This window comes from Bacillus cereus group sp. N14, from assembly GCF_016483555.1.
GTDB lineage: Bacteria > Bacillota > Bacilli > Bacillales > Bacillaceae_G > Bacillus_A > Bacillus_A wiedmannii.
On sequence record NZ_JAEHBQ010000008.1, the window covers coordinates 115,344 to 173,014 of the forward strand.

Sequence of the window (57,671 nt, forward strand, 5' to 3'; positions counted from 1 at the left end):
CGCGAATACAATTGTACGCACAGCTTGAAATAAAGTTGTTTTCCCTTGAATAGCAGAAAGATCGTTGCTATTATCAGTTAGTAAATTTACTGCAATTAATGTAAGTAAAACGCCCCCGATAAGTTGTAGAAATGGAATGTCGAGTAAATAGACAGCTAGTATAGTAAGGATAATTCTTAGTACGATTGCTAAAAGAGTACCAATCAAAATGGCTTTATTTCGTTTCGATTCAGGTAAATTTCGGCTAGCTAGTGCGATGACGATTGCGTTGTCACCACCTAATACAACATCGATACCGACAATCATTAGTACAGATGTTAAAAACTCTAAGTCCATTCGTCTGCCTCCATTTATGATGTTTTAATAAGCGAACTGTATGTATGTGGTGAAGAGAGAGACTAAATAATCTTCTCTAATAAAAGTTTCACTTTATTACAGTGTACGGGGGAGGGTGGAAATGTATGTCCAAATTTTTCATAAGTGAGAAATCGCTATAATGATATATTTGTGTAGGTGGTCGAATGAAGATAGGCATATAACTATTTTTGTAAAATAAATCGATTTTATTTCCATTCTGGAGAATCTTATCATAAAATGAGAGTACAAGAATCTATTGATTTGTCATATGAGTGGGGAATCCCTTCATAACAATTCTAAGCAGGAAGGGAGAGTTGTATTTTGGATATTGAAAGAATTAATGACCATACGATGAAATTTTTTATTACGTACATTGATATAGAGGATAGAGGGTTTAATCGTGAAGAAATTTGGTATGACCGCGAACGAAGTGAAGAGCTCTTTTGGGAGATGATGGACGAAGCACGTGATCATGATGATTTCTTTATCGATGGACCGTTATGGATTCAAGTGCAAGCAGTCGATAAAGGGATTGAAGTACTTGTAACGAGAGCAGAGCTTTCAAAGGATGGACAAAAGCTAGAACTACCAATAGGTGTAGATAAAATTATAGACATTCCTCTAGATGAAGGCATTGAATCATTATTCCAGCAAGAATTAGTGGAAGAGGTAGAAGAACAAGCAGGAACAAACTTTAACGAAGATGGTACGTTTGGCTTTTTAATTAAGTTTAATGATTTTGAAGATGTCATTTCATTAAGCCACCGTCTTATCTTTGAAGATATAAAAGATGAGCTGTATTCATTTGAGAACCGCTATTATGTATATGTGGAATTCGATGAAGTGCTACATGATGAAGAAGAAATTGATCGTATTTTAAGTATTGTTTTAGAATACGGAGAAGAATCAACTTTAACAATTCATCGTGTAAGTGAGTATGGGAAACAAATTGTGAAAGAGCGTGCGCTTGAAACAATTCGCAATAATTTTCCTGCTAAAACGTAGGCCGATTTCTGTAGTATGAAATCGGCTTTTTATATGAAGAATAGGAAAGCTTTCTTAGTAAGGAGGTAAGAGATGAAAAATACATTAAAGTTGATTTTCTTTGTTTTACTATTGTTCGCGTTATTTGTTTCGTTACGTATGTTTATTGATGTAGCATTTTATTCGGATGTAATTGGGATAAAAGATGTTTCGATTTTAGGTATTATTAGTATTTTATTTACGGTATCTGCATTTTTAATTGGCTGCGTTATTTTCTTAGAGAACCGTCATCCGTCTAAAACACTTACATGGCTCATTGTGTTAGGTATTTTTCCGGTATTTGGATTCTTCGCTTATTTATTATTTGGACAGAACTTTCGGAGGAAGAGAATGTTCCAAAAGAAGGCGTTGCTCGATGAACAAGCATTTTTACAATATAAGGGGCATGAAGATTACGAAGAACGGATTTTGCGCAATCATAAGCATCAAGAGCTGTTATTTCGTTTAGCGGACCGCTTAGGCGCTTTAAATATTTCATTTCAAACTGAAACGAGAACATTAACAAATGGAGATGAAACGTTTCAGGCCATTTTAGATGGATTAAAACGAGCGAAACACCACATTCATATGGAATATTACATTGTGCGTGATGATAAGCTTGGAACAGAAATTAAAGATATTTTAATACAGAAATCAAAAGAAGGTGTTGTCGTTCGTTTTTTATATGATGCGGTTGGAAGTTTTAGACTATCGAATTCATATATTGAAGAATTGAATGATGCAGGAGTAGAAATGATTCCGTTTTTCCCTGTGCGCTTTCCGATTTTAAACGATAAGATTAATTATCGAAACCACCGAAAAATCGTTATTATTGATGGAAATGAAGGGTTTGTCGGTGGATTAAATATTGGTGATGAATATTTAGGGAAGGATAAGTATTTCGGTTTTTGGCGAGACACGCATTTATATTTGCGTGGTGAAGCTGTTCAAAGCTTGCAACTTATTTTCCTTCAAGATTGGTTTTATATGACTGGTGAGGCTGTGCTGGCCCCTGAATATTTACAAGCGAAAGCAGTTGAGGGTGATCATTGGGGAGGCGTACAGCTCGTTGCAGGTGGACCAGATAATAAATGGGAAACAATTAAACATTTATACTTTGCCATGATTGCTTCTGCGCGGAAATCAATTTGGATTGCGACGCCGTATTTCATTCCGGATGATGATATTTTATCCGCATTAAAGGTAGCGGCACTTGCTGGTATTGATGTCCGTTTGTTAATGCCGAGTAAGCCTGATAAGCGCACCGTCTTTTACGCATCGAGATCGTACTTCCCAGAGCTTTTAGATGCAGGGGTAAAGATATATGAATACGAAAAAGGCTTTCTCCATAGTAAAGTTGTCATTGTCGATTCTGATTTAGCTTCAATAGGGACTGCTAATATGGATATGAGAAGTTTTCATTTGAACTTTGAAGTAAATGCCTTTTTATATGATACAGACAGCATTCGAAAACTTGTTCAAGATTATAAAGAGGATATAGAAGAATCAAGTGAAATTCATGTCGATCGTTTTCATAAAAGGCGTCTTCATAGACGAATTGTTGAATCGACGTATCGATTATTATCACCTTTATTATAAAAAGAGATGTCCGAAATTGGGACATCTCTTTTTTAAAAGGAATTTGTAATAAATTGTAGAATATAAGGAGCTGAAAGGGTGTGATTCCGATGTTTATCGCCAAAAGAGAAAACGGAGAAAAAATTCATCTGCTCTATCATCATGATGAAGAGCTTTTACATCGTATGCGTAAAATGGAAAGCTTCTTTTGCATAGCTTGCGGGAAGGAAGTGCAAATGAAATTAGGGAAACAAAAAAGTTGGCATTTTGCTCATAAGAAAATGGACGCGTGTCTTGCCTTTTATGAAGCAGAATCTATGTATCATATGCACGGTAAAGAATTGTTATATAGGTGGTTCAAACGTCAAAACTTTCCTGTGTATATAGAGCACTATCTTCCAGAAATTCAGCAACGACCAGATATTTTCATAGAGAGAGCAGGGAGAACAATTGCGATTGAATACCAATGCGCCAATCTCTCTATAGAGCAGCTGTACAAACGAACCTATTCGTATTGGCGAGCTGGTATACAGGTCATTTGGATCATTGGTGGAAATCAATTGAAGAGGCAATCAGCATATTGGATGAAATTCTCCTCACTTATGGCTTTCTCCTTACAATCTTATCCTCAGCCATTTCTTATTTTCTTCTGTTCGAAACAAAAATCATTTATGAAATGCGCGTTTCTCACTTCATTTTCTACAAGCGTCTCTTTCTCACATATTATCTATTTACCAACTGAAACGACTACTTTTGAAATGCTCTTTTCTCCCGTCTCTTTCCGAAAAGAAACATTAGGTGAGGAATGGAAAAAGCGAAAGAGCTATTTTCGGCAAAATGCTCTGCCGATTTGGAATTACAATCATAAGTCACTATTACGCCTCTTATATCAATGTAAATGTACCCCAGCAAATTTTCCTTCTGAAATCGGTGTGCCACTTCCGTCCTCATTTGCTTTTCAAACAAATCCATTTATATGGCAAGCTTTTCTATATATAAAGTGTATAGGTGAGCTTGCGGTAGGGGATTGTATTTCCCTTCAATATGTATGTAGTTATGTGAAAACGTATGTGAAAAGGCGCATGCTCCCGTACTTTTCACGGCATATATGGAAAGTAGCAGTTGCTGAATATATGACATTTTTATGTTATACAGGTGTATTGCAGAAAGTAGGTACTTATAAGTACCGGAAAAAAAGAGAGGTAGTTATGTTAAAAACAGAGGAGGAAGTTATGAAATATGATGAAATTTGCTTAGCGTATGCCTTATCTTTATTTGAGGCAAAGTACAACATGAGAGAAGGAAAAGGGGATATAATAAAGACTGATCGTGAAGGAATTACATAAGAAAAATCGAATTGTATGTAAGTAGAGATATTTAAAGGAGGGCTTAAAGGATGTCTGAACAAAATACAGCAAAAACATTACCAGATCGCAAAGAAATTGAAGAATCAAGTACGTGGCGATTAGAAGATATTTTCCAAACAGATGCAGAATGGGAAAAAGAATTCCAAGCTATTAAAGAGCTATTACCGAAGTTAACTGAATTTAAAGGGAAACTTGGTGACTCTGCGAACAATTTACTTGAAGCATTGCAATATGAAGACGAAATTTCAATGCGATTAGGTAAGCTATATACATATGCACATATGCGTTACGATCAAGATACAACAAACTCTGTGTATCAAGCGTTAAATGACCGCGCAACAAATTTATATTCACAAGTATCTAGTAGCACAGCATATATTGTGCCTGAAATTTTATCGATTTCAGAAGATACACTGCAAACATTCTTGAAAGAAAATAGAGACTTAAGTGTATATGAACATGCATTAGAAGAAATTACGCGTCAACGCCCGCACGTATTATCTGAAGCGGAAGAGGCTCTATTAGCAGAAGCATCTGAAGTAATGAGTGCGTCAAGTAATACATTTGGTATGTTGAATAATGCGGATTTGAAATTCCCATCTATTAAAGGTGAGGATGGAGAAGAAGTGGAAATTACACATGGTCGTTACATTCAGTTTTTAGAAAGTGATGATCGTCGTGTGCGCGAAGATGCATTCAAAGCTGTATATGAAACGTACGGGAAATATAAGAACACATTTGCAAGCACGTTAAGCGGAGCTGTGAAACGTAATAATTTCAATGCGCGTGTTCGTAAATACGATTCTGCACGTCAAGCTGCATTAAGTAATAATAATATTCCTGAAGCGGTGTATGATCAACTTGTTGAATCTGTAAATGATAATTTACACTTGCTACATCGTTACATTGATATTCGTAAGCGTGCACTAGGACTTGATGAGCTTCATATGTATGATTTATATACACCACTTGTACCAGAAGTGAAAATGAACGTGAAGTATGAAGAAGCACAAGACATGTTATTAAAGTCTTTAAACGTACTTGGTGATGAGTATGTTGACATTTTAAAAGAAGCATATGAAAATCGCTGGGTAGATGTGTATGAGAATAAAGGAAAGCGAAGCGGAGCATATTCATCTGGTGCATATGGAACAAATCCGTATATTTTAATGAACTGGCATGATAATGTAAATAATTTATATACACTTGCTCATGAGTTCGGTCATTCCGTGCATAGTTACTATACAAGAAAGACGCAGCCGCACGTATACGGTGATTATTCAATCTTCGTTGCGGAAGTAGCATCAACTTGTAATGAAGCACTTCTAAACGATTATTTATTAAAAACGACAGAAGATAAGAAAGAGCGTCTATACTTATTAAATCATTATTTAGAAGGATTCCGTGGTACTGTATTCCGTCAAACGATGTTCGCAGAGTTTGAGCATATTATTCATAAGAAAGTACAAGAAGGACATGCGGTTACGCCAGACATGTTAACGGAGATCTACTATGATTTAAATAAGAAATATTTCGGTGATGCTTTAGTAATCGATGAAGAAATTGGTTTAGAGTGGTCTCGTATTCCGCACTTCTACTACAACTATTACGTATACCAATACGCAACAGGATTTAGTGCAGCAACGGCTTTATCTAAACAAATTTTAGAAGAGGGGCAACCAGCAGTAGAACGTTACATTAATGAGTTCTTAAAAGCAGGAAGCTCAGATTATCCAATTGAAGTGCTGAAAAAAGCTGGAGTAGATATGGCATCTCCAGAACCGGTAAAAGAAGCGCTACAAGTATTTGAAGAGAAATTAAATGAATTAGAAGCACTATTATTTGAAGAGAATTAATTGTAAAGACGAGGAATTTACCTCGTCTTTTTTTGTTTTAAATATTTTTGTCGATATTTGTCGAAAAAATAAGGTGAATTTCTTTCTTTTTTCTAAATTAGAAGGCATTTTTACAGGTGATTTTTGTAGTTAAAACCCTTTAAATCGTTTTTTATGGTTGAAATAAGAGAGAGCGATGACAATGACTCCAAATAAAAGAGGGAAGGCAATAATTTTAGGAAAAGCTTGTAGTAGAGAGAGGATGTACAAGAAAAAAGAAACGATGACAGCTAGTAAGATAAGTAAAATATACGTTTTTTTCATACAGAACACCTCCAAAATAGCTTTTTTATAGCTTATTCAGAAATGAAAACGTTTAGAATGTGACAAAAGTGTGAAATTCGACAAAAGGGGTTGTCATCTGACGTCGAATCTTGTAATATAATAAGCGTGAACGAATTCACATACAAACATATACCCCTTTGTTTGAACGTGAAAATTTCTCCCATCCCCTTTAATATTTTTATAAGCCGTAAAGAAAAAGACCTGGTGTTTTACACCAGGTCTTTTTCTTTTGCTATCCATTTCCAATAACGCTCACATTTTACGTCAATCATTTGTACTTTTCGTTTCAGTTGTAATTTTTTCAGTTCACGCTCGATCTCTTGCTGCGAGCAGTCATATATAAATGCTACTTCTTTTGAAGATATAAATTGCGTTGCTTCTAGTAACACTTCTAAAGGTGGTAATGGTTCTGGCTCAATTTCACATTTTACAAGTTCTTTCAATAATTGTACGTATACGTCGTAGGAATAAGTTCCAGCGATTTTAATACCTTCTTCATCTGAATTCGCATGAAAGAATACGAGAGAAGGTATTTCTGTAATATGCATCTCATTTGTAAATTTTAAGTCACATTGGAAAGCTTTTTTTGCGCTAGCGGAATGTAGGTCTTTTTTAAATTCTTCTACATCAATATCGCTATCTCTTGCACATGCAAGTAATAATTCACAGTCAGGGTTTGATACATTTTCAAGGAAAATGTATTCTTGGAGTTTTCGCAAAAACTTCGAACCTGCTTTTCGGCCCTGTAACTCCGCTGCCTTAATTGCCATCGAAACTAAATATGGTGTTGACGATGCTTCTTGCATATGTACCTTTCCATCACATGAAAAACCTTGTAAACTTGTTGTCTTTTCCCACACAAATCGAATATTAGCAGGTTTATTCCATTTGTGTGAGGAAGCGTTCGTTCCGTCCACTTTTCCAGTTACGATATGACGAATAGAGAAGTATTTCCCGTATTCAAGCCATAGTTTAATAATAAAGGGCTCAATTTCCCAGCAATCTTTACAAAGTGGATCAATAAATAAATATGCTTCTACAGACTTATGCTCACATGCGGAAGGAGATGGCATATTTATATGCGTTGCTTCCTGCTTATCCATTACACTTCACCTGTTTCGTTTGGAGTATTAACCATATGCTGAGCAGTTAACGCTAAACGTTCAAAAACGAACTCTCTTATATGACCGTGCACTCCTGTGTCATCCATTGCTTGCTCCATACATGATAGCCAAGCCTCTGCTCGTTTTGGAGTAATCTCAAACGGAAGATGGCGTGCTCTTAACATAGGGTGACCATGTTCTTCAGTGTACAAATTAGGACCACCTAAATATTGCGTTAAAAATTGTTTCTGCTTCCTAGCGGTTTCTGTTAAATCATCTGGGAAGATGGGAGATAGGTCAGGGTGTTTACTGACATAGGAATAAAACGTGTCTACTAATATTGCAATGCATTGTTCACCGCCAATTGCTTCAAATGGTGTCATCGGTTGCTTGCTCATCCTTTATAAACTCCTTTTTCCATGAAATGTATATCTATTGTAGCAATGGAATGTTCCAGAGGGCAAATAAACAGCCTTCATAACGTTCTTTGCTTATTTTTCAAATGTAAAAGAATCTTTTCCTTTTAAAAAGTGAGATATATCCACTAGTAGAACGTATTCACTAGTGGAATTTTCACTTTAGCGTGCTTTGTTTTGTTTGGCAAGGAAAAAGCGTTTTACTTTATTATTTGTATGACGTATTGGTATGTCGTGCTGTTTTAATAAATGAATAAACGCAGCTTTTCCTGTTTCTTCATCTTGCACTTCAAATTCAATTTCATAATCATCGTGATTGTAATAGAAACTATGATCAAAGACAAGCGTTCCGCCTTCAAATAGTGTTTCGGCTCTTTCAGTTGTTAAACTACCCATATAAGTTAAAGTGGAAACAGGAATTTGTAATTTGTGTAGTTGATCCATTACAGCCCCTGGAATGATTACGTTTGTTTTCATCATCATTCTTGCTTCGTCTTCTGTTACGATTTGATGCGTTTCTAACAAGCCGACTTCTGCAGGTTGTTTCAATGTTAATGTATAAGTTTCTCCTTTATGACGAATACGAAGTGCAGAGCCAGCTTCTTTTAACGAGAAGCCCGGTGTTTCAAAGTAGTGATTCACCTGTTTCGTAAATACCTCAATAGAGAATGATTTACATAATGTATCGAATTCTTCTTCTGTAACAATATTTTTAAATTCAATTTCAATTTCTTGTGTCATTGTATGTGCGCTCCTTTTAAAAAATAATTCTTTACACATTATCGCTTTTTCATAAATTTGGTTCAATGTTTTATTTGTTTGCGTCCATGTTATGATACAATAATACTGTTAAGTAAGACAGGAAGTTGAGATGGAGGAGTTAGAGCATGCAAAATAAAATTCAAGTTAAGAGCGTAGAAAAGAGAGAGAATGCGCTTATTTTTTGTGCGGAAAATAATGAAATAGAGGTAAAGGAGCTAAGTGCGCGTAATCACGTACTTGTAGACTCAGACAATTTATCATTTTTATATATTTTAGAAAACGAATCATCTTTCATTTATGTAAGTATTCCGCACACATGCTGGGAATCAATGCATGAAGCGATGAATAACGATATAGTAATGTTCGTTCGTGTGAACGACGTTGAAATGGAATTAGAAAATTTAAAAGAAGAAGTAGAATATTTAGTTGAAAATATTGAAGGTAATGCAAATTACGGAGAAGAACTAGTAACTGCTGTAGAAAAAGTATTTCTATAAGCAAATGGATTGATTTTGGTGGTGGTTGAAATGAATCGAAATTGGGAAGAATTTTTAGCACCTTACCATCAAGCGGTGGCAGAGCTGAAAGTGAAACTAAAAGGAATGCGTACTCAATTTGCAATGTTAACAGAGCATTCTCCAATTGAGTTTGTAACAGGAAGGGTAAAGTCGGTTGCTAGTATTATTGATAAAGCGGAGAAGAGAAATGTACCGTTAGACCGGCTGAGAGAAGATATGCAAGACATCGCGGGCCTTCGAATGATGTGTCAATTTGTTGATGAGATTAAGCCTGTTGTAGAATATCTTCGAAAACGAAATGACTTTGAAATCGTGGAAGAACGTGATTATGTCACGCAAAAGAAAGATAGCGGCTATCGCTCTTATCACGTTGTCATTAGTTACCCCGTTCAAACGATTCAGGGAGAAAAAAAAGTATTGGTAGAAATCCAAATACGCACGTTAGCAATGAATTTTTGGGCAACAATTGAGCATTCTTTAAATTATAAATATAGTGGACGTTTTCCTGAAGATATTAAAATACGCTTGCAACGCGCAGCGGAAGCGGCGTTTTTATTAGATGAAGAAATGTCTTCTATTCGTCTTGAGATTCAAGAAGCGCAGAAAGCTTTTTCAAGAAAACAAGAAACGAAAGATTCCGAATCATAAACTAAAGGGTGTTGGGCGATGAAATTTACAATTATGTCAAAGGGAGATCAATCATCAGATACACTGGCAAGCACGATGAAAGAATACTTGCTAGATTTTGGATTTATAATGGATGAAAAGGAACCCGATATTGTAATTTCTGTTGGGGGAGATGGAACGCTTTTATATGCATTTCATCGTTATTATAATCGATTGGATGAAACAGCATTTGTTGGTGTACATACAGGGCATTTAGGTTTCTATGCAGATTGGTTACCGACAGAAGTAGAGAAATTAGTAATTGCAATTGCTAAAACACCATTCCAAGTGGTGGAATATCCGCTTTTAGAAGTGATTATTCGCTATGTGAATGGGAGTAAAGAGTCACAGTATTTGGCGATGAATGAAGCAACTGTTAAAAGTGCGGAAGGTACATTAGTAACAGAAGTGGAAATACGCGGAGAGTACTTTGAAACGTTCCGCGGGGATGGCCTTTGTATTTCTACTCCTTCGGGAAGTACTGCGTATAATAAGGCGCTTGGCGGAGCGATTATTCACCCTTCTATTGAAGCGATTCAAATTGCAGAAATGGCATCTATTAATAACCGTGTGTTTCGTACTGTAGGCTCGCCACTCGTATTGCCGAAGCATCATACATGTGTGTTGAAGCCGGCTGCAGGAATGAACTTACAAATTACGGTGGACCATTTAACGATGGTTCATCAAGATGTGAAATCAATCCAGTATCGCGTTGCAAACGAGAAAGTACGATTTGTTCGTTTCCGTCCGTTCCCGTTCTGGAAACGAGTTCGTGACTCGTTTGTTGCAGATAAATAGAAAGGGTTTATATATTTGAACAGATTTACATTGAAATGGGATATAGAATCGGCTGAAGAGGGAACTTTAGTTAGAGAATTTTTAAAAACAAAAGGGATTTCTAAAGCCGCCTTAACGGATATAAAATTTCGCGGCGGAGCTATTGAAGTAAATAATCAACATGCCAGTGTTCGTCATCAGTTGCAAGCTGGTGAAGAATTACGTGTCTTTTTTCCAGTGGAAGAAAGAAGTGAAGGGATGATTAAAGAAGATATCCCTTTATGTATTGTATATGAAGATGATGCGGTTCTTGTCATAAACAAAGAGGCGAACATGTCAACGATTCCGTCTAGAGAACATCCGGCAGGTAGTGTTGCGAATGCGCTCTTATCTCATTATGATAAGCAGCATCTTGCAAGTACGGTGCATATCGTAACAAGATTAGATCGTGATACTTCAGGGCTTATGCTTATTGCAAAAAATCGTTTCGTGCATCATCTTTTATCGAAACAGCATCAACAAAAAGCTGTGAAAAGAACATATGAAGCAATTGTTCACGGTGAGATGATAGAACGAGAAGGAACGATTGATGCACCGATTGGACGAAAATCGGATAGCATTATTGAGCGAACCGTTTGTGAAAATGGGCAAAGAGCAGTTACTCATTTTAGAGTGATGGATAGCGCCAATCATAAGACGCATGTATCACTTGAGCTTGAGACCGGAAGAACGCATCAAATTCGTGTACATATGGCTCATATAGGCCATCCGTTACTTGGTGATGATTTATATGGAGGAAGAAGAGATGTGATAAAACGTCAAGCACTTCATAGTACATCTTTGACGTTTTATCATCCTATTTTAGAGAAGGAAATGTCTTTCACTACAACGATTCCAAGCGATATGGAAGAGGTATTAAGGTATACTTAAAAAGGGAACAAAATTCTTATGTAACGAAGAATTTTGTTCCCTTTTTTCTTAGCGGAATAATATTAAAATTTGATTTTCACCCGTGCGCTTTATAACGAAAAAGCCACTTTCGGATTTTGTAGCAATGCCATCGTTATTTGGACGACAATATCCATGCGTTTCGCAAGTACCGTCATCGCGTACTAACATTTGTCCAATTAACCCGACAGGAAGCCACTCGGTACGATCTTTTCTTGCTATATATTTGCAAGTTGGATCCCATTCTGTATTTAAAAGAGGTTGTATGTCTTGCGATTCCGTACGTACATATTGGCGTTTTCCAAAGTTATCTGTTTTATAGCGTTTTTGCCAACTTAAAGCACCGCTATTTCCTATAAGGGCGGGGGTTGCACTAGATATTCCTAAAATGAATGAATCGTTTGAAGTAGCGATCCGAATTTTTTCTTCGCTACTAAATGTAACGAAATAACCTACATCAATAAAATGATTGTCTGTTGTTTCAAACATTTGTGCAAAATCAGTTCCACTTGCATTGTAAGAAGCGCCATCAATATACATTTCCCCATTATGAGCAAGCCACTTTGCACCGATATTATGATCGGTTTCATTTGTGCCGTTTGCAATAAACCAAGAATAAGATTCTTCTGCTGTGCCGAAGCGCCCCATAATATGGCTACCTGCAAAATGAGCTGTTGATGTATGATTACCTTCCGCATGAGAAGAGAATCCGTTAGCGATAGTCGCGGTTCCTTCTGCATGTGCTGCTTCGCCTAAAGCGATTGTATGTTTACCTTCCGCATGAGAATAAGAGCCACCTGCTGTCGTTTCACTTCCTTCACTATGGGAACTATGTCCAGTTGCTTTCGTTTTTGATCCTTCCGCATGAGAGAAAGAAGCTTTTGCGTGTGTAAGAAGTCCTTCTGCATGTGAAGCTGTACCCTCTGCATTAGAGTGAAGCCCCTCTGCATGTGCATATCGTCCCCCTTTTTTTACTTTTGTATTTTCAGGTGTAGGAGTTTGAATTATGATCGTTTTTTCTGTTTGTATATCATTGGATGGTGCTAATGCTTCTCTTATTTTTTTCACTTGATTTATAATAGCAGCTGGAATTTCTGATTCTGCTTTTTTATTTATTGCTACAGGGATGTCTTCTTCTGTATTTTTCTCTGTTTGCTCAGAAGGCACAACCTGTTCAGTGTGAGTAGAGAGAGGTTTATTTTTTTGCTGCATCTTTGTTTTTCTATTATCGATTATGCGGCTCATTACAGCATTTTCTAAAGAGACATATTTTGGTTTAGCTTTGTTTTTGGGGGAAGCCCCTTGTCCGTCCGGTTCTTCTAAAGCTGCAGCTCGAATGCTGCACCAGTTGTTAATTCCGTACATGGGCAGATAAAAAGGCGGGCATTTTCTTTTTTGTTTAGAAGATTTTTTCTTCATTCTGTCACCTCCTGCGACAGTATATGCCGTGTAATTAAAAAAAGATGCACTTTATTTGCATCTTTTTTTAATTACTTTACCTAGTTTTTATAGGAGAGCCGCCTAAATGATACGGTAATCCTCGTAATTTGTGAATGATATCTAAATAAGGGTCGTTATGAAATTGGGCGGAATTTCTCATGGACAAAAGACAGGGAGGAAGGGACGGAAACGGTCTCCATCTCAGGATAACGTAGTCCGGTTAGTTTGCCACCAAATACAGCGCCAGTGTCAATATTGACTGTATGATTTACGAAGCGAGGTTCTTTAACGGGTGTATGTCCATATACAATCCAAGCTTTTCCTTTATATTCTTGTGCCCAGTCGCGACGGACAGGAGAGCCGTCAGCATGTTTTTCTCCTGTAATATCGCCATATAATACAAAGGTCTGTACTTTTTTATCTTGTCTTCCTATGTAATCTTGCCGAATTCCAGCGTGACATACAATTAACCTTTTCTCATCGAGTACGTGATATAAAGGGGATTGCTCATAAAGTGTGATGAATTTTTCTTTTATAATGTTTTGTTTATGAGAAGGCAATGCTTCATATTCGGCAACAGTTGTTTCGAGTCCATGAGCGATTGTCACATTACGCCCAAGGAAAAAACGGTATAGTTTATTACAGTGATTTCCCGGAGCGTAATAAGCTACTTTTTTATTTATAACAAGTTCCCATACAATTTCAATCATACGTAATGAATGAGGGCCGCGATCTGTAATATCACCAACAAAAGCAAGCTTACGTTGGTCAGGGTGAAACGGCAGGTCACTATTCCAGTTGTATCCGAGTTTCGTCGTTAAATCTTGAAACTCTTGAAAGCATCCATGAATATCCCCTATAATGTCAAATTTCATATTTAAACCTCCACCATATTTTTCATTAGTATATCTAAAAAAGGATAGAGATAAAAATATACTGTTTTTGCTCGTCATTTAAACATAAAGATTTTCGTTCTTGAGCGAACATTTAAAACGAATCCAATCGCTATCATGTATGTGAGTAAGGAACTTCCTCCGTAGCTCATAAGGGGTAATGTAATTCCTGTAATAGGTAGTAATCCGATGGTCATCCCGATATTTTGAAATACTTGAAAGGTAAACATTCCGATTGTACCAGCACAGATGTAACTACCGAAAGGGTCATTACTTTCTAAAGCGATATGAATCATGCGGAAAATAAGTAGGAAAAAAAGTGAAATAATGACACTTGCACCTAAGAAGCCGAATTGCTCAGCGACATTGGTGAAAATAAAATCTGTATGTGGTTCTGGAAAGTATACTTGTCCATTTTCCCAACCTTTTCCTTGCATTTCCCCTGATCCAGTAGCTAAGAAAGCTTGTCTTAATTGATAGCCTTGCGCATCATATTTGTATGGCGCTAACCAGCCGTAGAAGCGATTTAGTTGATATTCTTGTAAAATGTGTGCTTTAAAGAATTTTGTATGAGTAAAAAAAATATACGTTAATGTAACGCCAGCTACAAAAATACCAGAAACTAATCCGAAAATAAAACGCCAACGTATACCAGAAACTAGTATCATTGCTGCGAGCATAGCTGAAATTACCATGGTGTTTCCTAAATCAGGTTCCTTTGCAATAAGTAGTAGGGGTGGCAAACTTGTTGCACATATTTTTCCGAGTAATAAAAAATCGTCGTGTATTGTTCGGAAAAAATGTTTCTCATTGTGATTTGCTATAATTCGTCCGGTGACGATAATTAAAAACAATTTCATAATTTCGGAAGGCTGGAAATTTCCGAAGCCTGGAAGCCTGTACCAAGCGGTCGCACCTTTTATTGTAACGGCACCTGGTACTTGAAGTTCTAGTCCAATTAGTAGTACCAATGCAAAGCTATATAAATACCAAGCAATTTTTTGATAACGATCGAAATCAATAATCATAATCATACCAATGGCTATAAATCCAATGAAGTACCATTGGATTTGCTTTAATACAAAATTTACGCTTTGCAAAAATGGTGGTAAAGAGGCTTGTGCACTTGCAATTGCAAAGCAACTAACAGTCCCAATGGCAAATAAGATGAATAGTAATACGTAGTCTATTTGATATTGAGAATTTGGATCTTTCAATGTATGTATTCCTTTCTATCGCCTAGTAAGTATAATGGATCATGTCATGAAAAAAATAATATACAAGCAGACTATGCATACATTTATTCCACTATTTGTGGGAAGTCATACATCACGAGGAAGGAATAGCTCCTCCCTTGTGATGGACTATATTGCACGGAGCTCTTTTGTAATGATATTTAAACAATAAGAAAGTCGTGCATGTGTATTTTTATCTGGAATGAGGTTTGGAAATAAATCGTAAAATTTGGTCGCATTTTTATACCATCCGTAAGCTCTTATCAAACCTTTTTTATAATATTTGGCGTCTTGTAAGAAACCATACTTTTTCGAGGTTAAAACGAGCTGAGAAAAATCTTCACAGCCCTCAAGGAATTTGTGACGTACTTGCTGTCCAGTATGAAGACGGAATGAACTTAAGGGCTCAGTTATATACATCGCATCACCTTTTGAAAGTAAACTTATCCAAGAGGCCATATCAACACTACAACCATATTTTCTGCCATTTAAAGTGCCGAAAGGTTCCGTTAATAGGCTTTTTCTAAAGAGTACGATTGTAGGCTCACCGATAATATTTTGTCCTGCTAGAAGCATACGGTTTCCAAAATCTTTCCCATTTAGTAGAGTATCTTCATCATATAATTTTTTCATGGAGGGATGTTGTTCAATTATATCTCCATTATCATCAATCCAAGTGCGATAGGATGTGATAAGCGCGAGATTCTTATTTAAGTCTTGTTGAAAATGAAACATCATTTTTTCGATTTTATTATTATAAAATGTATCATCGTCCATTAAGAAATTTATGTACTCTCCATTTGACTGTTCTAAGAGCATGAGGGCGTTATGAAATTGTCCTAGAGTAGAGGCATTTCGAATGTATGTTATATGTTTATGCTTATGTAAATAATGTCTGTATATTAATTTTTCTGTTTCATTATTTGTACTATCGTCCCCTACAATAATTTCAATATTTGAATACGTTTGCGCTAATGCACTTTCTAAAGCAATTTTAAAATAATGTGGTCGATTATAGGTGGGAATAAGGATGGAAACGAGAGGCGGATTTTTTATATTATTCATATACAACTACCTTTCAGAAGTTTTTTGTGTAAGAATAATATCTTGATAACTTGTGTGTTCGGTTCTGCTACACCATGAACCATAATGAGGGGGGGACTGTATTTCTAGCCCATATTTATTTAATAGGGTACGAATATCGTCCTCAGGATAGGCAACTGCGAAATTAGGGATATCTTTATTTAGAACATAACAATTGTCAACTTGATGATAAAAACCTAACGTACTTAGTCCTGCATTTAAATAATAGGATGATTCAGGGTTAATTAAAAAGAAAGTAATAAAACATCTCCCATCTTTTTTCAGAACTCGTGCAATCTCGCATACGTAATGTTCTAATTCTTTCGGAAGGAGATGGGTAAATACAGACGTTAAAAAAATAAAATCGAATGATTCATCTTCATATGGAAACTTATATTGGGAAGCATCTTCTTTTCCATCGGGATTGTAGAATTGATTATATATATCGACATGTTCAAAATGGAAATTGTTACGGCGTGTAGAAATGTTATTTTTGCACCATGTAATTCCCGCATTGAATAAGTCAAATCCATAATAAGTACCTTCATCGCTTAAATAGTTCATTAATGGAACCGCCATTCGGCCAATGCCGCAGCCTACATCTAACACTGTTTCATTTGATTTTAAATTGCCAATTTCAATAAAATACTGCATAAACTCTTTTCCAACTTCTTTAAAATTACCACCTACATATTGAACGAGTTCTGGTGGTGGAATTAATGTGATTTTTTTCTCGTTTTCGTTCATACATTCACTCCGTCCTTGTAGTAAAGTAGGGGATTTCTATTGTATATATAAGTTAATCATTTATAGTGAGGGGAACTTTACACAATTAGTTTTTATGAATAAGTAGTGTAATAGGACCCCTCAAAAAATAAAGTTATATTCTATTCTTTTCGCCAATAAATACCGAAATCATCAATTTTAGTAATAGGAGCTTGTAAGTTTCTTTCCTTTCTGAAATCAGTTACAGCCTCTGCGCATGTTACCAATCCGTAATCATCAATAATAATATAGCCGCCTGTTGAAACTTTATCGTATAAGTTTACAAGACTATCCATCGTTGATTCATACATATCACCATCAAGGCGAGCAATTGCAATTTTTTCTACCGGTGCTGAAGGCAATGTATCTTTAAACCAACCCTTTAAAAATTTCACCTGATCATTTAATAAATCGTATTTTCTAAAGTTTTCTTGCACTGTTTCTAAAGAAACTCGTAAGTAATCGAATGTGTGCAAATAATCACCGTAATCTTTCGGATATTGTTCTAAGTTAGGTGCTGGCAGACCTTCAAACGAATCGGCAACCCACACAGTACGATCCGTAATGTTGTTTGCTTGTAAAAAACCATTCATAAAAATGCATGATCCTCCGCGCCATACACCAGTTTCAATAAAATCACCTTCTATATTTTCCCTTACAACAGTTTCCATAGCCTCATGTAATTGATTCATGCGTTTTCGACCAACCATACTGTGTGCTGCTCTTGGCCAATCCTTGCCACCTTGACGCGCATTTTTTGAAACGTTAGGATCAACGATTTTTAAATTGTGATTTTCTACGTATTGCTTAAGAAATAAAGGAAGTGGAACTGTAACTGGTTCATATGATAGCTCTTTAGATATATGTAGTGAAGCAGGTAAGTATGGTTCGTATTCTAACCATATTTCAAATAAAATTGTTTTCTTTAATAACTCGAGATAAAGCTGGACAGCTGATTGATTTTCCATATAAGTGCCTCCTGCAGAATGTCATACAACATTATGACTATGTAGAAAAGAAAGATTTAATGATTGAATTTACAAATGAAAAAGCAGTAAGACTGATATCAGTCTTACTGCTAAGTACAAAATTAAGCGATTTTTTCAATAATAATTGATGCACTTGTACCAAGAGCTAGTGATAATCCAATTCCTGTAACAACTGCTTCAACGAGTGATGGTGTTGTAGTAATTTGTGTAATGGCTTGGATAACGATAGGAGCTCCAAGTGAAATTAAGCTTGTGCCTGCACCTGGTACAGGAATGCCATTAACTTGAATCCCAAGACTTCCTAATAAACTTACTGCCGCTGTATAAGCAATAACAGTAATTTTATAGAAACCAGTTTCACTAATTACGAAAGTATCGGCATCCATTTGAGAAATTGCCGTACCAAACTGAGATCCAACGGTATTAAATGGTACTGGATCATTAATCCCAAGAGCTAAAGAAACTGTAGCTGAGTTAAAGGCATACAATCCTGCTGGAAGTCCTAAGCCAGAAGGTCCAGTCGGCCCAGTTGGTCCAGTCGGTCCGGTAGCGCCAGTCGGCCCAGTCGGCCCAGTCGGTCCAGTTAGCCCAGTCGGTCCAGTCGGTCCAGTTGGTCCAGTTGGTCCAGTCGGTCCGGTAGCACCAGTAGCACCAGTTTGCCCAGTCGGCCCAGTCGGTCCAGTTAGCCCAGTCGGTCCAGTCGGCCCAGTTAGCCCAGTCGGTCCAGTCGGTCCAGTCGGCCCAGTTGGTCCAGTTGGTCCAGTCGGCCCAGTTGGTCCAGTTGGTCCAGTCGGTCCAGTTGGTCCAGAAGGTCCAGTTGGTACAGTTGGCCCAGTCGGCCCAGTTGGTCCAGTCGGTCCAGTCGGCCCGGTAGGAAGGGTAAACGGTGGTATTGGTGGTAATGTTGGTCCTACAAGATTAGGGTCAAATGCACTAGCTGATAAAGATTCATCGGGATTTAATCCATCTGAATAATTATTATTTGACATAAATTCACCTCCATAAAGCGTTCATTATATAGTAGATGCAAAACCGGAAGAAAATGACACGGACATTTGAATTATTGAAAAGAAATCTTAAACTGCTTGTGCAAGTTAAAAAAGTGGAAAGTTTATTGTATGTATAACATATGATTGATTTGGAAGAGGGTGATTATGTTGAACAAGCAAGGAATTACAATTAGTTTATGTATGATTGTTCGAGATGAGGAAGATACAATCGGTCGATGTTTAGACGCAGTAGAAAAAATCGTTGATGAAATTATTATAGTTGATACAGGTTCTATTGATCGAACGAAAGAAATTGTAGCTCAATATACCTCTAACATATATGACTTTCCATGGATTAATGATTTTGCGGCAGCTAGAAATTTTTCTTTTTCAAAAGCAACGCAAGAATATATATTATGGCTAGATGCTGATGATGTGTTATTAGAAGATGCTCAAGAGGCATTGAAGCTATTAAAAAAAGAATTAGATTCTAATGTGGATGCTGTTTCGATGCCTTATCATCTTGTAATGGATTCTAATGGGAAACCTTTATACTGTACAAAAAGATATCGGCTTGTAAAGCGTGAAAAAGAATTTCAATGGTTTGGAAAGGTGCATGAGTATTTAGCTATTTTTGGTGAGATTTTTAATAGTAATGTTGCGATTACGCATAAAAAAGAAAAGAAAGTAACGAACCGCAATTTGAAAATTTTTCAGGATGCTGTAGCAGCTGGAGAAGAATTGAGTCCGAGAGATTTGTTTTATTACGCGAATGAATCTATGGATAATCAAAAATATGATGATGCAGTTTTACTTTATAAAACATTTCTTAATCAAGATGAAGGTTGGTATGAAGAGAAAATTTATGCATGTGGTAAATTAGGAGATTGCTATGCAAAGCTTGGAATGTGGGAGAAGGCAGTTGAATCTTGTGTAAAGTCATTTCGGTATGATGTCCCTAGAGGAGAGAATTGTACAAGAATAGGATATATATATATGGATCAACAAAAATACAATGAAGCAATTTTTTGGTTTAAACTTGCAACAGAAGTGACAATGGCAACAGAGAGTCCTTTTCACAGTCCAGCTAGCTACACATGGATTCCCTATTTACAAATGTGTATTTGTTATAGCAAGTTAGGCGAGCAAGATAAAGCTTATTATTACAATGAATTAGCAGCTTCTTATGTTCCGAATAATGCTGCAATTGAATACAATCGCAAATATTTTCGGAGTGTTTTTGATGAACAATATAAATAGTTATAGGTTGCGTTTTTATTACGATTCTAACTCTAATAGATTGGTTATATAGTAAAGTATCGGCAATGTAACCAGTACTGGTTACATCTATAGACTTTAGATGAGATTTATATTTCAAATTCAATTTGCATAAGGAGTGTGTAAAATGAATTCCCCAAAAAATTCTTTATACGAAGAAAAGTCCGGGCATTATTATAATGCAGTGAATCCAAATTTATTAAAGCATATAAAAAAGGAATGGAAAGAAGTTCTTGATATCGGTTGCTCGAGTGGTGCACTGGGAGCTGCCATAAAAGAAAATGGCACACGTGTATCAGGAATAGAGGCATTCCCAGAGGCGGCAGAACAAGCAAAAGAAAAACTAGATCATGTTGTTTTAGGCGATATAGAAACAATGGATATGCCGTATGAGGAGGAGCAATTTGATTGTGTTATATTTGGTGACGTATTAGAGCATTTATTTGATCCGTGGGCTGTAATAGAAAAAGTAAAACCATATATAAAGCAAAATGGTGTGATTTTGGCTAGTATCCCGAACGTTTCACACATTTCAGTATTAGCTCCCTTACTTGCTGGAAATTGGACGTATACAGAATATGGTTTATTAGATAAAACACATATTCGCTTCTTTACATTTAATGAAATGCTACGAATGTTTTTAAAAGCAGGCTATTCAATTAGTAAAGTAGATCGTGTATATGTTGATCATAAAATGTATGAACCGCTTATTGAGGAATTATATGGAATTTGTAAAAAATATCGTCTTGGAAGTGGCTTCATGGCTGAGACGGTCGTATTTCAATACATTATTGAAGCAGAAAAATCAAAATTATGAGTGCGGCAGATAAAACAATATTATTTGTTACGTGTATAAATGATCGGCAAATGTATGCACAATGTGCGCGCCATATATTACAATTGCCAGTTCCACCAGGATATACGATACAGTTTATGCCGATTCGGAATGCAGAAAGTATGACGAGCGGATATAATAAAGCGATTTCGCATCCAGCGAAATATAAAGTGTATATACATCAAGATGTTTTCATTGTAAATATGGGATTTTTATACGGATTAATTCAATTGTTTCAGGAACATGAACATCTTGGAATGATTGGTATGGTTGGAGCCCAATATGTTCCTCCAAATGGAACATGGAATGTAGGCAGAGGAGTTGTTGGAAAAGTAATTGGTTATATGAATGATTTATTTTATATGGCCAGTCAAGAAAAACCGTACCATGAGTCAAAAACATTTATGCCCGTTGAATGTATTGACGGTTTATTGATGGCAACGCAATACGATATTCCGTGGCGGGAAGACTTGTTTGATGGGTTTGACTTTTATGATGTGTCTCAATCATTTGAATTTAGAAAAGCTGGCTATACAGTGGGGGTTCCTGTACAGCGTGATGCGTGGTGCATTCATTATCATATTGATGTGAATATGACGAACTATGAAAAGTATAGAAAGATATTTGTGGAGCACTATATGTCAGATGTAAATCAAGACGAATAGAGGGGCTACAAAATGAAAAATCATACAATATTAGTCGTTGTTTGTATAAATAATGAAGAGCTATTTGAACAATGCGAGAGACAAATACGAAACCTTTTTGTTCCCCCTGGTTATGTTGTACAAATTTTTCCGATACGGGATGCGAAAAGTATGGCAAGTGCATATAACCGAGCACTTGCATATCCCGCGAAGTATAAGGTTTATATACATCAAGATACTTATCTTATTAATCGAGAGATGTTTTATACACTCATTTCACTTTTTAAAGATAACGAAAAACTTGGTTTAATTGGCGTAGCTGGTGCTCAGTTTTTACCGAGTAACGGGATATGGTGGGAAGGGAAAAATTTAGTAGGGAAAGTGATTGAGTACAGAAGACAGAATTATCAACTATTAAATTTGGATCAGCTGTTTTATGGGAATCAATCATTTATGTCAGTTCAAGCAATTGATGGATTATTAATGGCCACACAATATGATATTCCATGGCGAGAAGACTTGTTTCAAGGATTCCACTTTTATGATGTGTCGCAGTCTTTAGAGTTTCAAAAAGCGGGTTATTTAATTGGTATCCCTAATCAAGCAAATTTATGGTGTATTCATTACAACGGGGATGAGTTTGATGCGGATACATATGAGAAGTATAGGAAAGTGTTTGTAGAACATTACAAAGATATACTATCTCCATCATAAGGGAGAGATGCAGGATGAAAGGAATTATTTTAGCAGGTGGAACTGGATCGAGATTATATCCAATAACGAAAGTAACGAATAAACATTTGCTTCCTGTTGGACGTTACCCAATGATTTATCATGCGGTATATAAGCTAAAACAATGCGAGATTACAGATATTATGATTATTACAGGTAAAGAGCATATGGGGGATGTTGTTAGTTTTTTAGGGAGCGGTCAAGAGTTTGGCGTGTCCTTTACGTATCGTGTGCAAGATAAGGCTGGCGGAATTGCACAAGCATTAGGGCTTTGTGAGGATTTCGTTGGGAATGATCGCATGGTAGTTATATTAGGGGATAATATCTTTTCTGATGACATTCGTCCGTATGTTGAAGAGTTTGCAAATCAAAAAGAAGGTGCGAAAGTACTGCTGCAATCTGTAGATGATCCGGAGAGATTTGGTGTAGCGAATATTCAAAACCGAAAAATAATTGAAATTGAAGAAAAACCGAAAGAGCCGAAAAGTTCTTATGCAGTTACAGGAATTTATTTGTATGATTCGAAAGTTTTTTCTTATATAAAAGAATTAAAACCTTCCGCAAGGGGAGAACTTGAAATTACAGATATTAATAATTGGTATTTAAAACGAGGGGTACTTACTTATAATGAAATGAGCGGTTGGTGGACGGATGCGGGAACTCATGTTTCTCTTCAAAAGGCGAATACGTTAGCGAGGGATATAAACTTTGGGAAACAGTTTAACGGAGAATAGGTGAGAATATGAAAGTTGTAGAAACAAACTTTACCGACGCAAAATTGTTAGAACCGAGGTTATTTGGAGATGAGCGTGGCTTTTTTACAGAAAGTTATAATAAGAAGGTGCTAGAAACATTAGGGGTTACGTATTCGTTTGTACAGGATAACGTATCTTATTCAGCGCAGGCGGGAACGATTCGGGGATTACACTTTCAAAAAAATCCGAAAGCACAAACGAAACTTATTCAAGTTATGCAAGGAGCAATCTATGACGTTATCGTCGATTTACGAAAAGATTCCCCAACGTTTCAACAGTGGAGAGGATATATTTTAAGTGCAGATAATCACCGGCAATTATTAGTGCCAAAAGGATTTGCACATGGTTTTTGTACACTTGTTCCGCATACGATTGTTATGTATAAAGTAGATGAATATTATAGCGCCGAGCATGACTCAGGGTTACTTTGGAGCGATAAAGAATTAGCAATTCCATGGCCGGTAACAAGTCCTATTTTGTCTGATAAAGATCGAATATTACCGTTACTTCAGGAATGCGAAGATAGCTTTTGAGTAGGAGAGTTGTTATATGAATATATTAGTAACAGGTGGGGCCGGATTTATTGGAAGTAACTTTGTTCATTACATGTTACAAAGATATGAAACATATAAAATTATTAATTTCGATGCATTAACATATAGCGGGAATTTAAATAACGTGAAGTCTCTTCAAGGGCATCCTAATTACTCTTTTGTAAAAGGAGAAATTCAAAATGGAGAGCTGCTAGAGCATGTCATAAAAGAGCGAGACGTCCATGTGATTGTAAATTTCGCAGCTGAATCACATGTGGACCGTAGTATTGAAAATCCGATCCCTTTTTATGATACAAATGTAATTGGGACAGTCACATTATTAGAATTAGTAAAAAAATATCCACATATTAAACTCGTGCAAGTATCAACAGATGAGGTGTACGGCTCTTTAGGGAAAACAGGGCGATTTACCGAGGAAACCCCGTTAGCTCCAAATAGTCCATATTCTTCAAGCAAGGCGAGCGCCGACATGATAGCTTTATCTTATTATAAAACATATCAATTACCAGTTATAGTAACGCGTTGCTCCAATAACTATGGGCCGTATCAATATCCTGAAAAGTTAATTCCATTAATGGTTACGAATGCGCTGGAAGGGAAAAAATTACCGTTATATGGCGATGGATTAAATGTAAGAGATTGGTTACATGTAACGGATCATTGTAGTGCGATTGACGTTGTTCTGCATAAGGGACATATAGGAGAAGTATATAATATAGGTGGAAATAATGAAAAAACCAATGTAGATGTTGTGGAACAAATTATCTCTCTCTTAGGAAGAACGAAAGAAGATATTGCGTATGTTACAGACCGTTTAGGGCATGATCGTCGTTATGCGATTGATGCACAAAAGATGAAGAATGAGCTCGGGTGGGAACCGCAGTATACGTTTGAACAGGGGCTAAAAGAAACGGTGGAATGGTATGAACATCATATAGAATGGTGGAAACCACTAAAAGAAAAATAAGGGGCATATAAATGAAAGAACGGATTATCATAACGGGAGCAAATGGTCAATTGGGAAAGCAACTACAAGAAGAGTTAAATCCTGAAGAATATGACATATATCCATTTGATAAAAAGTTACTAGATATAACAAATATATCCCAAATGCAGCAAGTGGTACAAGAGATAAGGCCACATATAATTATTCATTGTGCAGCGTATACGAAGGTTGATCATGCTGAGAAAGAACAAGACCTTGCTTATGTAATAAATGCAATAGGGGCTCGAAATGTAGCGGTTGCTTCACAATTAGTAGGGGCGAAATTAGTTTATATTAGTACCGATTATGTATTTCAAGGTGACAGACCAGATGGCTATCATGAGTTTCATAATCCATCACCGATAAATGTATACGGGGCTTCTAAGTATGCGGGAGAGCAGTTTGTCAAAGAGTTACATAATAAATATTTTATCGTTCGAACATCGTGGTTATATGGTAAGTATGGAAACAATTTTGTGAAAACGATGATGCGGTTAGGAAAAGAAAGAGCAGAATTATCTGTTGTAGCGGATCAAATTGGTTCTCCTACTTATGTGGCGGATTTAAATGTGATGATTAATAAGCTCATTCACACTTCTTTATACGGTACGTATCATGTATCAAATAGAGGTTCATGTTCTTGGTTTGAATTTGCCAAAAAAATATTCTCGGATGCAAATATGAAAGTGAATGTATTACCTGTTTCAACCGAAGAATTTGGATCGGCGGCAGCGAGACCGAAATATTCTGTTTTCCAACATAACATGCTACGATTAAATGGTTTTTCACAAATGCCTTCTTGGGAAGAAGGATTAGAGCGGTTTTTTATAGAAACAAAAAGTCATTAACAAAATTTAAGTTAATGACTTTTTTGTTTGCCTTTAAGAGGTTTTATGGTACTATAATTATAGTATCAGGTACTAATAACAAGTATAAGCAATTCTGGGAGGATATATCATGGAACTATTACAAGGGAAAACATTTGTTGTTATGGGCGTTGCGAACCAAAGAAGTATTGCGTGGGGAATTGCTCGCTCTTTGCATAATGCAGGTGCAAAATTAATATTCACATATGCAGGAGAACGTTTAGAAAGAAACGTTCGTGAATTAGCGGAAACATTAGAAGGGCAAGAATCACTTGTATTACCTTGTGATGTAACAAATGATGAAGAACTTACAGCTTGCTTTGAAACAATCAAGCAAGAGGTTGGTACAATTCACGGTGTTGCACACTGTATTGCTTTTGCAAATCGTGATGATTTAAAAGGTGAATTTGTAGATACTTCTCGCGATGGATTTTTACTTGCACAAAATATTAGTGCATTCTCTTTAACAGCTGTAGCAAGAGAAGCGAAGAAAGTAATGACAGAAGGCGGAAATATTTTAACGTTAACATACCTTGGCGGCGAGCGCGTTGTGAAAAACTATAACGTTATGGGTGTTGCGAAAGCTTCATTAGAAGCGAGCGTAAAATATTTAGCTAACGATTTAGGCCAACACGGCATTCGCGTTAACGCTATTTCTGCAGGACCAATTCGTACGTTATCTGCAAAAGGCGTAGGCGACTTTAACTCAATTTTAAGAGAAATTGAGGAGCGCGCACCACTTCGTCGTACAACAACTCCAGAAGAAGTTGGGGATACGGCAGTATTCTTATTCAGTGATTTAGCACGAGGCGTAACAGGAGAAAACATTCACGTTGATTCAGGGTATCATATCCTAGGATAAATATAATATTAATTTTTAAAGGACAATCTCTAAATGTTGAGATTGTCCTTTTTATTTGTTCTTAGAAAGAACAATTTTTAACGAAAGTTCTTACCACGTTATGAATATAACTATAATAGTACACAATTTATTCAGCTACGTATGGAAGTGGGAGGGACGAGTGTGAAGAATAAAAATAAAAGTTCAACAGTTGGAAAACCGTTGTTATATATTGCGCAAGTAAATTTGGAACTTGCTGCACCGAAAATAAAAAGAATTATCTTAACAAACTTTGAAAATGAAGATCGAAAAGAGGAAAGTAATAGAAACGAAAATATTGTAAGTAGTGCTGTGGAAGAGGTAATAGAGCAACAAGAAGAGCAACAAGAAGAGCAACAAGAAGAGCAACAAGTAGAAGAAAAAATAGAAGAAGAGGAACAAGTACAAAAGCAGCAAGAACAGAAAGAACAGCATGAGCCAGTGAGAACTGTCCCGTATAATAAATCATTTAAGGATATGAATAATGAAGAGAAGATTCATTTTTTATTAAACCGCCCTCATTATATTCCGAAAATAAGGTGCAGAATAAAAACAGCTACAGTCTCATATGTTGGATCAATCATATCGTATCGTAATGGAATTGTAGCTATTATGCCGCCAAATAGTATGCGAGATATTAAGTTGTCTATAGATGATATCCAATCGATTAGTATGGCAGGTTTTTAAATATGTAAAGGTGGTAGAAAGCTTCTACCACCCCAATAGTTTTTTAGTTTACTTCATTTATTAGATAGAAACGTCGCGTAAGCACTGAATCGCACAGAAACAGCTTAAATCTACAGTAATGCAAGTAGATGTCGATACTAGTCTTGCATTTGGTACAGCTAAAAACGTACAAATTGGGTCATCATTAGGTGGTACAGGGGAAGTATCACCTAATACTACAGTTAACACACGTAGTACAGCACAGCTATCGTCATCTACGCTTTCCACACGGAAAATTGGAGATCGGCAGCTAGTAAGGCTTGCAGATGGTGCAAATGCTTCAAATGGTGCTCCAGCTTTTGTGTATAAAATAAAAGGGCGTGTATTTGCTACCGATGCAGTGTTGTGTGCACCTAAAAATGGAATTTCACAACCAGATCCACACGTTGTTGTAGAACAATCTTGTAATTCATTGATGAATTTTACAACGTCAACTACACAATGAGAAGAGCTATGGTGTTTATTTTCGTTACAACTCATTAATGTCACTCCTTATCTTCTTGTTTGTATTTACATTAATAAGATATTGGAGTCGAGGAGATTTGGTCACAATCTCAAGAGCTTTTTTTTTAAATAGGCGAAAGAAGATAAGGGAAGGTGGAATCATGCTGTTTACAAGCTGGCTTTTATTTTTTATTTTTGCGTTAGCTGCCTTTAGGCTAACCCGTTTAATTGTTTATGATAAAATTACAGCTTTTTTGCGAAGACCGTTTATTGACGAAGTAGAGATTACAGAGCCGGATGGAAGTGTATCAACTTTTACAAAAGTAAAAGGTAAAGGATTAAGAAAGTGGATTGGCGAATTATTAAGCTGCTATTGGTGTACAGGTGTATGGGTTAGTGCTTTTTTATTAGTTTTATATAATTGGATCCCTATCGTTGCAGAGCCGTTACTTGCATTATTAGCTATTGCAGGAGCAGCAGCAATCATTGAAACGATTACAGGATATTTTATGGGAGAATAATATATTTTCATAATACGAGAAAAAGCGGAGTTTAAAAGAATGAGGGAACGGAAATAAAGAGTTGTTCATATAGTGAATAGACAGAATTGACAGTAGAGGAGATGTTTGCTGTGAGTAATAGTCCAAGGCAAAATTCATATGACCTGCAGCAATGGTATCATATACAGCAACAACACCAAGCACAACAACAGGCATACCAAGAACAATTACAACAACAAGGGTTTGTGAAGAAAAAGGGATGTAATTGCGGGAAAAAGAAGAACACAATAAAACATTATGAAGAATGAAACACTCATATTACTGTGAGTGTTTTTTATTATAAATATAAAAAGCGGTATTTCTAATGAAGAAATACCGCTTTTTACTAGCTAATTTGTGCAACTGTTAATGCTGCAGCACGAATATCTACAGTTCCAATTAACTCAACTGGTACAATTTGAATTAAATCACCAGGATTTAAGTTAATAAGAATAACACCACTGGATACGTCTACTTCACCAGTACCAATAACGTTAGAACGAACTGCTGTACCTGATCCAGGAATAATGTTAGCTGGCGTACCCAATGATAAGAAGAAACGACCAGCTTCTGGTGCAACAGGTGAGTTATCAAGACTAATTGTTAATGTATAACTGATTTGATAAATACCAGCTCGTAGAATTCGAATGCCATCTCCAACACTTACTGTATCATTTATTACAGGAACAGTAATATTTGGGTTTGGACTTACGCTAGGTAATAGTAATGGTGTGAATAGTGAAGCGAACTGAGGTGCAGACGCGTTGAAAGCAAAACCGAAGGCAGGTAGTGTACTAGCTGGTTTCGCCTCGCAATCGATTTTAGTAAATTCGCAATCAGAAGAGAACATGTTTTTCACTCCTTTATCTGTTTCTACTTTCAGTTAATGAAAAGGACAGGTTCTATGTTCTAGACAAGTTCCCAATTTTATGAAAAATACATAATAATAGCTTTTAAGCATGGATTGGGTGGCAGAAAACTCTGCCACCCAATCCATGCTTAAATTAATATTTAGTTTTATATAGAAACATCACGTAAGCATTGAATAGCGCAGAAACAACTTAAATCAACAGTAATACAAGTAGATGTCGACACTAGCCTTGCATTTGGTACAGCTAAAAACGTACAGATTGGGTCGTCACCAGGTGGTACAGAGGTACCATCACCTAAAACTACAGTCAATACACGGAGTACAGCACAGTCATCATCATCTATACTTTCTACGCGGAAAATGGGAGATCGGCAACTAGTAAGGCTTGAAGATGGTGCAAATGCTTCAAAAGGTTCTCCAGTCTTTGTGTATAAAATAAAAGGACGTGTATTCGCTACTGATGCATTGTTATGTGCACCTAAAAATGGAACTTCGCAACCGGATCCACATGTTGTAGTTGCGCATTCTTGTAATTCATGTATAAAACGAACGACATTCGATACACAGTTGAAATCACAATCATGGTGATGATGGTCTTCGTTACAATTGCAGCTCATTATGTTCACTCCTTATCGTGAGTTCTGACATACACTATTACAATATGAATGAGATATGGTTGATATTACGTTAATTCTTACGATAAAAGCAGGGAATTTATATAGTAGGGATGTACATAATGCAATATAAAAAAAGACATCCTTATTTAGTGGATGTCTTTTCAGGTAAATCTTTTCGCGCAGTATATAAAAAACGAGATATATCTAATTTTTTTCCTCTAAAAAATTGCGGAGAGGAAATGTAAAGTTCTTCTTTCGCACGTGTAATTGCGACATAAAGTAGTCGACGTTCTTCTTCTAAAGCTTCAGAAGTCTCTGTAACACGATCATTTGCATCTTTTAAAGAAGAAGTATGGGGAAGAATACCATCGCTCGCTCCAAGTAAAAAGACGCATGGAAATTCAAGGCCTTTTGCGTTATGAATAGACATAAGCGAAACAGCATTTTTTTCCGGCATTGTTTTTAATGCTTCCATTTCTTTTTGACCTTGAATTGCTTCATCAATAAATTGTAAGTATGCTGGAATATCGGTGAAACGAGTTGCTGACTCCATTAATTCTTCTAACATTTCTTCTTGTATATCTTTATGCATCGTAAAGGAAGAACGATCGTTACTTTGTAAGTACTCTAAATACTTTCCTTTACCATGAATAATTTCTTTTAATGCTTTTTTCGGTTCTAATTCTTTTATAAATTTAATAAAATCGATACGCTCATTTACCTTTTTTACTTGAAAAGGTTTCAAGCTCGGATTTAATAATAAGAAATGAAGAAGAGAAGGGAACCGCCCCTCGCCATATTTCCATTGTTCACGTTCAATAAATGAAATACAATCATCACGCCCGATATACATCGTTGGCAATATATTTGAAAGTGATTCTAGTCGAAACGGTTCAATCACCAGTCTTAAATGATCTAATACAGGCTTAATTAAAGAATGTTCATAAAATGATTGACTCGCCCCGTGCTTAATAAACGGGATTTTGTGAATTGTAAGCTGATCAAGTAACGAACGGCTTACAGAATGTGTGCGATAGAGTAAACAAAAATCTTTAAAGTTGCGTTCGCCGCTATCTACTTTTTCTTGAATGAGCTGCAAAATTTGATTTGCTTCATCAAGAGTCGTAGCAGGTCTTGCGTAAAAAGGTTGTACACCTTCTTCACGCACAGAATAGAGCTCTTTATCAAAACGCTCCTGGTTTAGTTTGATAACTTCATTTCCAAGCCCGACGATAAAAGGATTGGATCGATAATTCGTATTAAGTGCGATAATCGTAGTGTTATCAAATTCTTTTGGAAAAGATAAAATAATTTGGTGACTTGCTCCTCGCCAGCCATATATCGCCTGATCGTCATCACCTGCGATAAATAAATTATTTCTTGGCGTGGCTAACAATTTTACAATTTCATATTGTGCATACGATGTATCTTGGAACTCATCTACTTCAATATAGTGGAAACGTTGTTGTAATTGGGTAAGCAAAGGAACGTTATTTTCTAACATATAATATGTTTCTAATAAGATGTCATCGAAATCAATATAATTATATCGTTGTTTTACTTCTTCAAAACGCTCGTATACTTCTTTAAATTCTTGTTCAACGGGTGTTTTTGCTTTTACATCTTTCGGACGATTCAATTTGTTTTTCTCAAGTGAAATCATGGCGAGCATTGTTTCAGCATCATAATCGTCTTTTAGACGCAATTCTTTCAAGATTTTCTTTATCATAATTTGTTTATGTTTTTCGTTTGCTAAAATTTGCTGATTATATCCTTGACTACGAAGCAATTTTAAAAAGACAGAGTGGAATGTACCAGCAACAACGTAGCTACTTGCAGCACGATTCATACCTGGTAAATTTGCTACACGGTTTCGGATTTCTTCAGCTGCTTTTTGTGTAAATGTAAGCAATAAAATATTTCGTGGATGAACTTGTTTTACATTTACTAAATAACCTACGCGGGTTGTTAAAACAGATGTTTTCCCGCTTCCGGCACCAGCCAATGTAAGGACAGGGCCTTCTGTCGTTCGCACAGCCTCTAATTGTTTTTCATTTAAAAAAACATTTTGTTGTTCGAGAGCGCGAAAATACGCCGCATCTGCATCTTCTTCCATAATTAAATGGGTAGATGTTTTCGGAATATGATATGTTGCACGCGGAATGTCAGCGTGCGTTAATGATTTTTGTGAAAATTTTTCTTGTGTCATATATTCACCTTCAAAACTATAGCATCAACATTTAACTTTAGCGGAAGAAAAAGAAAATAGCAATGTAAAAAACAGGAGGGGATACCTCCTGTTTTCAAATTACAATTCTTTTATCATAACGATGTGAGGAATATTTGCTTCCATGAATACATCAGAATGCGTTACATATCCAAGTTTCTTATAGAAATCTTCAGCATGTGTTTGGGCATGCAGCTTTAATTTTGGTAGCGAGTTTTCATTCGCATACGCTTCAAGTGCATCCATAACAATTTTTCCAATGCCTTTTTTACGATGGGAAGCTAGTACGCAAATGCGTTCCATTTTTCCTATTCCATCCAGTATGCGAAAACGACCAGCACCAACTGGAACATCATTATCATATATAACAACGTGTGTTGAAGTTTCTTCAAACTCATCATACTCTTCGTCAGCAGAAACTTGTTGCTCATTCACAAATACTTGCTTACGTACAGAGAATGCATCTCTTAGTTGTTCGTCCGTTTGTACGATCTGTGCGTGCAAATTAGTTGTTCCCCTTTCCAAGGTGGAATGTTTCGTATACAGTCCACGTTCCGTTTTCTAATTGATATAGAAGATGGAAGCGATCAATTGGTTGTTCATAATAGAAATCTTTCATACGTAATCGACCTAATACATCAGCATGCTCTGCATCTGATAAGCCTTGTCCGATTGTTAAATGAGGTACGAAAGCGTACTCGCGTTCTTGTATAAAGAATTCGCTATGCATTTCCTCATTTAAGAAAGTAAGTTCAGGTGTTTTTTCTACTTTAAAATAAAGAACATTATTAACAGGTGCGAATGAACCAACTTTTCCGACATGAAGGGTGAAAGGGTTCGTTTTACTTGCGATTGTATGTAACTCTTTTACAATCGATTCTAATTGTTCATCTTGCGTCTCAAAGGGTGTTTTCAATGTAATATGTGGCGGAACTAATGCGTAGTGCGGATCATAACGTTTACGCAATCCGTTCGCTTTATCTTGAATCATTTTAGATGGAAAAATTACAATGCCTAATTTCATGTTCCAATTCCTCCCTTTGTAAGTCTAGTTAGATTTTGAGAAAATAACTCTCTTAATCTATTATATCAAATTATTCTGAATACTGCTCTCTATTATTTCATTGATAGAATATGAGAGAAAGCTTTCGGTAAATCAGTTTGCCAATATTTCCACGTGTGGTTACCTTCAAACTCCTCGTAATGTGTGATGAAGTTTCTATCTGTTAGAAGCGTATTGAGCTCACGGTTCGGTTGTACAAAATCAGAAACTTGTCCATCAGTGCGTTTTACAGCTGTTTCTTCTGTCCCAATGACGTGATAAAGGTCTAGCGCCTCCGGATTTTTGAAGTCTTTTGCTAAGCTCATCACTGTTTCATCCACAAATGGTGATTGCATAACAACTTTACCGAATGTATGCGGATACATAAGTGCAGTCATGAAGGAAACTGTCCCGCCAAGAGAATCACCAATTAACACACGACCTTTGCCCATTTGGTACGTTGGATAATTTTCATCGATATATGGTGCAAGTTCATGAGCAAGGAAACGAATATATGCAGCGTTTTTTACTTCATTTGGGAAATATTTTTCTTTACGATCGTGTACATTTTTATATGGAATACCGACAATAATTGTACGGTCAATTTCTTCAGTTTCACGAAGGCGCTCAATTACACGGTGCGCTTTACCAAGCTGAAAATAATCTCTACCATCTTGTGCAATTACAACTGTATGTTTGTGCAGTGGTGTGTAATTTACTGGTAAGTAAACGAGAAGTGTAACATCTTCTTGAAGTGATGCGCTATAAAATGAAATTTCTTCAATTCTCCCGATTGTTTGATTCATGTAGATCCCCCTAAATAAAAATTTACTGTAATGATTGTAAGAGCGACGCTTGTAGTGAAAAAGAAAGAAATATTCACTAATAGGTGCTTTCGTTTCTATTTTACCATAATGGTACGAAGAATCTAAAAAATTAGTATTTAAGTTATGAAGGAAAACGGATATAATGAAGTGGGATTTTTGACAGGTGAGAGGGGAGACGGAATTTGAAACAAGAAAGATCAATTGCACTACCATTAGCAATTTCCATTATAGCCATTTCATTCGCAGCAGTTTTTGTAAAGATGTCCTCAGCACCATCTTCAATATTAAGTATGTATCGATTATGGATTATCGTACTTATTATGCTGCCTATCGTTTGGAAAAAACGTGAAGAGTTTAGTAAGATTCAAATAAAAGATTGGGGATTTTTAATTGGATCTGGTTTCTTTTTAGCGCTTCATTTTCTTTTGTGGTTTGAATCTTTAAAGCATACGACAGTTGCTAGTTCGACGATTATTTTAGCGCTTCAACCAATCGTATCTTTAGTTGGAGGTTTTTTCTTATTTAAAGAAAGAACAACATACTCAGCCATTGCGACAATGGGAATAGCGATACTAGGCGTAATGTGTATTGGGTGGGGAGATTTAGGGCTAAGTGAACAAGCGATTTATGGAGATATATTATCCTTTTTAAGTGTCATAGCGGTTGTCGGTTATTTATTTATCGGGCAAACAACAGTAAAGAAAGTATCACACTGGATTTATAGCTTTACAGTTTTTGCATTCGCCGGTATTTTTATGGGGATTTATAATATAGTATTGCAAGTACCTTTTACAGGTTATACGAAGTGGGATTGGACCGTTTTTCTTTTACTTGCGGTTGTGCCGACAGTGTCACACGTCATTAATAATTGGTTATTAAACTACGTAAATGCAACAACAATTTCGATGAGTATTTTAGGTGAACCAGTTGGAGCATCTATATTAGCGTTCTTCTTACTCGGTGAAAGACTAAATGCCATGCAAATTATCGGTAGCATGCTCGTATTGTTTGGTGTATCTGTTTTCTTACTACAGCAACAAAAACGAACAGCAAAAAATGTAGTAAATGAGCCTGCGTATACACAGGAATTATAATGTTAGAGGAGAAAAGAGAAGTTGTGATACTTCTCTTTTTTTTTTACAGAAATATAGGGGAGGAAGGGAAGTTTAATGGAATTTCCATCAAAAAAAGATATATGGTTATATCCGATTTTTTTCGTTGTCATTGGAGCGTGTGTTGCTCCTCTATTTGCAGGAAAAGAGTATTTTCTTTTATTTTTTACACTTCCGTTAGCAATATTATTTATGTGGAGTTGGTTTTCGACAAAATACATCGTCGGAGAAGAAACAATTACAATTAGATCAGGTCTCGTTAAAAAGCGCATATTTATACGAGATATAAAACAAATTTTGAATACGAAAAATCCAATAGCAGCCCATGCATTGTCATTTGATCGACTTGAAATTATTTACGGGGCACATCAAACAGAAATTATTTCTCCTAAAGAGAAAGAGCAATTCATCGATCTCGTTACAAGTAAAAATCCACACATTGAAACAAAGTAAAAGAGTGGCTACGAAGCCACTCTTTTACTTTGGATTTGTCATATAAGGTTGTACATGAATCATACATAGATCACGGAACTTTCCTTCAGCAGTTGTGACAATTATGACTGCTCTTCCCGCACTTTTTCCAGTAATCGTTACCGTATCACCTTTTGGATACATTGTGATAACATCAGCATTCATATTTGTCCAAATAAGTTCTTTATTCGTCGCTTGCATTGGTAAAACGGAAGCTGATAGCTCAGTGCTTTGTCCAGTTCTTACCTTTAACTTGTTTTTTTCCATATGAACACCGATGACTGAAATAACAGAAGGAGCAATTGAAATTTTAGGTGGATTAGGTTGTATGTTCAAACAAGACGCAGAAGTATTTGTGATAGGTGAAAATTTTCGTGTTTGTTGTCGCTGGAAAGCTGCTAACATGTTGGAGTCCCCTTTCTGTATAAGTGCTGATACTCATACTATAAAGGAGTAGTGTTATGTTAAATTTAACGAAACATAAAGAATTTGTTAAATTTGAGAAGAAGATTGTCGAACTGTAATAAAAAAGCTCTGCTGTTATCATAACAGCAGAGCTTTCTTTTTATAGATTATGACTATGTTGTTTTTCGAAATCCTCAAATTGCTCTTCAACTTCTTTTGAAGGTTGTGTTAGTAAACTAACAATTACGATTACTAGTAAACTAATAGTGAAACCAGGAATCATTTCATATAAGAATTCTTTTAAGAATTTGAATTGAGTCCAAATAATTACTGTAGCGGCACCAGAAATCATACCAGCAAGTGCGCCCCACTTCGTCATACGTTTCCAATATAAGCTTAATAAAATAGCAGGTCCGAATGAAGAACCAAATCCAGCCCAAGCGTATCCAACAAGAGCTAAAATCGTATCATCTTGTTTAAGTGCTAATGCACATCCAATTAAAGCGATAACAAGAACAGCCATACGACCGACAAATACAAGTTCTTTATCAGAAGCAGAACGTTTAAAGAATGTACGATATAAATCTTCTGTTATAGCACTCGAAGTAACGAGTAACTGAGATGAAATTGTACTCATAACCGCTGCTAAAATAGCTGCTAATAAAAATCCAGTAATAAGTGGATGGAATAAAATAGTGCCAAGTTCAACGAAAATCGTTTCTGGATCAGAAAGTTTTAAACCTGCTTTTGAATAGTACGCAATACCGATAAGGCCAGTAAACATAGCTCCGACAACAGAAAAAATCATCCAGCTCATACCAATACGTCGTGCGCTTTTAATTTCTTTTACAGAAGAAATCGCCATAAAGCGTACGATAATATGTGGTTGTCCAACATAACCAAGGCCCCATGCGAATAATGAAATAATTCCTAATACAGAAGTACCTTTAAAAATATCTAATAATGCCGGATCGATAGATTTAATTGTTTCAAATGCTGGACCAAGTCCATTTACGTGCATAATTGTTACGACTGGAACAAGAATAAGAGCGACTACCATAATGATTCCTTGCACGAAGTCTGTCCAACTTACAGCTAAAAACCCACCAAATAATGTGTAAGCTACGACAACTCCACCAACGATAAGAAGACCAACATGGTAATTGAGTCCAAATGAATTTTCGAATAATACAGCGCCAGAGACAAATCCTGAAGCTACATAAAACGTGAAAAATATCATAATAACAAGTCCAGATACTAGGCGTAGCATATGGGATTTGTCGTGGAAACGGTGTTCCAAAAATTCTGGGATAGTAATAGAGTTGTTTGCAATTTCAGAGTAGGTACGTAAGCGAGGAGCGACATAGATCCAGTTTGCGTATGCGCCTAATGTTAGGCCGATCGCAATCCAACTACTACTTAATCCAACGCTAAACATTGCACCGGGTAATCCCATTAAAAGCCAACCACTCATATCAGCTGCTCCAGCACTTAATGCTGTTACTGCGGGGCCTAGTGTACGCCCGCCAAGCATATAATCTGTTAAGTTGGATGTTCGTTTGTAGGCGAAATAGCCAATTACTAACATCCCGAGCATGTAAATAGAGATAGAAGTTAAAGTTAACATCTGCGTACTCATGTAGTTCCCCTTCCTTTTGTCATGTCTTTTGATGCGTTATGCATATTTATAATCTATCATGATTATTCTGAAAAATCCATACAGAAATATGAATTTTCAGAAATGTAAGCGTTTTTTGACATCATTTTACTTTTTTAATATATAATATTCATGCAAAAAACCTTATTTTTAATAGAGTATTTATTATATTTACATAAAAAGAGGTTGTTTTGTCAATATAATATTGAAAGGAGAGAAAAATAAAATTCTTTTAAAAGTATTGACTTATGAAAAAAGTTAGGTCTATAATGAGTGCAACTTAAAAAAATGCAAGCGTTGATGAAGAAGAGTACACATGATGAACATGTCAGAGAGCTGATGGTTGGTGCGAATCAGTATGGGATTGATGTGGAATGGGCTTCGGAGCTTCCAAACCGAAACGAAAGAAGTAGGCTTTGGCGACATGATCTCATCGATACAAGAGACACGTATTGTTTTTGATACGGTAAAGTGCGTTACATTTGTAACGAATTAAGGTGGCACCACGGGAGTACCCGTCCTTTCTATAGGATGAGTACTCCCTTTTTGTGTACAAAAAATTAAATAAATGAAATCGTTTAAGTAAGAAGAGTACGTATATTGGAGACGTTACAGAGAGCCGGGGATAGGTGGGAGCCCGGTGCGGTGCCATATACGGAATGGGCTTACGAGAGGTATGCTGAACAATTATTTTCAGTAGGCAACCCGGGTTCCGCCGTTACAAGGATAAGGTATATATTTTGTACCTGAACAAAGCGGGATGCTTTTGCGTCCAACATGAGGTGGTACCACGGTAAATTTATCGTCCTCTACATATTTTCGATATGTAGGGGACTTTTTTATTTTTCAGATTGAGGTGAAAGGCATGATGACAAAAGAGGAATTTATGAAGCAAAAAGAACAGGGAAGAGCATTTTTAGTAATCGCTGAAGAAGAAGGAGATAGCATTACGCCAATTTCTTTATATAGACGTATGAAAGGAAAGAAAAAATTTTTATTAGAAAGTTCGCAGCTTCATCAAGATAAAGGACGCTATTCTTACTTAGGATGTAATCCATATGGTGAAGTGAAAAGTGTTGGTACGGAAGTGGAACGAACGATTTACGGCCAAACAGAAAAGCTGCAAGGTAACGTACTACAAGTGTTAGAAGAAGTAATGGCGTCAGCACAAGTAGACAGTCCATTTCCATTTTGCGGAGGAGCAGTTGGTTATATTGGCTATGACGTCATCCGGCAATATGAAAACATTGGAGCAGATTTACACGATACATTAAATATTCCAGAAGTACACCTTTTACTGTACCGTGAGTTTATCGTGTATGACCACTTACGCCAAAAATTATCATTTGTATATGTATGCAGGGAAGACGATTCAGCTTCTTATGACGAAGTATATGAAAGGTTGCAAGTATACAAAGAGGAAGTGTTACAGGGGGAAGCAGCAGAAGTAACTGAAATAAGGTCAACATTATCATTCACTTCTTCTATAACGGAAAAAAAGTTTTGTGAGATGGTAGAAACGGCGAAAGAACATATAAGAGCCGGGGACATATTCCAAGTCGTACTGTCACAGCGTTTGCAAAGTGAATGTATTGGTGATCCTTTCGCGTTATACCGAAAGCTTCGAATTACCAATCCATCACCATATATGTTCTATATCGATTTTCAAGATTATGTTGTACTCGGTTCTTCGCCGGAAAGCTTGTTATCAGTTAGAGAAGATAAGGTGATGACGAATCCAATTGCGGGTACGAGGCCGAGAGGGAAAACGAAGGAGCAAGATGCGGAAATTGAAAAAGAACTGTTAGAAGATGAGAAAGAACGAGCGGAGCACATGATGCTTGTAGATCTTGGTCGGAATGATATTGGCAGAGTAAGTGAAATTGGATCCGTGACGATAGATAAATATATGAAAGTAGAAAAATACTCTCACGTTATGCACATTGTATCTGAAGTTTACGGAACATTGCGAAAACAAATGAGTGGATTTGATGCATTAGCGTATTGCCTACCAGCAGGAACAGTGTCAGGCGCTCCGAAAATTAGAGCGATGGAAATTATAAATGAGCTAGAGAATGAAAAAAGAAATGTATACGCAGGTGCAGTTGGATACGTTAGTTTTTCAGGGAATCTTGATATGGCGCTCGCCATTCGAACGATGGTTGTAAAGGATGAAAAAGCATACGTTCAGGCAGGAGCGGGAATTGTTTATGATTCAGACCCAGTAGCTGAATATGAAGAAACGTTAAATAAAGCGAGAGCGCTCTTGGAGGTAATGAAATGATTGTACTAATTGATAATTATGATTCATTCACTTATAACTTGTATCAACTGTTAGGTGAATACGAAGAAGATATTGTAGTCGTAAGAAATGATCAAATAACGATAGAACAGCTAGAAGGGATGAATCCAACAGGAATTGTGCTTTCGCCAGGACCAGGAAAACCAGAGGATGCTGGCATTTGTATCGAAGTGATTCGTCACTTTTATAAGAACGTTCCCATATTAGGTATTTGCCTCGGACATCAGGCGATTATATCAGCATTTGGAGGAGAAATTGTTAGAGCAGAGCGCATTAAACACGGAAAAACATCACGCGTAAAACATAACGGAACGTCAATCTTTTCATACGTGACACAGCCGCTAACAGCGATGCGCTACCATTCCCTTGTTGCAGCGCAAACGAGTTTGCCACAGTGTTTTGACATACTAGCGACAGCGATGGACGATGGAGAAATTATGGCAGTTCGTCACAATTATTATCCGCTATTCGGATTACAGTTTCATCCGGAATCAATCGCAACAAAAGAAGGCGGAAAGTTAATACGTGCCTTTTTAACAGAAGTGAAGGAGGAGGAAAGAGTATGAATAACTATCTTCGTAAATTAGTGGAGGGACAACATTTAACAGAAGAGGAAATGTATAGAGCAGGGCTTCTTTTATTAAACGAAAACATATTGGAAAGTGAAATTGCAGCTTTCTTAGTATTACTGAAAGCGAAAGGTGAAACAGCAGAAGAAATATATGGTCTCGTTCGAGCTCTTCGCGAAAAGGCATTACCGTTTTCGAACCATATACAAGGAGCAATGGACAATTGCGGAACGGGTGGTGACGGTGCCCAAACGTTTAATATTAGTACAACATCGGCATTTGTACTGGCAGGAGCTGGCGTAAAGGTTGCAAAACACGGTAACCGTGCTGTATCTAGTAAAACAGGAAGTGCTGATTTATTAGAAGAACTCGGTGTAAATATTAGCAGTACACCAAACGAAATTGATTATTTATTAGAGCATGTCGGCATTGCATTTTTATTCGCACCAGCGATGCATCCAGCATTAAGGCGCATTATGAAAATAAGAAAAGAATTGAATGTACCGACGATTTTTAATTTAATTGGTCCTTTAACAAATCCGGTAAATTTAGAAACACAATTTGTCGGCATTTATAAACGAGATATGTTACTACCAGTTGCGCAAGTATTACAGAAGCTGGGAAGAAAACAAGCGCTTGTCGTAAACGGAAGTGGATTTTTAGATGAAGCATCATTACAAGGAGAGAATCATGTTGTCATTTTAAAAGATAATGAAATAGTAGAAACGAGTATTGATCCTGAGAAACATGGTTTCTCAATAGTGAAAAACGAAGAGATTAGAGGCGGGGATTCGAAAGAAAATGCAAAGATTACGCTCGGCGTATTAAGCGGAGAAAATAGTGTTTACCGCGATACTGTTTTATTAAATGCAGGTCTAGCCCTTTTCGCGAACGGAAAAACAGAAACGATTGAAGAAGGAATTACACTAGCTGCACATAGCATTGACTCTGGAAAAGCATTAGCCAAACTAAACTTATTAATTGCAGCAAGCAATGAAAAATTAGAAAGGGTGAATTAAAGTGGGGACGATTTTAGACAAAATTGTAGACCAAAAGAAAAAGGAAGTTACGGCATTATATGAAACGTATACACCATTAAAAGAAAGTAGAAAGACATATTCACTTGTAGAAGCATTACAGCAGTTTACTGTCATTGCAGAAGTAAAGCGAGCATCACCATCAAAAGGAGATATTAATTTACACGTTGATGTACGAAAACAAGTGAAAATATATGAAGAATGCGGCGCAGGAGCAGTATCTGTTTTAACAGACGGTCAATTTTTTAAAGGGTCGTTTCACGATTTACAAACGGCAAGAGCAGAAAGTAACATTCCGCTTCTATGTAAAGATTTCATAATTGATAAGATTCAAATTGATAGGGCGTATGAAGCTGGAGCAGATATTATTTTATTAATTGTAGCGGCGTTAACGAAAGAAAAATTAAAAGAGCTGTACAGCTACGTACTAGAAAAAGGATTAGAAGCAATTGTTGAAGTTCATGATGAGCAGGAATTAGAAATTGCAATCCAATTAAATCCGCACGTTATCGGCATTAACAACCGTAATTTAAAAACATTCGAAGTCGATTTAAGCCAAACAGAAAAGCTTGGAAAACGATTAAACGAGGAGAGATTACTTTGGATTAGTGAAAGTGGGATTCATTCAAAGGAAGATATTATCCGTGTTAAAAAAGCGGGAGCAAAAGGTGTGTTAGTTGGAGAGGCACTTATGACATCATCTTCTATTCATACCTTTTTTGAAGACTGTAAGGTGAACATATGAAAGTGAAAATTTGCGGCATCACTGATGTTGAAACGGCAAAACGTGCTTGCGAATACGGAGCTGATGCACTCGGATTTGTTTTTGCAGAAAGTAAGCGAAAAATCACTCCAGTGCTAGCGAAAGAAATCATTCAGGAGCTTCCAACAAACGTGTTAAAGGTTGGTGTTTTCGTAAATGAATCAGTAGAAGTGATCGAGAAAATTGCAGATGAATGTGGGTTAACGCATGTGCAACTACATGGGGATGAAGACAATCATCAAATCAGAAGATTGAATGTTCCGTCTATAAAATCACTTGGGGTAACTTCAGAGAGTGATATGAAAAATGCTCAAACATATGAAACGGATTATATATTGTTTGATAGCCCGAAAGAAAAGTTTCACGGAGGAAATGGAAAGCAATTTTCATGGGAGTTACTCGCACATATGTCAAAAAAATTGCGAGAGAAAACGATATTAGCTGGTGGATTAAACGCTTTTAATATAGAAGAAGCGATTCGAACGATTCAGCCATACATGGTCGATGTAAGTAGCGGAGTGGAGACAGAAGGAAAGAAAGATCTAAAGAAAATAAAACAATTTATTATAAAAGCGAAGGAGTGTTCCAAATGAACTACGCATATCCAGATGAAAAAGGTCACTACGGTATATACGGAGGACGATACGTTCCAGAAACGTTAATGCAATCTGTATTAGAGCTAGAAGAAGCATATAAAGAAGCGATACAAGATGAAGCGTTTCAAAAGGAATTAAATCATTATTTAAAAACGTATGTTGGAAGAGAAACACCGCTTTATTTCGCTGAAAATATGACGAAGTATTGCGGCGGTGCAAAGATTTATTTAAAACGTGAAGATTTGAACCATACAGGAGCTCATAAAATTAACAATACAATCGGTCAGGCACTACTTGCAGTACGAATGGGCAAGAAAAAAGTTGTCGCTGAAACAGGAGCAGGACAACACGGAGTTGCAACGGCTACTGTATGTGCCCTACTCGGATTAGAATGCGTCATCTTTATGGGAGAAGAAGATGTGAGACGTCAAAAATTAAATGTGTTCCGAATGGAATTACTCGGAGCGAAAGTAGAAAGTGTAGCGGCAGGTAGCGGTACGTTAAAAGATGCGGTGAACGAGGCGCTTCGCTACTGGGTTTCACATGTACACGATACACACTATATTATGGGATCCGTTCTTGGACCACATCCATTCCCGAAAATTGTTCGTGATTTCCAAAGTGTAATTGGGAAAGAAACGAAAAAACAATATGAAGCATTAGAAGGAAAGTTGCCGGAAGCAGTCGTTGCTTGTATTGGCGGTGGTAGTAATGCGATGGGCATGTTTTATCCGTTCGTACACGATGAAGAAGTCGCTCTTTACGGCGTAGAAGCAGCTGGGAAAGGTGTTCATACAGAAAAGCACGCAGCGACTTTAACGAAAGGAAGCGTTGGTGTTTTACACGGATCGATGATGTACCTTCTGCAAAATGAAGAAGGACAAATTCAAGAAGCGCATTCTATTTCAGCGGGACTCGATTATCCAGGTGTTGGGCCAGAACATAGCTTGCTAAAAGATATTGGACGCGTTTCTTATCATTCAATAACAGACGAAGAAGCGTTAGAAGCATTTCAATTATTAACGAAAAAAGAAGGGATTATTCCGGCGTTAGAAAGCTCACATGCTGTCGCATACGCATTAAAATTAGCGCCGCAAATGAAGAAAGACGAAGGACTTGTCATTTGTTTATCTGGTCGCGGGGATAAAGATGTAGAGAGTATAAAACGTTATATGGAAGAGGTGTAAAAAATGGGAGTAGAAAAAATTAAAGCAGCGTTTGAAAATGGTAAGAAAGCATTTATTCCGTACGTAATGGGCGGAGATGGTGGTCTTGAAAAATTAAAAGAAAGAATTCGTTTTTTAGATGAAGCAGGAGCGAGCATCGTTGAAATCGGCATTCCGTTTTCAGATCCAGTCGCAGACGGTCCAACGATTCAAAGAGCAGGGAAACGAGCGCTAGATAGCGGTGTAACAGTAAAAGGGATTTTTCAAGCATTAATAGAGGTAAGGAAAGAAGTACAAATTCCGTTTGTACTCATGACATATTTAAATCCAGTACTCGCATTCGGAAAAGAACGATTCATCGAAAACTGTATAGAAGCAGGTGTAGACGGCATCATCGTTCCGGATTTACCGTATGAAGAGCAAAATATTATTGCCCCGTTACTTCGAGAGGCAAACATTGCGCTAATTCCACTCGTTACAGTAACGAGCCCAATTGAGCGAATCGAAAAAATTACGAGTGAATCAGAAGGATTCGTCTACGCCGTTACAGTAGCAGGCGTAACAGGAGTACGTCAAAACTTTAAAGGTGAGATTCATAGTTACTTAGAAAAAGTAAAATCACATACGCATTTACCGGTAGTAGCAGGGTTCGGTATTTCAACGAAGGAACATGTAGAAGAAATGATTACAATATGTGATGGAGTAGTCGTTGGAAGTAAAGTCATTGAGCTGTTAGAAAATAAAAAGCGAGAAGAAATATGTGAATTAATACAGGCAACAAAACAAAAAGAAGAGGCATAAGTCTCTTCTTTTTGTTTTGCGTAATAAATGTTAAAATATACAGAAAATACATATAACTTAGAGGGTGAGAAAGCATGCTAAGACGGAAACTACTATATCTTCTTTTAACTGTACCACTATACGCTTGGCTCATTAGCATGACGAAAATAGAATTGATGGCTCTATTTATAGGATATGTATTCATCTTTTCCAACTTAAATCGCATTCAAGAGCAATCTATTTTAGAAATATGTATATTTTCGATTAGTATAGAACTATTTAGTATCGTTTCAATTGTATTATTAAACGAATTATTTCGCTGGATCCATTCATTTGAATTAATGAAATTTGGAAATGTTGTATTGCAAGTAATATGTGCTTATATTGTGTTTGTTGTGTTAGATAAAATAGTCGGACAGCAGAGCGTTTTTCAGGATAAAAGAAAATGGGAGTGAAAGGAGCCATTTGGCTCCTTTTTTGAATCTGTTGTAAAAACAATTGAAAAATATGACATCTGTTATATAATAGTTAAAAATTGTATTTTTAATGAAAAGAGATGATAACATGGCCATATTGTTGGCACTTATCCCAATTATGATGATTTTCATTTGTTTATTTTTATTTAAACAAACGTCATTAAGGTCTTCTTTAATTGCTTACGTTGTGTCTGTTGGAATCGTTTTACTCTCGCCAACGTTTCAACTAGGGATAAGTGAAACTGTGCACGCAACGATTAAAGGTTGGTTAATTTGTTTTATTGTCGGGTACGTTTTGTTTTTCGGTATTTTTTTATTTCACCTCATGAACAAAATGGGGTACATCGATCAAGTAGCACGTTTTCTAGAAGAAGTGACGCACGATCGTTTATTACAAATGCTCCTTATGTGTTTTGGTATTTGTCCGCTAATCGAATCAGTAAGTGGATTCGGAATTGGTTTCATGGTTGCAGCACCTATCTTTCTTTCATTGGGCTATAAACCGTTTCAGGCTGTACTGCTTTCATTTATCGGCTTACTAGCTAGTTCGTGGGGCGCAATGGCAACTGGTACGATTATCGGTTCGCAGCTAATAAATATGCCGCTTACAACACTTGGTACAAATACGGCACTACTAAGTATTCCGATGTTTGCTTATTTCGTCATTCTTTCTTTACACGTTGTTGGTGGCTGGCGGGCCGTAATTGAAAAGTGGAAAGAAGGATTCGGTTTCTTTCTATTATTTTCTCTCGGAATCTATCTTTCTAACGCATACGTAAGTGTTGAACTAGCAGGTATATTAAGTTCTATCGTTACAATTACATTTGGCTTTCTTATCATTAAATTAAAAGGAAAAAGTGAGCAAAATTTAATAACAGAACATGCTGCAGCAACGGAGAGAGAAGTATCTATTATAAAAATTATTAGCCCTTATATATTCTTAACTGTTTGTATTTTACTTTCTCGCCTCGTACCAGCATTACATGATGTATTCAGATCATATGCCGTTCTTGATTTGAAATCATACTCTTACAAGCTAGAGCTACTATATTCACCAGGATTTTGGCTCGGTATGACATGCTTATTTACTATTATCTTCTTCCGTATTCCATCTCATATTATTAAACAATCACTCTCGCAAACGATAAAACAATGGATTCCTTTTGCGATTACAACGACGATGTTTATTGCCATTTCAGAACTAATGGGTGCATCTGGCATGCATTCATTACTGGCAAAAACAGCTGGTGAAACATTTGGAACGTTTTTCGTTTTCGTTGCCCCGTTTATCGGCGGAATCGGCGGCTTTTTAACAGGTAGTAACGCCGGATCAAATGCGATGTTTATAAAACTACAAATGCAAACTGCGCAAAACGTAGCGCTTCCGTGGCAATACGTCACAACACTGCAAAACACCGCATCGTCAGTAGCGACAATCGCTTGCCCGTCACGGATTACACTAGGGGCGTATTTATGTAACATTCCTTATCGTGAAAATGAATTGTTAAAGAAGACGACGTTAATGATCTTTGGTGCAATTTTGCTAGTAGTGGTAGAGGTTATTGTTTGGTATATGTTGAGAAATTAAAAATCCTCCTAACATAGGAGGATTTTCTTTATGATTGGATAATGTTTTAAATATGAAAAGCTTCTACTAAATGAATAGGAGATGAAATGTATGCCCCTAAAAAACTACGGCGTGTTAAAAGGTACAGTTATACAATCAAAAATTGGAAAAGGGAAAACACCTCATTATCAAGTTCATTTACAAGGCGAAGCAGAAGTAGATTATCGTATTGCAATTAATGTGAAATCGCAAAGTTATCCGTCAGAAGTTTTATATTTTGCGAGTAACGATATTCGGTCAGAGGCGATTCATATTTTACCGACATTACCATTCGGTTTTACAGAAATAAAAAACAATGAACCGAAAGTAGCTTTAGACTACGTAAGAGGTAATGTATTTGAATCGAAACAAATGATTCCTTTACCTGCTGAAAAAGCAGGAGTGGATAATGATTTAAATGAAAAAATAGAACGTTATATAAAACGAGCAATAGAAGAAAAAGCGATTATTTACGCGTTCGGTGAAAGATGGGGACCAGAAGAAAATACACCCGATTCTTACTTCCATTTCGAACCAGGAAACGGTATACACGATATTCATATGAACCAAGGGAATGTAGAGAAATGGAAAGGTGATAATGGTATATGGCAAGACGGAGGTATACTCATTCACTTTGAAAAGGAAGAAGAATGGATCGGTATCTTTCTTGCCTTCCAGTCGCAGTCATGGTGTACAGATGAAGAAGGACATGCTCGCGTTCCGGTTGAGCAATGTGATTATAAGAACAATAAGTGATGAGAAGAGCTAGTTCGTAATGAACTAGCTCTTCTCATTGTAAACAACATGAATGGTATATAGTGGTGGGATTATGTATGCAATATTAAAAATCGTGATAGAGTTATTGATTTTTATTCGTATTAGAAAGTAGGTATCAATTAGCAGTGCAAGGAGGTCTAGCTTTGAAGATAACGGAAGAAAATGTTGTGCAACAAATAAAAAAACGTAATGAGAAAAGCATTACGTTTATTATTCAAACATACGGCAGTTTACTCAGCGCTATCATTAAAAGATATGTACAGAGTAATCAGCAAGATTATGAAGAATGTTTAGATGATGTATTACTAGCTATCTGGTTTCATATCGATTCATTCGACCCAAGTAAAAATACGTTTAAACAATGGATAGCAGCCATTGCTAAATATCGAGCAATTGATTATCAGCGGAAAAATGCGAGAAATCGGCAACAAACTGTCTGTACGGAGATTAATGATCGTCTGTATCAAGAACAAAGAAAATCAAATGATTTCTTAGATGTACAGGAATTGCTTAGTGAGCTGTCAGCAACGGAGCGGAACATTTTTGAAAAGTATTATTTAGAAGGTGTACCGTCTCGTGAAATTGCTTTCCATCTTAACGTGAAAGAATCATGGATCCATAACAAACTGTCACGCGGACGAAAAAAGCTCAAACAGATTTTTATTTTTAAAAATGGAGTGTGAGGGCATGTCTATTTATAACGAGTTAAATGATATTCAGCTGGACATCACAGAGTTTGAAGAGATTCCCCTAACCAAATTAGAGGAAAAACAGTGGGAAAAACGTGTGAAAAATAAGCTCCGGAAAAACAAACAGTCAAAAAAATGGTTCGGAGTTGCAGCAGCTTGCATGTTAATGGTCAGTATTACAGCCCCACTTGGACAATCTTCTTTAGCAAATACTCCATTTATTGCTGGATTGATTGAAAAATATCTTGATGAACAGCAACCGCGTGACTATTCTCCCTATAAAACAGCTATTGGAAAAACTGCTGAAAATAAATACGGTAAACTGACTTTAAACGAGGTGCTAGTTGATGATAATAAACTACTCATCAGTTCAACATTTGAGCCAGCGAAGGGTGTGGAATTTGATTATCAAACATATTTAATCCCACAGGTACGAATAAATGGCCGTGACTTTTCTAGTATAAAGGATGCACAATCAATTGAAGTAAATGATTCTATGTATACAACCTACGGTGGTGTCGAGTTAAGAGAAATGCCACAAACTGACGAACTTCAAATCGAAATTACTTATAATACATTCAACAGGGATACTGTAATTGAGCAACCATGGATATTTGATATTGAAGTATCGCAAGCTCAGTTGATGAAAGAGAAGCAGACGTTTGATTTAAATGAAACAATTGTTTTATCCGATGGCAATAAAGTAACTGTTAAGAAAGTAGTTTCAACGCCGATTTCTACAACAATTTATTATGATGTAACACAAAGTACAAATGAAGATATTTATTTTAAAATTGAATCAGAATCTGGAAAAACATATATATGTAAAGAGGCATTTGCATCGAATAAAGAAGGAGAGATTTCTTTTAGTAGATTCGATGGAATTAATGTATCGGTAGGAAAATATTCACTTGTACCGTATTCGGGGAAAAAAAACGAAGTAATTGGGCCATCTATTCCAATTCAATAACTTATTAAATCGGATAAATAGTCATCTGAAAATAGAAGAGGGCGTTCAAAACGAACGCCCTCCTCTTATTTTATAAAATCCAAAACTAACAAGTGTAGAAATACAAGAGAACAGCAGTGCGACACTAGAAAACGCAATGAGGTACATATTATACTTCATCACTTTTCCAATGAGCTGGTTACTGTCGTACTGAAATAGTCCTGCGATTATGTTGAATAAAAATAATACGATAAACATGACGATAACACCGTCTATTGATCCTTTAATATCTGGTTTACTTAAAGCGATATGTGCAGAAATACAAATGGCGATAAATAAAAATAGCCAAAAGGAAGGATTCAATACATTACTTATTGTAAATAAGCTTTTCAATAATACAAACGTCGATAAAAGCATGTTTTGAACCATTTCTACATTAATAGGAGTAGAAGCGATTGTTTTTTCGAGAGTTGTATTAAATAAAAAATATGATTCTGGTACGAAATAGCGCATTAAAAGGATTAGTGCCGTAATACCAGAAATAATAGGTCCGATGCCGATAAAGAAGTTCCCAATTCGTTGATATACACTTTTATGATTGTATTGATGTTGTACGTAGCCTAAAGCCCCTTGACTTGTATCTGTTGGGAAAAACTGCGTTGCTACAATTTTATGACGAAATAGTACACACATAATGGCATGTCCAAGTTCGTGAATAGGAACACCAATCCACGCCGTTAAAAGGAATCCTTTTCTTCCGAAAGCCCTCGACCAATACATCCGTGTTAGTGATTCTAAATAGCCTAATAGAAATCCAATTACAATGATAACGCCAATTAAAGAAAATAATTGGATTATGCTTGTAAGGAGTATTTGAAAAATTGAGTTTACAAATTCCATTGTTTTTCATCCAATCTGTTAAAAATATTATTTATTCTGTTTCATAATAGCATTTTTTTTCAAGATTGCTAGCACATATATTTTCTTTCGGAAGAAGGATTTCAGAATCTTTTTCTTGTAGTCATGTTTTATGTACAAAGTCATATATTGAATTTGTAACACCCTATACGGTATATGCTTAAAGGAGGGATGAGAGAATGAAATGTCCGGCGTGTCATACGGAAAATACAACAGAGGCAAAGTTTTGCGGGAATTGTGGACATTCGTTAACAGAGGGAGCAGTAGCGAGTGGTGCACAGGAAGAAGGTGAGCAACAGGCACGCGTAGCACCAGCAAAGGAAGCTCGACCAAATGAAACGGTAGAGCAAGCGAAGCGATTTGCAAGTGGCTATTTTCAGTTCTTTAAAAATGCTTTTAAATCACCATCGGCCATTATGAAAAGTGGGAATATTGAAGTGCGAAATGGAATTGTAAGTCTTGTTCTTATTTGTTTTTTAGGAGCATGTCTTTTTTATAGAATGATGAGTGCTGCAGCAGCTGTTACGAAAACATTTGCACCAGATATACATACTCCTACATTCTTTTTGGACTCTGTAACGGTCTTTTTATTTTTACTAATTTTAACTTTATTTGTCGGATTTATTATTTTTGTAAGTGGGAAGATGATGAAATCATCTTTTTCGTTTCTTGAAGTATTTGGAATATGGGGAACGATAGCGACGCCAGTTATTGCTATATTAGTGCTTTCTTTTCTTTTTAGTTTTTTATTAATCTTTTTCTTACCAATTTTATTAGGGCTGGCTACAACATATATGGGAATTAGTATAATTGTAGCTACAGTAAAACTAGATAACGGTGGATTAGATCTTGTTTACACTCTTTTTATCGCAAATATTTTCATTGGAATTGCAACGTTTATCGTGTTTTGGTCTTACATAAACACGATAATTCAAACCTTTACACAGGGATTAACTGGCCTCTAAAGAAAAGGTGGTTGAATGGATGAATGTATGTACAAAGTGTGGGACTCAGCTTGAAGACGGTGTGCAATTTTGTCAAAACTGCGGGATGAAGAGGGGAAGTCCAGTAGTAAAGAAGAACATGAGCGGTGGTGCAAAGATTGGCATTACGTTGTTAACGCTATTTGTTATAGCGAGTGTGGGACTGTATTTGTACGGATCATCGTATTATAAGCAGGTGGCACAAGTAGACCGGATGATTACGATTTTACAAGAGAAGGACGGGGAGAAGTTAGCTGAAATCATCACAGCAGATGATCCATCAGTTACTGTAACGAGAGAGAGTTTAACGCCTTTATTTTCATATATAAAAGAAAATCCATCCTACGTGAATGAATTGAAAGGAAATTTGAGGATAGGTGAAAAACAAGGGAACGGAATTGAAAGAGCAGATTTTTCGTTAACGAAAGACGGAAAGTATTTCTTTTTATTTGATCGATATAAATTGAAAGCGAAGACGTATTATACGACGTTGCTTACAAATGAAAAAAGTACAACTTTAAAAATGAACGGAAAGGAAATTGATAAGACAGATGACAAAAAGTTCGAGAAGCAATATGGACCGTTTCTTCCAGGAACTCAAGTGTTTCAATCAGAATATAAAAATGATTATGTGAAACTATCACGTGAAGAAAAGGTTGTACTTATGAAACAAGATCAAAATAACGTAACGATAGATTTAACGTTGCAAGCTCAATATATTACTGTCCAAACGAACGCGCCTGGTGCAACATTGTATGTGAATCAAAAGCCAGTTACAGCGCTGACCGGAGAAGAAATTACGTGGGGGCCTGTAGCAACTGATGGAAGTGCGACGATTTATTTAGAACGAAATGGAGAAAGTGGAAGGGAAACGACGAAGGTAGAAACGGTAACGGCATTTCCGGCTTATAATCTGCCATTCCAAAAGAAAAGTGAGGAAAAAACAGTTGTTTACAATGTTACTCCGCCGCCTACGACTCGGTATGTATATAATGGTTTCATCTTCCCGGATAGTGATATTCGAAAACTAACGAGTGCAGAATTAACATATTTATCGAAAGAACAGTTGAAAATTGCTAGAAATGAAATATACGCAAGACATGGACATATTTTTCAAACGAAAGATATGCAAGCGTACTTTTCAAAACAGTCTTGGTATAGAGAAAATCCGTATTTTTCAGGAACGTTAACCAATATTGAATCCTATAATGTGGAACTGATTAAAGCAAGAGAATAAACATGTGAAAAAGGTACAGTGCATAGCTGTACCTTTTTTATGGTTATTTATCTGAACCAGGATCCCTTGAGAAAAAGATGTGAAAGAGAAATGTGACTTTACTTGATCCTCCTGATGTACTAGCTTGTATATGGGATAAAGGACCAGACGTTAAAGCTGCCTCGGAATGGGGTGGCACGACTATTTTGAGCGCATGATCTGATTCTGGTGAAGCAGTAACAGTTATTGTATCATCAGAAAAGTTCATAATTTTAACAGAACCGACTGGAAAGATGGACTTGCCAGCATGTGATGCTGAAGCGAATTGGGTAGCTTTCCAAATATCTTGCGCAAACGTATCATCGTTAGATAACCAAGCACGAGCGCTGTATATTGTTGCATTAATGGAAAATTCTTGGTCAAGTGAGACGGCGGGTTTCGGTTCTTTCGGTTCTTGCGGTTCATCTCGAAGCTGGGCGAGAAGGCCGGCGCACATATATTTCACCTACTTTCAATAGTAACTGTTATAGCATATTAAACTTCTTGCTTATAAGACACGACGAGTACCTAGTAGCGCATAGTCTTGTGCACCAAATTTGTAGGTGAAATTCTTTTTCTTTACAATGGGAGTAGGTGTTGTTTTTATAAAATATGGAAATCGTAAAGAGGTATGTAAAAAAGAAGGAGTGGTAAAGTGAACTATGTCATTATTGGCGGAGATGCAGCTGGTATGAGTGCAGCTATGCAAATTGTTAGAAGTGATGAAAATGCAAATGTTGTGACGTTAGAAAAAGGTGAAATTTATTCGTACGCGCAGTGTGGATTACCGTATGTCATTAGTGGTGCTATCGCTTCAACGGAAAAATTAATCGCGCGTAATGTAAAGACGTTTCGTGATAAATACGGAATTGATGCGAAAGTGCGTCATGAAGTAACGAAAGTCGATACGGAAAAGAAAATGGTGTACGCAGAGCATACGGAGACGAAAGAGGTTTTTGAATTTCCGTACGATCGTTTATTAATTGCGACTGGAGTGCGTCCTGTTATGCCAGAATGGGAAGGCCGAGATTTGCAAGGCGTTCATCTTTTAAAAACAATTCCTGATGCTGAGCGTATATTAAAAACGCTAGAAACGAATAAAGTTGAGGATGTAACGATTATTGGCGGCGGTGCGATTGGAATGGAGATGGCAGAAACATTCGTCGAACTTGGTAAGAAAGTAAGAATGATTGAGAGAAATGATCATATCGGTACGATTTATGATGCAGATATGGCTGAATATATACATAAAGAAGCAGATAAACATCATATTGAAATTTTAACGAATGAAAATGTAAAAGCGTTTAAAGGAAATGAAAGAGTGGAACAAATTGAAACGGATAAAGGGACGTATAAAGCAGATCTTGTTCTAGTATCGGTTGGGGTGAAGCCAAATACTGATTTTCTTGAAGGAACAAATATACGTACAAATCATAAAGGAGCAATTGAAGTAAATGCATATATGCAAACGAATGTGCAGGACGTATATGCAGCTGGTGATTGCGCAACACATTACCACGTTATAAAGGAAATTCATGATCATATCCCGCTCGGAACGACTGCTAATAAACAAGGCCGACTCGCTGGACTGAATATGCTTGATAAACGAAGAGCCTTTAAAGGTACGTTAGGTACAGGTATTATTAAATTTATGGATTTGACGCTCGCAAGAACAGGCTTAAATGAAAAAGAAGCAAAAGGGCTAAACATCCCGTATAAGACGGTTCATGTAGATTCAACAAATATGGCCGGTTATTATCCAAGTGCTAAGCCACTTCACTTGAAATTACTATATCGTTCGGACACAAAACAATTATTGGGCGGACAAGTAATTGGAGAAGAAGGTGTAGATAAGCGAATTGACGTAATCGCAATGGCGCTTTTCAATAAAATGAGCATTCACGAGTTAGAAGATGTCGACTTAAGTTACGCACCGCCATATAACAGTGTTTGGGATCCAATTCAGCAAGCGGCAAGGAGAGCAGAATAGCACTTTTTAAGTGCTATTTTTTTTGCAAAGGTAGGTAAACTTTTTTAGCGAATAATAAAGAGGGGGAAACAGTTACATATAGGGAAGGGGATTATTAAAAATGTTTGTAACATTTCAAATAGTTCAAGAATCAGAAAAAGAAATATTACGTAATTTGTACGCACTATATCTTCATGACCTCTCTACATTCACTCCTAATATAAAGATTGGGGCAAATGGATTTTTTGAATACGAAGATTTACACATGTTTTGGGAAAATGATGGAATCACTCCGTATTTTATTAAAAGTGACAATAATATTGTAGGATTTTTATTACTACTGGAACGTCCATACTTGAAAAAAGAAAATGACTTTAGCATAAATGACATTTTTATATTGAATCAGTACAAGGGGAAAGGAATCGGTAAACAAGTTATTGAGAGTGTACTAAAAGAGAAACGAGGACAATATTTCGTTATCGAACTTGTGAAAAATGTACCAGCTGTTTCTTTTTGGAAGAAAGTATATAGGGAGCTAAACATCGAATTTGATGAAAAAACACAGTTAATCGATGATGAAGAATGTCTCGTTCAAACGTTTAAAATATAATAAAATCGGTGCCCCTAGTAGATTACTTTGAAATTTAACTTTATCCCGCTATTTGCGGGCAGTAAGAGCCTGATTAGTGAGGGCTGATAATCAGTGGGGGATGAAGAAAACCTCCACTAATTAAAGTTTCACTTTATTTCGAATATATCGTTCACCCTTGAAAACATAGTGCTTATCGCTTATATTTTCATATAGTATTTATTTTTAAATAAAGCAATGGACGAACCAGGGGGTACAGTATGGCAATTAATATGAAAACAATCGAAGAATGGATTGCTGAATCAAATGCAAGACAAGAAGAAGACTTTGGAAACGTTGTAGAAGAGATGAAAGAAGTATGCGTCGGACTTGATAATGCGACATTAATTTATACGAAAAATGTATTTTGTTTCGGTAAGAAAGTAGAAGTATTGTTCTTCTTCCAAGATCATGTCGTGATTGGGCAAGAGAAAGATGAATATGTTGAAATCGAAAAATTAAAGTATGAAGCAATTACACATAGCAACTTAAAAACAAATGACAAAAATACAACGTTAGAATTAAAGTTTGCTAATGGACAATCTATCAATTTAGATAGTTTAAATGATAACTACGGTACGAAAAATTGGTTATTCGCGAGACAAATTAAGAGTATTTTTAAGTTAATCTAGTAAAAAAGCAGACCTCAAAGGGTCTGCTTTTTTATTTGTTTCCTATTACACAAAGGCATCCTCTTTCTTCGTAACATTTCACACTTTTAAATCCTGTTTTATAAAATAGGTTTATTAATTCTTCATTCGTTTTACATTTCTCCATATGATATTGAATTTTGAAAGTTTCAGTCACTAATAAAAAGGATCCGTTCGGTTGTAGGACGCGAAATACTTCTTTTATATCTTGTTCCACATCAGGCCAAAAGTAGTGTGTTTGAAAAGCGGTAATGAGATCGAAGAAGTTCGTATGATAGGGAATAGAAGAAACGCTTGCTTGTTGAACAATGACTTTTTGTTTTTGAACATCCTTTATATTCGTCTGTAGAGAATTTTTTACAGCTTGATTGGAGTAATCCCATATATTTTCCCAAGTGGAGTTCGTTTTGAAAGAGTGTGTATCGTTTTACCTCCGCCACAACCGATATCTAATATGATTGCATCTTTCTTTATATGTAATTTCTGTAATGCCCAATTTGTTAGCCCCGTATGTGCACTGTTCATAATACAAAGCATGGAAGAACCAATTGTCCCGCGAGGTTTTTTTGCTTGCTGGATTAATCGTTGTAAAATGCTCAAGTTAAACTCTCCTTTTATGTAAGAATATATACTCATTTCGCTTTTTATAAATTAAGTCCTTTAAAAAAAGCACGCCGTCCACCGGCGTGCTTCTAATTACGCAAATCCCCTTTTAACCAATTCCGCGCTCGATACGCCCCAACAGGAATTTGAATAAGAGACGTTTCATTTCCAGTATCTATCCCGTATAACTGATCACATGAATTTGTATCAAAACTTAGTAATGGATGCCCGCCCATCCCCATCGCGGTCGCAGCAAAAACGAGTTTATGAACGAGTATACCAGCTTCCATTTGGTGAATACGGTATCCTCTATAGCCTAATGCATTTGTATAGTAATCTTTCTTTCCGACTACATGTAGGCAAAGCGGTACTTGAAAAAGATTCACGTTATCCATCGTCATACTAGATTGAAGGGGATAACGAAGGTCTCCGTATCGAAGTGGTTGTATGGAATGATTTTTGCTGTTATAAGAATAAGCGCCGTTTTCTATATCTTTTACGTTATAAAAACATCCATATAAGGAGACGCGCGTATTTTCATTTACATACTGACCATCAAGGTCGTTGTAATAAGGGAAGGCGAGGCTCGCTTCTTGTAGTAAAGTAGCGAGCCCTGTTGCATCCCATTTCGTTAAAGTGAAGTCAGCATCAGGGGAATACCGTTCTTTACAAAGTTGTAAGAAATCATACGATAACCGTTCTACTTGCGGCAACTGTACAGCGTGCGCATGATGTTGATAGTGCTCTTCATGATGTAGTGTGTGGAAGTGTGCTGTCGATTCGATCATAGAAGCTTCATTTATTTTTGTTATCATAGGATGTTTATATACTTGCTTTGATCGAACGAAATATTCGTGTGCTAACGGCGGAATTTGCTGTAACAACTCATGAGAAGTAACTGTTTTATTTTCACGGTAATCATTGTGAAACCAATTAGTTTGCGGTTCTGTACTTAAAGGAACAACAGCATACACACTTTCTTCGCTTTCTGATAGTCCGAGTAAATGATTGATTGCACGGTCTAGAAACTGAAAATATACACCATTTGTGTAACCGAATTGTTTGGCACATGCAAGTAATTGTCCGATGAGAACACCACTATCTAATCCTTGAAGCCGGTATGAAAAGTTATTGTATTTAAAGAAGTTTTTCCAAAACATAGTAGATACGAATATAGCACCAAAACAAGACTGTATGTTACAACGATTGCCAAGTGCTTCCGAAAGATAAGAATCGAAATTTCCTTCACGAAGTAAAACAAGCCGGTGATGCGCGGTGTCGTAATGGTAAATGCCGTCTGGATAATCGTCAATCTTTAAATATATATACAATTCATTTGGATATAAAGCGCCGCCTGAAGGGATAGATCTTCGGAATAAAATTTTTTTGCTATTTAGTT

Annotated in this window: 63 protein-coding genes, 1 pseudogene and 2 other annotated features (2 of these 66 cut by a window edge); of the genes and pseudogenes, 39 read left to right on the plus strand and 25 right to left on the minus strand. The window is 36.5% G+C overall.

The annotated features are described in order from the left end of the window. A protein-coding gene (locus JDS82_RS13945) for a TerC family protein (protein WP_000362605.1) crosses the window boundary here: on the minus strand, window positions 1–336 show its 5' end (the start). 339 nt of this gene lie to the left of the window's left edge; only the first 336 of its 675 coding nucleotides appear in the window; it begins with the start codon at window positions 334–336; its stop codon lies off the left edge, out of view. 342 nt (window positions 337–678) lie between these two features. Here JDS82_RS13945 and mecA point away from each other — a divergent pair, with 342 nt between their 5' ends. The 4 genes from mecA (at window position 679) to pepF (ending at window position 6,181) form a co-directional block, all read left to right on the plus strand. Then, entirely contained in the window at window positions 679–1,362 is a 684-nt protein-coding gene (mecA, locus tag JDS82_RS13950) for an adaptor protein MecA (protein ID WP_048559561.1), read from the plus strand. A 72-nt stretch (window positions 1,363–1,434) separates the two neighbouring features. Next, on the plus strand, window positions 1,435–2,979 hold the full coding sequence (locus JDS82_RS13955; RefSeq protein ID WP_000799207.1) for a cardiolipin synthase: 1,545 nt from the start codon (window positions 1,435–1,437) through the stop codon (window positions 2,977–2,979). Between the two features lie 80 nt (window positions 2,980–3,059). Continuing rightward, window positions 3,060–4,304 carry a competence protein CoiA family protein gene (locus JDS82_RS13960; RefSeq protein WP_199713468.1) on the plus strand — a complete coding sequence of 415 codons (1,245 nt, stop codon included), beginning with the start codon at window positions 3,060–3,062 and terminating at the stop codon, window positions 4,302–4,304. 50 nt (window positions 4,305–4,354) lie between these two features. Then, window positions 4,355–6,181, plus strand: coding sequence for an oligoendopeptidase F (pepF, locus tag JDS82_RS13965; RefSeq protein ID WP_088057601.1), 1,827 nt, complete (start codon window positions 4,355–4,357; stop codon window positions 6,179–6,181). A gap of 129 nt (window positions 6,182–6,310) precedes the next feature. Here the strand turns inward: pepF and JDS82_RS13970 are convergent, their stop codons facing one another. From JDS82_RS13970 to JDS82_RS13985, 4 genes are all read right to left on the minus strand, one after another. Further along, entirely contained in the window at window positions 6,311–6,484 is a 174-nt protein-coding gene (locus tag JDS82_RS13970) for a hypothetical protein (RefSeq protein WP_046957017.1), read from the minus strand. A gap of 230 nt (window positions 6,485–6,714) precedes the next feature. After that, the gene (locus JDS82_RS13975) at window positions 6,715–7,608 is read right to left on the minus strand and encodes a ClpXP adapter SpxH family protein (RefSeq protein WP_000360672.1); all 894 of its coding nucleotides are present in this window, start codon (window positions 7,606–7,608) and stop codon (window positions 6,715–6,717) included. After that, a complete protein-coding gene (locus JDS82_RS13980; protein ID WP_000043382.1) occupies window positions 7,608–8,006 on the minus strand; it encodes a globin domain-containing protein in 399 nt (132 codons plus the stop codon). Before JDS82_RS13980 ends, JDS82_RS13975 begins: the two co-directional genes overlap by 1 nt. Window positions 8,007–8,186: 180 nt before the next feature. Beyond that, window positions 8,187–8,765 (minus strand): CYTH domain-containing protein, encoded by a 579-nt coding sequence (locus tag JDS82_RS13985; RefSeq protein ID WP_000191103.1) that lies wholly within the window; start codon window positions 8,763–8,765, stop codon window positions 8,187–8,189. 146 nt (window positions 8,766–8,911) lie between these two features. Between JDS82_RS13985 and JDS82_RS13990 the strand changes: the two genes are divergently transcribed. The 4 genes from JDS82_RS13990 to JDS82_RS14005 are packed head-to-tail and all read left to right on the plus strand — an operon-like array spanning window position 8,912 to window position 11,677. Continuing rightward, window positions 8,912–9,283, plus strand: a complete 372-nt coding sequence (locus JDS82_RS13990; protein WP_001179998.1) for a UPF0738 family protein — start codon at window positions 8,912–8,914, stop codon at window positions 9,281–9,283. A gap of 30 nt (window positions 9,284–9,313) precedes the next feature. Continuing rightward, on the plus strand, window positions 9,314–9,952 hold the full coding sequence (gene yjbM / locus JDS82_RS13995; protein WP_001081480.1) for a GTP diphosphokinase: 639 nt from the start codon (window positions 9,314–9,316) through the stop codon (window positions 9,950–9,952). An 18-nt stretch (window positions 9,953–9,970) separates the two neighbouring features. Next, window positions 9,971–10,768, plus strand: coding sequence for an NAD kinase (locus JDS82_RS14000; protein ID WP_000673190.1), 798 nt, complete (start codon window positions 9,971–9,973; stop codon window positions 10,766–10,768). 15 nt (window positions 10,769–10,783) lie between these two features. Further along, on the plus strand, window positions 10,784–11,677 hold the full coding sequence (locus JDS82_RS14005) for an RluA family pseudouridine synthase (RefSeq protein ID WP_087984736.1): 894 nt from the start codon (window positions 10,784–10,786) through the stop codon (window positions 11,675–11,677). 48 nt (window positions 11,678–11,725) lie between these two features. Here JDS82_RS14005 and JDS82_RS14010 read toward each other — a convergent pair whose 3' ends face one another. The 7 genes from JDS82_RS14010 to JDS82_RS14040 all read right to left on the minus strand — a co-directional run bounded on the left by JDS82_RS14010 (window position 11,726) and on the right by JDS82_RS14040 (window position 19,089). After that, window positions 11,726–13,114 (minus strand): peptidase G2 autoproteolytic cleavage domain-containing protein, encoded by a 1,389-nt coding sequence (locus JDS82_RS14010; protein ID WP_098057920.1) that lies wholly within the window; start codon window positions 13,112–13,114, stop codon window positions 11,726–11,728. A 155-nt stretch (window positions 13,115–13,269) separates the two neighbouring features. Continuing rightward, window positions 13,270–14,010: a bis(5'-nucleosyl)-tetraphosphatase PrpE gene (gene prpE, locus JDS82_RS14015; RefSeq protein ID WP_000667005.1), complete on the minus strand. Its 741-nt coding sequence runs from the start codon at window positions 14,008–14,010 to the stop codon at window positions 13,270–13,272. Between the two features lie 74 nt (window positions 14,011–14,084). Beyond that, window positions 14,085–15,245, minus strand: a complete 1,161-nt coding sequence (locus JDS82_RS14020; protein WP_199713469.1) for an FtsW/RodA/SpoVE family cell cycle protein — start codon at window positions 15,243–15,245, stop codon at window positions 14,085–14,087. Between the two features lie 147 nt (window positions 15,246–15,392). Further along, a complete protein-coding gene (locus JDS82_RS14025; RefSeq protein WP_001059627.1) occupies window positions 15,393–16,328 on the minus strand; it encodes a glycosyltransferase family 2 protein in 936 nt (311 codons plus the stop codon). Window positions 16,329–16,334: 6 nt separating this feature from the next. Next, complete coding sequence (locus tag JDS82_RS14030; protein ID WP_199713470.1) at window positions 16,335–17,093, minus strand: class I SAM-dependent methyltransferase; 759 nt, start codon at window positions 17,091–17,093, stop codon at window positions 16,335–16,337. 140 nt (window positions 17,094–17,233) lie between these two features. Beyond that, window positions 17,234–18,079, minus strand: coding sequence for a TylF/MycF family methyltransferase (locus JDS82_RS14035; protein WP_048559551.1), 846 nt, complete (start codon window positions 18,077–18,079; stop codon window positions 17,234–17,236). Window positions 18,080–18,201: 122 nt separating this feature from the next. Beyond that, window positions 18,202–19,089 (minus strand): BclA C-terminal domain-containing protein, encoded by an 888-nt coding sequence (locus tag JDS82_RS14040; protein WP_199713471.1) that lies wholly within the window; start codon window positions 19,087–19,089, stop codon window positions 18,202–18,204. 165 nt (window positions 19,090–19,254) lie between these two features. Here JDS82_RS14040 and JDS82_RS14045 point away from each other — a divergent pair, with 165 nt between their 5' ends. From JDS82_RS14045 to JDS82_RS14090, 10 genes are all read left to right on the plus strand, one after another. Continuing rightward, on the plus strand, window positions 19,255–20,349 hold the full coding sequence (locus JDS82_RS14045; RefSeq protein WP_199713472.1) for a glycosyltransferase: 1,095 nt from the start codon (window positions 19,255–19,257) through the stop codon (window positions 20,347–20,349). Between the two features lie 145 nt (window positions 20,350–20,494). Then, window positions 20,495–21,184: a class I SAM-dependent methyltransferase gene (locus JDS82_RS14050; RefSeq protein ID WP_061672184.1), complete on the plus strand. Its 690-nt coding sequence runs from the start codon at window positions 20,495–20,497 to the stop codon at window positions 21,182–21,184. Beyond that, window positions 21,181–21,867 (plus strand): glycosyltransferase family protein, encoded by a 687-nt coding sequence (locus tag JDS82_RS14055; protein ID WP_061672183.1) that lies wholly within the window; start codon window positions 21,181–21,183, stop codon window positions 21,865–21,867. Before JDS82_RS14050 ends, JDS82_RS14055 begins: the two co-directional genes overlap by 4 nt. A gap of 12 nt (window positions 21,868–21,879) precedes the next feature. Continuing rightward, complete coding sequence (locus JDS82_RS14060; protein WP_061672182.1) at window positions 21,880–22,560, plus strand: glycosyltransferase family protein; 681 nt, start codon at window positions 21,880–21,882, stop codon at window positions 22,558–22,560. 14 nt (window positions 22,561–22,574) lie between these two features. Then, window positions 22,575–23,312 (plus strand): sugar phosphate nucleotidyltransferase, encoded by a 738-nt coding sequence (locus tag JDS82_RS14065; RefSeq protein ID WP_061672181.1) that lies wholly within the window; start codon window positions 22,575–22,577, stop codon window positions 23,310–23,312. Between the two features lie 8 nt (window positions 23,313–23,320). Then, complete coding sequence (gene rfbC / locus JDS82_RS14070) at window positions 23,321–23,866, plus strand: dTDP-4-dehydrorhamnose 3,5-epimerase (protein ID WP_061672180.1); 546 nt, start codon at window positions 23,321–23,323, stop codon at window positions 23,864–23,866. A gap of 16 nt (window positions 23,867–23,882) precedes the next feature. Further along, the gene (rfbB, locus tag JDS82_RS14075) at window positions 23,883–24,854 is read left to right on the plus strand and encodes a dTDP-glucose 4,6-dehydratase (RefSeq protein ID WP_061672179.1); all 972 of its coding nucleotides are present in this window, start codon (window positions 23,883–23,885) and stop codon (window positions 24,852–24,854) included. 11 nt (window positions 24,855–24,865) lie between these two features. Continuing rightward, window positions 24,866–25,720 carry a dTDP-4-dehydrorhamnose reductase gene (rfbD, locus tag JDS82_RS14080; RefSeq protein ID WP_199713473.1) on the plus strand — a complete coding sequence of 285 codons (855 nt, stop codon included), beginning with the start codon at window positions 24,866–24,868 and terminating at the stop codon, window positions 25,718–25,720. Window positions 25,721–25,829: 109 nt separating this feature from the next. Next, a complete protein-coding gene (fabI, locus tag JDS82_RS14085) occupies window positions 25,830–26,600 on the plus strand; it encodes an enoyl-ACP reductase FabI (protein WP_000421887.1) in 771 nt (256 codons plus the stop codon). Window positions 26,601–26,741: 141 nt separating this feature from the next. Continuing rightward, window positions 26,742–27,305, plus strand: coding sequence for a spore coat CotO family protein (locus tag JDS82_RS14090; RefSeq protein WP_199713474.1), 564 nt, complete (start codon window positions 26,742–26,744; stop codon window positions 27,303–27,305). A 60-nt stretch (window positions 27,306–27,365) separates the two neighbouring features. Here the strand turns inward: JDS82_RS14090 and exsY are convergent, their stop codons facing one another. Next, window positions 27,366–27,824 (minus strand): exosporium assembly protein ExsY, encoded by a 459-nt coding sequence (exsY, locus tag JDS82_RS14095; RefSeq protein WP_001277746.1) that lies wholly within the window; start codon window positions 27,822–27,824, stop codon window positions 27,366–27,368. Between the two features lie 125 nt (window positions 27,825–27,949). Here exsY and JDS82_RS14100 point away from each other — a divergent pair, with 125 nt between their 5' ends. Next, window positions 27,950–28,309 (plus strand): DUF1360 domain-containing protein, encoded by a 360-nt coding sequence (locus JDS82_RS14100; RefSeq protein WP_000899666.1) that lies wholly within the window; start codon window positions 27,950–27,952, stop codon window positions 28,307–28,309. 101 nt (window positions 28,310–28,410) lie between these two features. Next, window positions 28,411–28,596 carry a hypothetical protein gene (locus tag JDS82_RS14105; RefSeq protein ID WP_033657682.1) on the plus strand — a complete coding sequence of 62 codons (186 nt, stop codon included), beginning with the start codon at window positions 28,411–28,413 and terminating at the stop codon, window positions 28,594–28,596. A 77-nt stretch (window positions 28,597–28,673) separates the two neighbouring features. Here the strand turns inward: JDS82_RS14105 and exsF are convergent, their stop codons facing one another. From exsF to JDS82_RS14135, 6 genes are all read right to left on the minus strand, one after another. Continuing rightward, window positions 28,674–29,177, minus strand: coding sequence for an exosporium protein ExsF (gene exsF, locus JDS82_RS14110; protein WP_000492937.1), 504 nt, complete (start codon window positions 29,175–29,177; stop codon window positions 28,674–28,676). A 167-nt stretch (window positions 29,178–29,344) separates the two neighbouring features. Beyond that, the gene (cotY, locus tag JDS82_RS14115) at window positions 29,345–29,815 is read right to left on the minus strand and encodes a spore coat protein CotY (protein ID WP_001277699.1); all 471 of its coding nucleotides are present in this window, start codon (window positions 29,813–29,815) and stop codon (window positions 29,345–29,347) included. Between the two features lie 142 nt (window positions 29,816–29,957). Then, the gene (locus tag JDS82_RS14120) at window positions 29,958–32,024 is read right to left on the minus strand and encodes an ATP-dependent helicase (protein WP_000191181.1); all 2,067 of its coding nucleotides are present in this window, start codon (window positions 32,022–32,024) and stop codon (window positions 29,958–29,960) included. 99 nt (window positions 32,025–32,123) lie between these two features. Next, on the minus strand, window positions 32,124–32,546 hold the full coding sequence (locus JDS82_RS14125; protein ID WP_046957039.1) for a GNAT family N-acetyltransferase: 423 nt from the start codon (window positions 32,544–32,546) through the stop codon (window positions 32,124–32,126). A 1-nt stretch (window position 32,547) separates the two neighbouring features. Further along, a complete protein-coding gene (locus tag JDS82_RS14130; protein WP_000765870.1) occupies window positions 32,548–33,066 on the minus strand; it encodes a YjcG family protein in 519 nt (172 codons plus the stop codon). Between the two features lie 92 nt (window positions 33,067–33,158). Further along, window positions 33,159–33,890 (minus strand): alpha/beta hydrolase, encoded by a 732-nt coding sequence (locus tag JDS82_RS14135; RefSeq protein WP_001076851.1) that lies wholly within the window; start codon window positions 33,888–33,890, stop codon window positions 33,159–33,161. Between the two features lie 203 nt (window positions 33,891–34,093). Here JDS82_RS14135 and JDS82_RS14140 point away from each other — a divergent pair, with 203 nt between their 5' ends. After that, the gene (locus JDS82_RS14140; protein ID WP_000808244.1) at window positions 34,094–35,005 is read left to right on the plus strand and encodes a DMT family transporter; all 912 of its coding nucleotides are present in this window, start codon (window positions 34,094–34,096) and stop codon (window positions 35,003–35,005) included. A gap of 75 nt (window positions 35,006–35,080) precedes the next feature. Further along, window positions 35,081–35,476: a PH domain-containing protein gene (locus JDS82_RS14145; protein WP_199713475.1), complete on the plus strand. Its 396-nt coding sequence runs from the start codon at window positions 35,081–35,083 to the stop codon at window positions 35,474–35,476. Window positions 35,477–35,500: 24 nt separating this feature from the next. Here the strand turns inward: JDS82_RS14145 and JDS82_RS14150 are convergent, their stop codons facing one another. Beyond that, on the minus strand, window positions 35,501–35,899 hold the full coding sequence (locus tag JDS82_RS14150; RefSeq protein ID WP_048561495.1) for an Ig-like domain-containing protein: 399 nt from the start codon (window positions 35,897–35,899) through the stop codon (window positions 35,501–35,503). 160 nt (window positions 35,900–36,059) lie between these two features. Further along, window positions 36,060–37,538: a sodium/proline symporter PutP gene (putP, locus tag JDS82_RS14155; protein WP_048561494.1), complete on the minus strand. Its 1,479-nt coding sequence runs from the start codon at window positions 37,536–37,538 to the stop codon at window positions 36,060–36,062. Window positions 37,539–37,844: 306 nt separating this feature from the next. Next, window positions 37,845–38,082 (plus strand) — a binding site (T-box leader). A 42-nt stretch (window positions 38,083–38,124) separates the two neighbouring features. Beyond that, window positions 38,125–38,369 (plus strand) — a binding site (T-box leader). Window positions 38,370–38,421: 52 nt separating this feature from the next. On the opposite strand from putP, the gene trpE reads away from it, so the two are divergent. The 12 genes from trpE (at window position 38,422) to JDS82_RS14215 (ending at window position 49,287) form a co-directional block, all read left to right on the plus strand. Next, a complete protein-coding gene (gene trpE, locus JDS82_RS14160) occupies window positions 38,422–39,840 on the plus strand; it encodes an anthranilate synthase component I (protein ID WP_199713476.1) in 1,419 nt (472 codons plus the stop codon). After that, on the plus strand, window positions 39,837–40,424 hold the full coding sequence (locus JDS82_RS14165; protein WP_088057610.1) for an aminodeoxychorismate/anthranilate synthase component II: 588 nt from the start codon (window positions 39,837–39,839) through the stop codon (window positions 40,422–40,424). The genes trpE and JDS82_RS14165 overlap by 4 nt, the downstream gene beginning before the upstream one ends. Further along, window positions 40,421–41,446, plus strand: coding sequence for an anthranilate phosphoribosyltransferase (gene trpD, locus JDS82_RS14170; RefSeq protein ID WP_048561491.1), 1,026 nt, complete (start codon window positions 40,421–40,423; stop codon window positions 41,444–41,446). Before JDS82_RS14165 ends, trpD begins: the two co-directional genes overlap by 4 nt. Window position 41,447: 1 nt before the next feature. Continuing rightward, the gene (gene trpC / locus JDS82_RS14175; protein ID WP_199713477.1) at window positions 41,448–42,209 is read left to right on the plus strand and encodes an indole-3-glycerol phosphate synthase TrpC; all 762 of its coding nucleotides are present in this window, start codon (window positions 41,448–41,450) and stop codon (window positions 42,207–42,209) included. Next, complete coding sequence (locus JDS82_RS14180; protein WP_199713478.1) at window positions 42,206–42,820, plus strand: phosphoribosylanthranilate isomerase; 615 nt, start codon at window positions 42,206–42,208, stop codon at window positions 42,818–42,820. The genes trpC and JDS82_RS14180 overlap by 4 nt, the downstream gene beginning before the upstream one ends. After that, window positions 42,817–44,010, plus strand: coding sequence for a tryptophan synthase subunit beta (trpB, locus tag JDS82_RS14185; RefSeq protein ID WP_199713479.1), 1,194 nt, complete (start codon window positions 42,817–42,819; stop codon window positions 44,008–44,010). The genes JDS82_RS14180 and trpB overlap by 4 nt, the downstream gene beginning before the upstream one ends. A gap of 3 nt (window positions 44,011–44,013) precedes the next feature. After that, on the plus strand, window positions 44,014–44,790 hold the full coding sequence (trpA, locus tag JDS82_RS14190) for a tryptophan synthase subunit alpha (RefSeq protein ID WP_199713480.1): 777 nt from the start codon (window positions 44,014–44,016) through the stop codon (window positions 44,788–44,790). A 74-nt stretch (window positions 44,791–44,864) separates the two neighbouring features. Continuing rightward, window positions 44,865–45,224: a DUF4029 domain-containing protein gene (locus JDS82_RS14195; RefSeq protein ID WP_064056819.1), complete on the plus strand. Its 360-nt coding sequence runs from the start codon at window positions 44,865–44,867 to the stop codon at window positions 45,222–45,224. 109 nt (window positions 45,225–45,333) lie between these two features. Then, window positions 45,334–46,833, plus strand: coding sequence for an L-lactate permease (locus JDS82_RS14200; RefSeq protein WP_071742835.1), 1,500 nt, complete (start codon window positions 45,334–45,336; stop codon window positions 46,831–46,833). A gap of 90 nt (window positions 46,834–46,923) precedes the next feature. Next, window positions 46,924–47,607 (plus strand): DUF2278 family protein, encoded by a 684-nt coding sequence (locus JDS82_RS14205; RefSeq protein WP_048561484.1) that lies wholly within the window; start codon window positions 46,924–46,926, stop codon window positions 47,605–47,607. Window positions 47,608–47,771: 164 nt separating this feature from the next. After that, window positions 47,772–48,311: a sigma-70 family RNA polymerase sigma factor gene (locus JDS82_RS14210; RefSeq protein ID WP_048561483.1), complete on the plus strand. Its 540-nt coding sequence runs from the start codon at window positions 47,772–47,774 to the stop codon at window positions 48,309–48,311. Window positions 48,312–48,315: 4 nt separating this feature from the next. Beyond that, the gene (locus JDS82_RS14215; RefSeq protein ID WP_199713481.1) at window positions 48,316–49,287 is read left to right on the plus strand and encodes a DUF4179 domain-containing protein; all 972 of its coding nucleotides are present in this window, start codon (window positions 48,316–48,318) and stop codon (window positions 49,285–49,287) included. 45 nt (window positions 49,288–49,332) lie between these two features. On the opposite strand, the gene JDS82_RS14220 is transcribed toward JDS82_RS14215, so the two are convergent. Next, entirely contained in the window at window positions 49,333–50,166 is an 834-nt protein-coding gene (locus JDS82_RS14220) for a hypothetical protein (RefSeq protein WP_199713482.1), read from the minus strand. Window positions 50,167–50,363: 197 nt separating this feature from the next. Here JDS82_RS14220 and JDS82_RS14225 point away from each other — a divergent pair, with 197 nt between their 5' ends. Beyond that, window positions 50,364–51,149 (plus strand): zinc ribbon domain-containing protein, encoded by a 786-nt coding sequence (locus JDS82_RS14225; protein ID WP_199713483.1) that lies wholly within the window; start codon window positions 50,364–50,366, stop codon window positions 51,147–51,149. Window positions 51,150–51,168: 19 nt separating this feature from the next. Further along, complete coding sequence (locus JDS82_RS14230; protein ID WP_199713484.1) at window positions 51,169–52,404, plus strand: TcaA 3rd/4th domain-containing protein; 1,236 nt, start codon at window positions 51,169–51,171, stop codon at window positions 52,402–52,404. A 43-nt stretch (window positions 52,405–52,447) separates the two neighbouring features. On the opposite strand, the gene JDS82_RS14235 is transcribed toward JDS82_RS14230, so the two are convergent. Continuing rightward, complete coding sequence (locus tag JDS82_RS14235; protein ID WP_048561478.1) at window positions 52,448–52,879, minus strand: hypothetical protein; 432 nt, start codon at window positions 52,877–52,879, stop codon at window positions 52,448–52,450. A 198-nt stretch (window positions 52,880–53,077) separates the two neighbouring features. Between JDS82_RS14235 and JDS82_RS14240 the strand changes: the two genes are divergently transcribed. From JDS82_RS14240 to JDS82_RS14250, 3 genes are all read left to right on the plus strand, one after another. Continuing rightward, a complete protein-coding gene (locus tag JDS82_RS14240; RefSeq protein ID WP_199713485.1) occupies window positions 53,078–54,412 on the plus strand; it encodes a CoA-disulfide reductase in 1,335 nt (444 codons plus the stop codon). A 100-nt stretch (window positions 54,413–54,512) separates the two neighbouring features. Then, window positions 54,513–55,001: a GNAT family N-acetyltransferase gene (locus JDS82_RS14245; RefSeq protein ID WP_199713486.1), complete on the plus strand. Its 489-nt coding sequence runs from the start codon at window positions 54,513–54,515 to the stop codon at window positions 54,999–55,001. A 239-nt stretch (window positions 55,002–55,240) separates the two neighbouring features. After that, window positions 55,241–55,651, plus strand: coding sequence for a DUF3908 family protein (locus JDS82_RS14250; protein ID WP_000996802.1), 411 nt, complete (start codon window positions 55,241–55,243; stop codon window positions 55,649–55,651). Window positions 55,652–55,682: 31 nt separating this feature from the next. Here JDS82_RS14250 and JDS82_RS14255 read toward each other — a convergent pair. Together JDS82_RS14255 and JDS82_RS14260 are read right to left on the minus strand one after the other, a co-directional pair. Further along, window positions 55,683–56,269: pseudogene (locus JDS82_RS14255) on the minus strand (class I SAM-dependent methyltransferase). A 92-nt stretch (window positions 56,270–56,361) separates the two neighbouring features. Beyond that, a protein-coding gene (locus JDS82_RS14260) for a SagB family peptide dehydrogenase (protein WP_199713487.1) crosses the window boundary here: on the minus strand, window positions 56,362–57,671 show its 3' portion. The gene runs 232 nt beyond the window's last position; the window shows 1,310 of its 1,542 coding nt (coding positions 233–1,542); the start codon falls outside the window, past its right edge; its stop codon occupies window positions 56,362–56,364.

Excerpts from the sequence above, each read along its gene's own strand:
- JDS82_RS14215 (WP_199713481.1), top strand. The coding sequence starts at position 48,316 with ATGTCTATTTATAACGAGTTAAATGATATTCAGCTGGACATCACAGAG.
- JDS82_RS14120 (WP_000191181.1), bottom strand. The coding sequence starts at position 32,024 with ATGACACAAGAAAAATTTTCACAAAAATCATTAACGCACGCTGACATT.
- JDS82_RS14035 (WP_048559551.1), bottom strand. The coding sequence starts at position 18,079 with ATGGAAAATCAATCAGCTGTCCAGCTTTATCTCGAGTTATTAAAGAAA.
- JDS82_RS13955 (WP_000799207.1), top strand. The coding sequence starts at position 1,435 with ATGAAAAATACATTAAAGTTGATTTTCTTTGTTTTACTATTGTTCGCG.
- trpA (WP_199713480.1), top strand. The coding sequence starts at position 44,014 with ATGGGAGTAGAAAAAATTAAAGCAGCGTTTGAAAATGGTAAGAAAGCA.
- JDS82_RS13980 (WP_000043382.1), bottom strand. The coding sequence starts at position 8,006 with ATGAGCAAGCAACCGATGACACCATTTGAAGCAATTGGCGGTGAACAA.
- JDS82_RS13975 (WP_000360672.1), bottom strand. The coding sequence starts at position 7,608 with ATGGATAAGCAGGAAGCAACGCATATAAATATGCCATCTCCTTCCGCA.
- JDS82_RS14055 (WP_061672183.1), top strand. The coding sequence starts at position 21,181 with ATGAGTGCGGCAGATAAAACAATATTATTTGTTACGTGTATAAATGAT.
- JDS82_RS14040 (WP_199713471.1), bottom strand. The coding sequence starts at position 19,089 with ATGTCAAATAATAATTATTCAGATGGATTAAATCCCGATGAATCTTTA.
- pepF (WP_088057601.1), top strand. The coding sequence starts at position 4,355 with ATGTCTGAACAAAATACAGCAAAAACATTACCAGATCGCAAAGAAATT.
- trpE (WP_199713476.1), top strand. The coding sequence starts at position 38,422 with ATGATGACAAAAGAGGAATTTATGAAGCAAAAAGAACAGGGAAGAGCA.
- JDS82_RS14025 (WP_001059627.1), bottom strand. The coding sequence starts at position 16,328 with ATGAATAATATAAAAAATCCGCCTCTCGTTTCCATCCTTATTCCCACC.
- JDS82_RS14195 (WP_064056819.1), top strand. The coding sequence starts at position 44,865 with ATGCTAAGACGGAAACTACTATATCTTCTTTTAACTGTACCACTATAC.
- JDS82_RS14225 (WP_199713483.1), top strand. The coding sequence starts at position 50,364 with ATGAAATGTCCGGCGTGTCATACGGAAAATACAACAGAGGCAAAGTTT.
- JDS82_RS14220 (WP_199713482.1), bottom strand. The coding sequence starts at position 50,166 with ATGGAATTTGTAAACTCAATTTTTCAAATACTCCTTACAAGCATAATC.
- JDS82_RS14130 (WP_000765870.1), bottom strand. The coding sequence starts at position 33,066 with ATGAAATTAGGCATTGTAATTTTTCCATCTAAAATGATTCAAGATAAA.
- JDS82_RS14250 (WP_000996802.1), top strand. The coding sequence starts at position 55,241 with ATGGCAATTAATATGAAAACAATCGAAGAATGGATTGCTGAATCAAAT.
- JDS82_RS14000 (WP_000673190.1), top strand. The coding sequence starts at position 9,971 with ATGAAATTTACAATTATGTCAAAGGGAGATCAATCATCAGATACACTG.
- prpE (WP_000667005.1), bottom strand. The coding sequence starts at position 14,010 with ATGAAATTTGACATTATAGGGGATATTCATGGATGCTTTCAAGAGTTT.
- rfbD (WP_199713473.1), top strand. The coding sequence starts at position 24,866 with ATGAAAGAACGGATTATCATAACGGGAGCAAATGGTCAATTGGGAAAG.
- yjbM (WP_001081480.1), top strand. The coding sequence starts at position 9,314 with ATGAATCGAAATTGGGAAGAATTTTTAGCACCTTACCATCAAGCGGTG.
- JDS82_RS14100 (WP_000899666.1), top strand. The coding sequence starts at position 27,950 with ATGCTGTTTACAAGCTGGCTTTTATTTTTTATTTTTGCGTTAGCTGCC.
- JDS82_RS13985 (WP_000191103.1), bottom strand. The coding sequence starts at position 8,765 with ATGACACAAGAAATTGAAATTGAATTTAAAAATATTGTTACAGAAGAA.
- JDS82_RS14090 (WP_199713474.1), top strand. The coding sequence starts at position 26,742 with ATGGAAGTGGGAGGGACGAGTGTGAAGAATAAAAATAAAAGTTCAACA.
- JDS82_RS14150 (WP_048561495.1), bottom strand. The coding sequence starts at position 35,899 with ATGTTAGCAGCTTTCCAGCGACAACAAACACGAAAATTTTCACCTATC.
- JDS82_RS14235 (WP_048561478.1), bottom strand. The coding sequence starts at position 52,879 with ATGTGCGCCGGCCTTCTCGCCCAGCTTCGAGATGAACCGCAAGAACCG.
- rfbC (WP_061672180.1), top strand. The coding sequence starts at position 23,321 with ATGAAAGTTGTAGAAACAAACTTTACCGACGCAAAATTGTTAGAACCG.
- JDS82_RS14200 (WP_071742835.1), top strand. The coding sequence starts at position 45,334 with ATGGCCATATTGTTGGCACTTATCCCAATTATGATGATTTTCATTTGT.
- JDS82_RS14105 (WP_033657682.1), top strand. The coding sequence starts at position 28,411 with ATGTTTGCTGTGAGTAATAGTCCAAGGCAAAATTCATATGACCTGCAG.
- JDS82_RS13990 (WP_001179998.1), top strand. The coding sequence starts at position 8,912 with ATGCAAAATAAAATTCAAGTTAAGAGCGTAGAAAAGAGAGAGAATGCG.
- trpB (WP_199713479.1), top strand. The coding sequence starts at position 42,817 with ATGAACTACGCATATCCAGATGAAAAAGGTCACTACGGTATATACGGA.
- rfbB (WP_061672179.1), top strand. The coding sequence starts at position 23,883 with ATGAATATATTAGTAACAGGTGGGGCCGGATTTATTGGAAGTAACTTT.
- JDS82_RS14065 (WP_061672181.1), top strand. The coding sequence starts at position 22,575 with ATGAAAGGAATTATTTTAGCAGGTGGAACTGGATCGAGATTATATCCA.
- exsY (WP_001277746.1), bottom strand. The coding sequence starts at position 27,824 with ATGAGTTGTAACGAAAATAAACACCATAGCTCTTCTCATTGTGTAGTT.
- JDS82_RS14245 (WP_199713486.1), top strand. The coding sequence starts at position 54,513 with ATGTTTGTAACATTTCAAATAGTTCAAGAATCAGAAAAAGAAATATTA.
- exsF (WP_000492937.1), bottom strand. The coding sequence starts at position 29,177 with ATGTTCTCTTCTGATTGCGAATTTACTAAAATCGATTGCGAGGCGAAA.
- JDS82_RS13970 (WP_046957017.1), bottom strand. The coding sequence starts at position 6,484 with ATGAAAAAAACGTATATTTTACTTATCTTACTAGCTGTCATCGTTTCT.
- cotY (WP_001277699.1), bottom strand. The coding sequence starts at position 29,815 with ATGAGCTGCAATTGTAACGAAGACCATCATCACCATGATTGTGATTTC.
- JDS82_RS14030 (WP_199713470.1), bottom strand. The coding sequence starts at position 17,093 with ATGAACGAAAACGAGAAAAAAATCACATTAATTCCACCACCAGAACTC.
- fabI (WP_000421887.1), top strand. The coding sequence starts at position 25,830 with ATGGAACTATTACAAGGGAAAACATTTGTTGTTATGGGCGTTGCGAAC.
- JDS82_RS14060 (WP_061672182.1), top strand. The coding sequence starts at position 21,880 with ATGAAAAATCATACAATATTAGTCGTTGTTTGTATAAATAATGAAGAG.
- JDS82_RS14165 (WP_088057610.1), top strand. The coding sequence starts at position 39,837 with ATGATTGTACTAATTGATAATTATGATTCATTCACTTATAACTTGTAT.
- JDS82_RS14145 (WP_199713475.1), top strand. The coding sequence starts at position 35,081 with ATGGAATTTCCATCAAAAAAAGATATATGGTTATATCCGATTTTTTTC.
- JDS82_RS14010 (WP_098057920.1), bottom strand. The coding sequence starts at position 13,114 with ATGAAGAAAAAATCTTCTAAACAAAAAAGAAAATGCCCGCCTTTTTAT.
- JDS82_RS14205 (WP_048561484.1), top strand. The coding sequence starts at position 46,924 with ATGCCCCTAAAAAACTACGGCGTGTTAAAAGGTACAGTTATACAATCA.
- JDS82_RS14230 (WP_199713484.1), top strand. The coding sequence starts at position 51,169 with ATGAATGTATGTACAAAGTGTGGGACTCAGCTTGAAGACGGTGTGCAA.
- JDS82_RS14050 (WP_061672184.1), top strand. The coding sequence starts at position 20,495 with ATGAATTCCCCAAAAAATTCTTTATACGAAGAAAAGTCCGGGCATTAT.
- JDS82_RS14045 (WP_199713472.1), top strand. The coding sequence starts at position 19,255 with ATGTTGAACAAGCAAGGAATTACAATTAGTTTATGTATGATTGTTCGA.
- JDS82_RS14135 (WP_001076851.1), bottom strand. The coding sequence starts at position 33,890 with ATGAATCAAACAATCGGGAGAATTGAAGAAATTTCATTTTATAGCGCA.
- JDS82_RS14180 (WP_199713478.1), top strand. The coding sequence starts at position 42,206 with ATGAAAGTGAAAATTTGCGGCATCACTGATGTTGAAACGGCAAAACGT.
- putP (WP_048561494.1), bottom strand. The coding sequence starts at position 37,538 with ATGAGTACGCAGATGTTAACTTTAACTTCTATCTCTATTTACATGCTC.
- trpD (WP_048561491.1), top strand. The coding sequence starts at position 40,421 with ATGAATAACTATCTTCGTAAATTAGTGGAGGGACAACATTTAACAGAA.